This window comes from Rheinheimera sp. MMS21-TC3 (assembly GCF_032229285.1).
Taxonomy (GTDB): Bacteria; Pseudomonadota; Gammaproteobacteria; order Enterobacterales; family Alteromonadaceae; genus Alishewanella.
Genome location: NZ_CP135084.1, coordinates 920,004 through 977,674 on the forward strand (window position 1 = coordinate 920,004; position 57,671 = coordinate 977,674).

Below are 57,671 nucleotides of genomic sequence, written 5' to 3' on the forward strand. Positions count from 1 at the left end.
TTTCTTCGCAGGTTGGTTGCGCTTTAAACTGCTCATTTTGTTCGACAGCACAACAAGGTTTTAACCGTAACCTAAGCGTGTCTGAAATTATTGGTCAAGTGTGGCGAGTGGCTAAAATTATTGGTAGTTATGGTGGTAGCAATGTTAAACCTGTCACTAACGTAGTGATGATGGGGATGGGTGAGCCTTTGCTTAACCTAAATAATGTTGTACCAGCTATGCAGTTAATGCTGGAAGATTACGGTTTTGGTTTATCAAAACGTCGTGTAACTCTCAGTACTTCAGGCGTTGTGCCCGCATTAGATATTTTGCGTGAAAAAATTGATGTGGCACTGGCAATTTCGCTACACGCACCTAATAATGCTTTACGTGACCAACTGGTACCGGTAAATAAAAAATATCCAATGGAAGAGTTTTTAGCAGCTTCTAGGCGTTATGTTGAAGCCTCTAAAGCTAATGATAAAGTAACGATTGAATATGTGATGCTTGATGGCATCAATGACAGCATGGAGCAAGCACATGAATTAGCGCATGCTTTAAAAGATACGCCATCAAAAATTAATTTGATCCCATTTAACCCTTATCCAGGGTCACCTTATAAAAGATCAAGTAATTCTCGCATTGACAGATTTAACAAAGTCTTACATGAATATGGCTTTACTGTTATTGTACGTAAAACTCGTGGTGATGATATTGATGCAGCCTGTGGTCAGTTAGTGGGTGATGTAATTGATAGAACTAAACGCGTCATTAGAAATCAAGAAAAAGAGCAGTCAATCGCGGTGAAGGTACTGTAATAATTCAAGGAATGGCCTGTGTTTAAGCGCAAGATTATCGTTGGTATTGCTGCCTGTAGCATCATGCTTACAGGTTGCGTGTCAGAGCAAAGCTATGTAGGAAGCGAAAAGCCAGTGGCTAATCGCTCGTTCGATAATATTGAAGCTGCCCGTACTCGTATCTCACTTGGTTTAAACTACTTGCGCCGTGGAGACTCATCGCAGGCTAAGTATAATTTAGAGCGAGCTCGAAGTTTTGCGCCTAACTCAGCTGAAGTATATAGTGCTTTAGCTTATTATTATGAAAATGTTGGCGAAACAGATCAGGCGGAAGAGCATTATTTAATTGCTATCAATAAAGATCCTAACTATGCCGATGCTTATAATAACTACGGTGCATTTTTGTGTCAGTTACAGAAGTATGAAGCAGCAGAACGATTACTGTTGCAAGCAATAAACCGCCCTGGCTACATTCGCGTAGCAGAAAGCTATGAAAACTTAGCCTTATGTCAGTTACAACAAAATAACTTCACAAAAAGTAAAGCCTTTTTAAATAGCTCTATTAACCATAATAGCACTCGTATTAGCTCATTAGTGTTAACAGCGAGTTTGTCTTATGCCATGGGTGAAATGACCGAGGCAAAAAACCAATTAGCCAGAATTCAACGCTTAGGCCGAGTATCGGCTAGAACAGTATTATTAAGTTATTTAATTGCCGATAAAACAGGTGATACTACAACCAAAAATAATGCTGAACAGCTGTTACTAACACTGTATATGGGCTCTGCTGAGACAACGCTATTATTACAAGATAAATTAGCATTAAGTGAATTTGAACTATTGCGAGAGCGGTACAAAGAAACTTTAATGTCGAATATCCGCTTACCTAGTCAGAGCACAAACAGTGCGCCTATCCGCAAGCCAGTTGCTAATCCTAAGCTTAAAGTAGTTAAACGTAAAACAACAGGAACTGCTGATGCCGAGTTAGCAGGAACAGCAGCGTTAGAAGAACAAGACACTAATCAACTGACGAAAGAAGCTAGTATAAATAGTAACCAAGTTAATGCTAAAGTCGAGCCTGAGCTTGTTACTGCGCCAGTGTTAAAAAATGCCACTAACGATATAGCTAATAGTTTGCAGTTAAGCCATAAAGAAGCTAAGGCTGACCTTATCGAAGTGACTAAAGCGGCTGAGGTTGGCGAAATAGAAGCAACACCATCAGCAATAACTTTAGCGGCCGCAGAAACTGAAAGTTTACCCAAAGAAACGCTACTAATAGAAGAGCAAGCTATAGCAGAGCAGCTAGAACTACAGCAAACAGCACCAGCATCTACAGCTCAGCCAATAGTTGAGGAAAATCTAGCTGAAGTAAAGGCGCCCGAAGTACAAGCAGCAGCGATCATTAGCACTGATATAACCACTCAAGATAAACCTGAGCCTAAGTTTCACTTAGTGCAGGAAGATGACTCTTTATATGCTATATCAGTAAAGTATAATATTAGATTGCAGCGCTTAATGGAATGGAATAAATTAACTCCTGAATCAGCTATTCATACCGGCCAAAAAGTTTGGTTACAGCAGGTTGAAGAATCAGAGTTAAATAAAAAAGCTAAACCAGAAATAGCGTCTAGGCTTCAAGTCAACACAACCGAACCCTATCATAAGGTAAAGGTAGGAGAGACGATGTTTAGTATTTCATATCGTTATAACATTAGACTAGATAAGTTTATGAGCTGGAATAATTTGACTGAACAGAGTAAATTATATGTTGGTCAGCAATTATTGGTCGTGGACCCTGCATTAACTACCCATGAAAATTGAAGCAGAAAGTCAGCAAGATCCAAGTATAGGTCAGATGCTACATCAGGCACGCACAGCCCGTGGTCTTTCTGTACAGCAAGTAGCATCACAGTTAAACTTATCCCAACAACTGATCAGCCAGCTAGAGCAAGACCAGTTTAATGGTAATATGCAAGAAACTTATGTTAAAGGCTATATACGAGCTTATGCTAAGTTACTTAAAATTCCTGAAAAACAACTTAAAGCAGCTTTTAATCGTGATAGTGCAGGCCAGCAGCATGTTGTGAAGCCGATGCAAACGTTTTCTAACCGCAGTAAACGGCAGCTAACAGATAAACGTTTTATTTGGCTAACTTACTGCATTATCGCTTTGTTTGTCGTGTTATTGTTTATTTGGTGGTGGCAAACTGAAGCAGATTTTTCGTATTGGACAGCTGAACCTACTGCCAATGAGGAGTTAACGCATACAGCTTTACCACAAGAGCGACAACAAGATGCAGATAAAGAATTAGTGTCTTTAACTAATACTAATACTAATACTAATACTAATACTAATACTAATACTAATACTAATACTAATACTAATACTAATACTAATACTAATACTAATACTAATACTAATACTAATACTAATACTAATACTAATACTAATACTAATACTAATACTAATACTAATACTAATACTAATACTAATACTAATACTAATACTAATACTAATACTAATACTAATACTAATACTAATACTAATACTAATACTAATACTAATACTAATACTAATACTAATACTAATACTAATGACAGTGCTACACCAAGCGATGTAAAACAACTAGGCAATGAAACCCTTAATAGCGAAATAACTGTGCCTCAAGTTGACACTATAAACGTAGAAAAACAGTTAGGTATAGAGCTAGAGCCAAGTTTAGCAATAGCCGAGGCTGAAACTACTGTTATTGCAAGTGTAGAAGATACACTTAATATGCGCTTTAGTGATGCTTGTTGGGTAAATGTTATTGATGCTACAGGTGAGCGTATAGCCTATGGCACTAAAGGCAAAGGCTATACTATGACCTTAAAAGGTAAAGCGCCTTTTGTTGTTACTTTAGGTAACCCAGCTGTAGTGACAATTAATTTTAATCAACAACCTTATGATATATCTGCTTTACCAACAGGTAGAGTAGCAAAATTTACTATTCCCGGATCTGAGTAACAATGTTTGCAGAGAACCCGATAAAACGTCGTGCCAGCACCCAAATTAAAGTGGGTAATGTATTAATTGGCGGTGATGCACCTATAGCCGTGCAATCTATGACTAATACGTTAACAACAGATGTTGCTGCGACTGTGGCACAAATTAATGCTATTGCTAAAGCAGGCGCAGACTTAGTTAGAGTATCTGTACCTACTATGGATGCTGCTGAAGCTTTTAAGTTAATTAAACAACAGTCACCTATTCCGTTAGTGGCTGATATTCACTTTGACTATCGTATTGCTTTAAAGGTCGCCGAATACGGCGTAGATTGCTTACGTATTAACCCTGGCAATATAGGCCGCGAAGATCGTATTCGTGCAGTAGTAGATTGTGCACGAGACTATAATATTCCTATTCGTATAGGGGTAAATGGTGGTTCACTAGAAGCAGACATTCAAGAAAAATATCATGAGCCTACTGCAGAGGCATTAGTAGAATCTGCTATGCGTCATGTCGATATTTTAGATCGGTTAAACTTCGACCAATTTAAAGTTAGTGTCAAAGCCTCAGATGTATTTTTAGCTGTAGGCGCCTATCGTTTATTAGCAAAACAAATTAAGCAGCCGCTACATTTAGGTATTACAGAAGCGGGTGGTGCACGAGCGGGTGCAGTTAAGTCGGCTGTTGGTTTAGGCATGTTATTAGCCGAAGGCATTGGCGATACCATGAGAATTTCGTTAGCTGCAGATCCAGTAGAAGAAGTAAAAGTTGCTTTTGATATTTTAAAATCGTTACGCATTCGCTCACGTGGTATTAACTTTATTGCTTGCCCTAGTTGCTCACGGCAAGAGTTTGATGTTATCAAAACTATGAACCAACTAGAGCAGCAACTAGAAGATGTAGTGGAGCCATTGACCGTATCAGTTATAGGCTGTGTGGTGAATGGCCCAGGTGAAGCTTTAGTGTCAGATTTAGGTGTTGCCGGAGCTAGTAAAAAAAGCGGCTTTTATATTAATGGGCAAAGGCAAAAGCTGCGGTTAGATAATAGCAATGTTGCTGAGCAATTAGAGCAACAAATTCGTAGTTATTTACAGCAAAAAATTACCATTCGCCAGCTATAACTGCTTTGTAGTCATAGTTGGCCTTTAGTCGTGCTGCGCCTATAATCGCGGCAGTTTTTCAGTTTTATTAGTGGATACATAATTTTGTCGAAGCAAATTCAGGCAATTAGAGGCATGAATGACTGCCTGCCGCAGGATACTCCCGTTTGGCAATATGCTGAACAAATATTAAGACAAGCCATGTTTAATTATGGCTATAGTGAAATTCGTTTTCCTATTGTCGAGATGACAGAGTTATTTAAACGCTCTATTGGTGAAGTTACTGATATCGTTGAAAAAGAAATGTACAGCTTTGCTGATCGTAATGGTGATAGTTTAACTTTGCGTCCAGAGGGGACTGCCTGCTGTGTTAGGGCGGGTAATGAGCACGGCTTGCTGTATAACCAAGAGCAGCGCTTATGGTATATGGGGCCAATGTTTCGTCATGAACGGCCACAAAAAGGTCGTTATCGCCAGTTTCACCAATTTGGTTTAGAAGCGTTCGGTATAGCGACACCTGATATAGATGCTGAGGTGATTTTACTTAGCGCCCGTTTATGGCAGCAATTAGGCTTAACTCCTTATGTTAAGTTAGAGATTAATTCTTTAGGCTCTGCCGAAGCACGCAGCCATTATCGTGATGTGCTTGTTGCTTATTTAGAGCAACATAAAGAACAACTTGATGAAGACAGTTTGCGCCGTATGTATACTAATCCACTACGGGTATTGGATAGCAAAAATCCAGCCTTAGCTGAGTTATTAGCAGCAGCGCCACAATTAGCAGATTACTTAGATCAGGACTCTGCAGAACACTTTGCTCGGTTAAAGCAATTATTAACGGCAGCAGGAATAGACTTTACGGTTAATCCACGTTTAGTCCGCGGTTTAGACTATTACAATAAAACCGTATTTGAGTGGGTAACCACAGAACTAGGTGCGCAAGGTACAGTTTGTGCTGGAGGTCGTTATGATGGCCTAGTTGAGCAGCTTGGTGGCAAGTCGACACCTGCCGTTGGTTTTGCTTTAGGTATGGAACGTTTAGTTTTGCTATTGCAGCACTTAGACTTAGTGCCAACATTAGCAAAGAATGCCGATATCTATTTGATGGCGTTAGGAGAAGAAGCGGAACTTGCTATTCATTCTGTTGCCGAACGCTTGCGCAATGAATTGCCAACCAAAAGAATAATGTTGCATTGTGGTGGCGGAAACTTAAAAAAACAGGTAAAACGTGCAGATAAATCGGGAGCGACTGTTGGTCTAATTTTAGGTCAGGATGAATTAGCCCGAGGTGAGATTACCGTAAAATGGCTTCGTGAAGATAAGCCACAACAAACCCTATTAATAACTGAGTTGGCTAAACAGCTAGCCTGAGCAGTACGGACGGAGTAACACAGTGGAAATTTATAGCAGTGAAGAGCAACAAGTAGAAGCAATTAAACGCTTTTGGAACACTTACGGTAAAGCCATTTTAGGTGGTGTGGTGCTTGGTTTTGTAGTGTTATACGGCTTTCGTTATTACCAAGCTCAGCAGCGCAATAATGTTGAACAAGCTTCGGCAGGTTTTAGCCAGTTATTGCTTAAGAGAGAAACCGCACAAGACGATAATTGGTTAGCACAAGCTCAAGGTTTTATTGATAGCAGTAAATCAGAAAATTATGCTGTTCTTGCTGCCTTGTTAGCGGCTAAAGATGCGGTGGTTGCAGAGGATCTAGAACTAGCTGCAAAGCAATTAAGCTGGGTGTTAGAACATGCTAAAGAGCCAGCTCTTTTAGCCTTAACCCAATTGCGCTTAGCTAGAGTGCAAAAAGAACAAACTAATTTTGATGCAGCTTTAGCAACCTTAGCTAAGCCAGTACCAGATAGCTTTAAAGCATTACAGGCCGAGTTAAAAGGCGATATTTTGTTATTAAGTGATAAACCTGCGCAAGCTAAAACAGCTTACCAGCAAGCATTAAATGCTCGTGGTGAAAATCAGCAGTTGCTTCAGGTAAAACTGGATGAACTAGCACACATCACCGCAGCATAACGAGAGGTAAGTGTGAGATTACAGTTAAAACTTATAACGATAGCTTTAGTACTGTTAGCGATGGCTGGCTGTTCGACTAAAGAAAAGTTAGTACTACCGGCAGTACAGAATAGTATTCAACCTACCGTAGTATGGAAAACTAAAATTGGTAAGGGTGTTGCCCACTTTGAGTCTAGCTTGCAGCCACTTATTGTTGAGCAAACAGTCTATGCAGCCAGTAGGCAAGGTATTGTAGCTGCTTATGATTTAACTAGTGGTAAGCGTCACTGGCAGTTTGACTTACGGCAGCCAAATGGTTCTTCTGCTTGGCAAGGTATTAGCAACTTGTGGTCAGATGGCAATGCTCGCATTTCTGGTGGTGTCAGCTATGGATATGGCAAATTGTTTTTGGGCACTGAGAACGGAGAGGTGTTTGCGCTTGCTCCAGAGACGGGTGAATTGCTGTGGCGGGTCGAAGTTAAAGGCGAAGTGTTAGCTAAGCCTGTTATTGGCGAAGGTTTAGTGATAGTTGCTACAGGCGCAGGTGGTTTAATTGCCTTACATCCAGATGATGGTGAACAGCGTTGGGAGTTTGAAACTGAACAGCCTTCATTAACCTTACGAGGCGTTAGCCAGCCAGTTATTCATGGTGGTGGCGTTATTTATGGTTCTGGTAGTGGTCACTTAGGTGTTGTCTTAGCTGATCGTGGTTATCAAGCTTGGGAAGAGCAAATTTCAGTTCCTGCAGGTACAACCGACTTATCGCGTTTAGCCGATATTGATGCTGCACCAATAGTGGTAGGTAGTGTTATTATTGCTATAGGTTTTAACGGCGAACTAGTGGCGCTAGATATCCGCAGCGGTAAAGCATTATGGAAACGTGAGTATTCAAGTTTTCGGAATATGGCTATGGCCAATGACACTTTATATTTAGTGGATTCAGAAGGGCGTATATCGGCATTAGATAATAAAAATGGCACTGAAATTTGGACTCAATACGGCTTGCATAAACATTTTCTAACTGGCGCTACTGTTTATAAAAACTATATTGTAATAGGCGATAGTAAAGGTAACTTACATTGGTTAGATCGTAGCGATGGTCGTTTTGTTGCTCGACAAAGTATGGACAGTTCGGGCTTTTATACTGAAGCTGTTGCCAATGCAGAGTATTTATTAGTACAAAGCCGTAACGGCGAACTAGTGTTATTACAAACACCTTAATTAGGTGTTTGTAATTATTTTTATAAACAGGTCTCTTTGACCTGTTTTGTTATTTCTGAGGTTTACACCATGTTACCTGTCGTTGCCCTTGTTGGGCGTGCCAATGTCGGAAAATCGACGCTATTTAACCGTTTAACACGTACTCGTGATGCTTTAGTAGCAGACTTCCCGGGGTTAACCCGTGACCGTAAATATGGCTCTGTTAAGTATGAAGGCTTAGAGTTTATTGTTGTTGATACCGGCGGTATTGACGGTAACGAACATGGCATTGAAGTAGAAATGGCCGAGCAATCGTTAAAAGCCATAGATGAAGCTGATGTAGTGTTATTTATGGTAGATGCAAGGGCAGGGGCTACTGTAGGTGACCAAGCTATAGCGGCACATATTCGCAAAGTAGAAAAAAAGGTCTTTGTAGTAGCCAATAAAACCGACGGTTTAGATGCTGATACTGCGGTTGCCGATTTTTATAGCTTAGGCTTAGGTGATGTGTATCCTATTGCTGCGGCGCATGGCCGTGGGGTATCCAGTTTATTAAACTTTGCCTTAGTACCTTTGTTAACAGAAGAACAACAGCGAGCTTTAGCAAACGATAATGAGGCTGAGCCAACGCTAGAGTTAGAGACGTTAACCGAAGAAGAAGCCAATGCCGAAGCCGCACGTTTACGCAGTCAGCATATCAAATTAGCTATAGTTGGCCGGCCTAATGTGGGCAAATCAACCTTAACAAACCGTATTTTAGGTGAAGAGCGGGTAGTTGTGTTTGATATGCCAGGCACGACACGTGATTCTATTTATATTCCAATGCAACGCAATGGCCGTGACTATACTTTAATAGATACCGCAGGTGTGCGTCGTCGCGGCAAAATTGATGATGTAGTGGAAAAATTCTCGGTGATTAAAACCCTGCAAGCTATTGAAGATGCCAACGTGATTATTTTGGTACTTGACGCCAGAATGGGGATTTCTGATCAGGATTTAAGTATTTTAGGTTTTGCTTTAAATGCGGGTCGCTCCTTAGTTATAGCGGTAAATAAATGGGATGGTTTAAGCGAAAGCATTAAAGATGAAATTAAACGTGAATTAGATCGCCGCTTTGGTTTTATTGATTTTGCCCGTTTACATTTTATTTCGGCATTGCATGGCTCGGGTGTGGGTAATCTATTTGAATCGGTTGAAGAAGCCTTTGACTCTGCTACTACCCGTCATAGCACAGCTTTATTAACGCGGATTATGAAAATGGCCGTTGAGGACCATCAGCCTCCTATGGTGCATGGCCGTCGGGTTAAATTAAAATATGCTCATGCGGGTGGTTATAACCCACCTTTAATTGTTATCCATGGTAATCAAGTAGACTCATTACCAGACTCTTATAAGCGCTATTTAATGAATTACTTCCGTAAGACATTAAAAATGATGGGCACACCTATCAAAATTGAGTTCCGTGAAGGCGATAACCCTTTTGCACCAACTAAAAAAAATACGGAAACACCGTTGCAAAAATATAAACGCGAACGGTTAATGAAAGCACGTACTAAATTCTCTAAATAGATTTACCAACAAAAAGGGTAATTGCTATGAAATTTCGTTTTCCAGTTATTGTTATCGATGAAGATTTTCGCACAGAAAATATCTCGGGCTCGGGTATTCGTGATTTAGCCGAAGCCATAAGTAATAAAGGCTTTGAAGTTGTTGGTTACACTAGCTACGTGGATTTAAGTGCTTTTGCCCAGCAAGCCAGCCGGGCGTCGTGTTTTATTTTATCTATTGATGATGAAGAATTTGGTGATGGTTCAGCCGAAGAAGTTGAAATCGCCGTAGCGGGCTTACGTCAGTTTATTAAAGAAGTGCGTAAGCGTAATGCAGATATTCCGATCTTTTTATATGGCGAAACCCGAACAACTCGGCATATTCCTAATAGTATCTTGCGTGAATTACACGGCTTTATTCATATGTTTGAAGACACGCCAGAGTTTGTTGCTAAGCATATTATTCGTGAAGCAAAAAAATACCTTGATGCACTAGCGCCACCATTTTTTAATGCCTTAATGGATTATGCATCAGACGGCTCTTACTCTTGGCATTGCCCGGGCCACTCAGGTGGTGTTGCCTTCTTAAAAAGCCCAGTCGGCCAAATGTTCCATCAATTTTTTGGTGAAAATATGCTACGCGCCGACGTCTGTAACTCGGTAGATGAGCTTGGTCAGTTGCTTGATCACACTGGCCCTGTTGCGCAAAGTGAGCAAAATGCTGCCCGGATCTTTGGCAGTGATCATTTATTTTTTGTGACTAATGGCACCTCAACGTCTAACAAAATGGTTTGGCATTCTGTTGTGGCCCCAGGCGACATAGTGGTTGTTGATCGTAATTGTCATAAATCTATATTGCACTCTATTATTATGACCGGCGCTATACCAGTATTTTTAATGCCAACGCGTAACCACTACGGCATTATAGGCCCTATTCCGAAAAGTGAGTTTTCACCAGAAGCTATAGCGAAAAAAATAGCCGCTAATCCGTTTGCGCGTAATGCAAAAAATAAAAAGCCGCGAATTCTAACTATTACTCAAAGTACCTATGACGGTATTTTATATAACGTTGAAGAAATTAAGCAGCAGCTTGGTTCTACTATAGATACGCTGCACTTTGATGAAGCTTGGTTACCGCATGCTAGTTTTCATGAATTTTATAAAGATATGCACGCTATAGGTAAAGACCGGCCGCGTTCAGAAGATACTTTAGTTTTTGCTACTCAATCTACCCATAAGTTATTAGCAGGTTTATCGCAAGCTTCACAAATATTGGTGCAAAATGCGCAAAATCGCAGTTTAGATACCCATAGGTTTAACGAGTCTTACTTAATGCACAGCTCTACTAGCCCTCAGTACGCCATTATTGCTAGTTGTGATGTTGCCGCTGCCATGATGGAAGCGCCAGGCGGTACTGCTTTGGTAGAAGAGTCTTTATTTGAAGCCATCGACTTTAGACGTGCTATGCGCAAAGTGGATGCTGAATACGGTGATGATGACTGGTGGTTTAAAGTCTGGGGACCAGATACCTTACCTGAAGAGGGCTTAGGCGATCGAGATGATTGGATGTTGCATGCTAAAGACAGCTGGCATGGTTTTGGTGCCATAGAATCTGGCTTTAACTTACTAGATCCTATTAAAGCTACTATTATTACCCCAGGTTTAAACCTGCAAGGCCAGTTTGATGAGCAAGGCATGCCAGCCGCTATTGTTAGTAAGTATTTAGCTGAGCACGGTATTATTATCGAAAAAACCGGTCTGTATTCATTCTTTATTATGTTTACCATAGGTATAACTAAAGGCCGTTGGAACTCTATGGTGACTGAGTTGCAACAGTTTAAAGATGACTATGATCAAAACCTGCCCATGTGGCGGGTGATGCCAGAGTTTGCTAAAAAGCATCCACGTTATGAAAAAGTAGGCTTGCGTGATTTATGCCAGCAAATTCATAATATGTACCGTCAGTATAATGTGGCTAAAGTCACCACAGAAATGTACTTGTCTAACATTGAAACGGCCATGACACCAGCAGATGCTTGGGCAAAAATGGCCCATCGTGATATAGAGCGGGTGGCTATTGATGATATAGAAGGCCGAGTTACTGCTATGCTAGTTACGCCTTATCCACCAGGCATACCGCTAATGGTGCCAGGCGAGCGCTTTAATAAAATTATTATTAGCTACTTGCAGTTTACCCGCGCTTTTAACAAAGCCTTCCCCGGCTTTGAAACCGATGTGCACGGTTTAGTGCGGGAAATGGTCGATGGCGAACTGCAATATTTTATTGATGTAGTAAAAGAAGCTTAATAGTAGTAACTAAATTTATTATTACCATGAAAAAGCCTGATATAGAACAGCTATATCAGGCTTTTGTTTTTTATTTAGCGGGTGTTATAGCACTAATATTAGCTATAAAGCTGCCATTAGCTAACTGCGTAGTTACGCTATCGCCAATAGTTAACAGCTCGGTTGAAGTTAACACCTTCTTGTCTGCGGTAAAGCTAATGCTGTAACCACGAGCTAGTGTTGCTAGTGGGCTAACGGTATCTAATTTCCCGACTATAGCGCCAAGTAATTGCTGTTGTTGTTTCAACTTTAGTTTTTGAGCATTAGCTAAGCGCTGGCTTAAGTGGGTAACGACTTGCTGTTGTTGCCCCAATTGTTTTGCCGGTGATAATTGACGCAGGCTTTTCGCTAAATACTGTTGCTGCTGGCTGGTATTGATTAAGCGGCGTTTAATGCTGTTAGTTAAGCGCTGCTGCATCTCGTCTAAACGTTGCTGTTGCTGCTGTAAGCGTCTTTTTGGTTCAGCTGCTAGTAAGCGCTGGCTAAGATTAATTAAACGTGGTGCCAGCTGTTGTAGTTGCGAACGCTGGGCTTGATACAGCGCATTACGCAAACGGTTAATACGTTCTAAAATGTGGCTTTGATCAGGTGAAACGAGTTCGGCGGCTGCTGATGGTGTGGCGGCACGAATATCGGCAACAAAATCGGTTAGGGCAAAATCAATCTCATGGCCCACGGCGCTGACTGTTGGAATAGGGCAGGCAGCAAGTGCGCGCACTAAGGTTTCGTCGTTAAAACACCATAAGTCTTCTAAAGAGCCACCACCGCGGCCAATAATAAGTACATCGACTTCGTTACGCCTAATAGCGGTGCTAAGCATAGCCCGTAATTGTGCCGCGGCAGTGTCACCTTGCACTTGGCAGGGGTAAACTATCACTGCAATACTAGGCGCTCGGCGCTGTAACACGGTAATAATATCGCGAATAGCAGCACCTGTTGGTGAGGTGATAACGCCAACACGTTGAATATTGGCAGGTAACGGCTTTTTGCGTTCTGGGGCAAATAAACCTTCGGCATTTAATTGTGCTTTAAGTTGTTCAAACTGTTGTTTAAGTAAACCGGCACCAGCACTTTCAATAAACTCAGCAATCAGTTGGTATTCACCGCGCGGTTCATACACGCTAATGCGGGCGCGAATTAATACTTGCTGGCCATTTTTGGGCTGAAAAGCACTGCGGCGATTTGCCATTTTAAACATGGCAACTTTTACTTGAGCTGCTTGGTCTTTTAATGAGAAATACCAATGGCCAGATGCAGCTGCTACAAAGTTTGACACTTCTGCTTGTAGCCATATCTGCTGGAATTGTAATTCTAAGGTTAAACGCACTTCGCTGTTTAAACGAGAAACGCTATAAATATCGGGTGTTTGCATAATTAAAGTTCATGGTATCGCTAATACTTAGGTAGACTGTAACATAAATTGAAAAAGTGATTGTTAAAAGCAAACAAAACCGCTAAAATTGCACCGCAACATTCCTTATCTTTTCAGCCATAGCGAGATTGTTGCAATGCTCAGGATCAAACAAGAAGCTCTTACCTTTGATGACGTATTATTGGTACCAGCACATTCCACCGTTTTACCCCATACCGCCGATTTGCGCACAAAATTAACCAACACTATCACGCTTAATATTCCTATGGTATCTGCTTCTATGGATACGGTAACCGAAGCGCGTTTAGCTATAGCTTTAGCTCAAGAAGGTGGCTTAGGTTTTATTCACAAAAATATGACCATTGAAGATCAGGCTGCCAATGTACGCCGAGTGAAAAAGTTTGAAAGCGGCGTGGTGTCAGATCCTGTCACTGTAACACCTGATATGAGTATTCGCGACGTTTTAGCGCTAGCTCAGCAATGTGGTTTTTCTGGTTTTCCGGTGGTAGATGCTAATAATAACTTAGTGGGCATGTTAACCAGCCGAGATATGAGTTTTCAAGCTAATAATAATGAAATAGTTAGTAGCTTAATGACGCCGCGAGAGCGTTTAGTTACAGTAAACGAATCGGCACCGCGCGAAGAAGCATTTAAATTAATGCATCAGCATCGGATTGAAAAAGTATTAGTCGTTAATAACGACTTTAAACTTAAAGGGTTAATTACGGTACGCGATTATTATAAAGCAGCCAGTAAACCTAACGCTTGTAAAGATGAACTTGGTCGGTTACGTGTAGGTGCAGCAGTAGGCGTAGGCGCAGGTACAGATGAGCGTATAGCGGCCTTAGTTGAAGCTGGCGTTGACATTTTATTAATAGATACCTCACATGGTCATTCGCAAGGCGTTATAGATAGAGTTAAGCAAACTCGAGCAAAATACCCAGACTTACAAATTGTTGCTGGTAACGTTGCCACAGCAGAAGGGGCTAAGGCCTTAGCTGAAGCGGGTGCAAATGCGGTTAAAGTAGGTATAGGCCCAGGCTCTATTTGTACCACACGTATAGTTACAGGTTGTGGTGTACCGCAAATTACGGCTATTTCTGAAGCGGCAATGGGTGTTGCTGGTACAGATGTTACTATTATTGCTGATGGCGGTATTCGCTTTTCTGGTGATGTAGCAAAAGCTTTAGTGGCAGGTGCTCATGTGGTGATGGTTGGTTCTATGTTTGCTGGTACTGAAGAAGCGCCAGGTGAAGTTGAGCTGTACCAAGGTCGCTACTATAAATCGTATCGCGGTATGGGTTCTTTAGGTGCAATGGCACAAAGTAATGGCTCATCAGATCGTTACTTTCAAGGCAGTAACAGTGCAGAAAAACTGGTACCAGAAGGAATTGAAGGCCGAGTAGCCTATAAAGGGCCAATGGAAAACATTATTCATCAGCAAATGGGCGGTTTACGCTCGGCTATGGGCTTAACCGGTAGTGCCGATATAGAACAGTTACGCACTAAGCCAGAGTTTGTAAGGGTAACATCGGCTGGTATGGGCGAGTCTCATGTCCACGATGTGCAAATTACTAAAGAAGCGCCAAATTACCGTATAGGTTAAGCTTTTATCTTGTAAGCCACGGCCAGTTAATTCTGGCCGCTCTATTTTAAAGGTCGCTATGAACACAAATATTCATCACCATCGTATTTTAATTCTCGATTTTGGTTCGCAATATACGCAATTAATTGCCCGCCGTGTGCGTGAAATTGGCGTTTATTGTGAGCTATGGGCTTGGGATGTTAGTGCTGAGCAAATTAAAGAATTTAATCCAACAGGCATTATTTTATCTGGCGGCCCAGAAAGCGTACACGCTGCCAATTCACCGCGTGCGCCGCAGTATGTGTTTGAAGCTGGCGTGCCGGTGTTAGGCATTTGCTACGGTATGCAAACCATGGCCGAACAGCTAGGTGGTAAAGTGCTTGGCTCTGATATGCGCGAGTTTGGCTATGCTCAGGTAGAGGTAACAGCCGCGAATGAATTATTTGCCAAAATTGAAGATCATATCAGTGCTAACGGTAATGCTCAGCTAGATGTCTGGATGAGTCATGGCGATAAAGTGATTGAAATACCAGCAGGCTTTATTACTTGTGCCACTACGCCAACCTGCCCACATGCAGCTATGGTTGATGCTGAACGTAAATTTTATGGCGTTCAGTTTCACCCAGAAGTTACGCATACTCGCCAAGGCCAACGTATATTACAGCATTTTGTGGTCGATATTTGTGGTTGCGAGCAACTATGGACACCAGCAACCATTATTGAAGATGCGGTTGAGCGTTTAAAGCAACAAATTGGTGACGATGAAGTTATTTTAGGCTTATCAGGCGGCGTAGATAGCTCAGTTACGGCTATGTTATTACACCGTGCTATTGGTAAAAACTTACATTGTGTCTTTGTTGATAACGGCCTGCTGCGTTTAAATGAAGGCCAGCAAGTGATGGATATGTTTGGCGATCACTTTGGGTTAAATATTGTTAAAGTGGACGCTGAACAACGCTTTTTAGCTGCCTTAGCTGGCCAGACCGATCCTGAGCAAAAGCGCAAGACAATAGGTCGAGTTTTTGTTGAGGTGTTTGATGAGCAATCGCAAAAGTTAGCTAACGCTAAGTGGTTAGCCCAAGGTACTATTTATCCTGACGTTATTGAATCAGCTGGTTCTGCTACGGGTAAAGCTCATGTTATTAAATCGCACCACAATGTGGGAGGTTTACCTGAGCATATGAAGCTTGGTTTAGTGGAACCGCTGCGTGAATTGTTTAAAGACGAAGTACGTAAAATTGGTTTAGAGTTGGGCTTACCTTACGACATGCTATATCGTCACCCTTTCCCTGGGCCAGGTTTAGGCGTACGAGTGCTGGGCGAAATTAAAAAAGAGTATTGCGATATTTTACGCCGCGCCGATGCCATCTTTATTTCTGAACTGCAAAAAGCAGACTTGTATAATAAAGTAAGCCAAGCCTTTGTGGTGTTTTTACCGGTAAAATCAGTTGGTGTTATGGGCGATGCGCGTAAATATGACTGGGTAGTCTCATTGCGTGCTGTAGAAACTATCGACTTTATGACCGCACACTGGGCCCATTTACCTTATGACTTCTTAGGTAAAGTATCTAATCGCATTATTAATGAAATAGATGGTATTTCGCGTGTGGTGTACGATATATCAGGTAAACCACCGGCAACTATTGAGTGGGAATGATTCCGCGTCTGGCACAGCCAGGCACCTGATGGCATGAAATGCCGCTAAGCCCGCGTAATTGCGGGCTTTTTTTTGTTTGTGTTTGGCACGATCTGGCAACGGGAGGAAGCGCCAAGCACCGTTTGAGCATGGCATTAAAGCTGGTATTATGGTTTGGCGATGCCATGATTGATGCCGATACCATGCTGCGTTCTTTTGTGTGTTCATGGTATTAATATTCTATAAGTTACTGTTTCGTAAGAAAAAATACGATAAATTCGAGATTTTTTCAGCATGGTATCGGAGACGAAGAAGGACAAGGTACATGCTGACCGATACCAAGCTGCGCAATCTCAAGCCCAGGGACAAACTCTACAAAGTGAATGACCGGGAAGGTCTCTATGTGGCAGTGACTCCAGCCGGCTCCATCTCGTTCCGTTACAACTACTCAATCAACGGTCGGCAGGAGACCATCACCTTTGGGCGTTATGGTGTCGGTGGCATCACCCTGGCCGAAGCCCGCGAGCTGTTGGGTGACGCCAAGAAGATGGTTGCGGCGGGCAAGTCGCCGGCCAAGGAGAAAGCCCGAGACAAGGCGCGGGTGAAAGATGCAGAGACGTTCGGTGCCTGGGCGGAGAAGTGGCTGCGTGGCTACCAGATGGCCGACTGTTACCAACAATGCAAAACTGATCCACTATAACAATTGAAATCTGATCCACTTGTTTTCACTATGGTGCTTTTTCGGAGGCACCTTGATCACAAAAGAAGAGCTCATGAAAATTCAGATTTTGCACCAACAAGGCCTGTCCCAACGTGCTATTGCTAAACAACTTGGCATCTCGCGTAACACGGTTAAGCGCTACCTTCGAGCCGCATTAGATACGCCCGTTTACACAGCGCGAGCTAAAGGCCGTTCATTGCTTGAACCCTATAAATCATTCTTACATTCGCGTATTACGCAAGCTAAACCGGTACACCTTTCTGGTGAAGTATTATTTCGTGAAGTCAAAGAACTCGGTTATACCGGTAGTTTGTCTTTATTGAGACAATATTTATATCAATACCGTGGTAAGCCCATACCAGAGCCGGTTGTGCGGTTTGAAACCGAAGTCGGTAAACAAATGCAGGTAGACTGGGGGCAAATGCGAGGTGGCAAGCAGCCCATTCATGCGTTTATCGCCGTTTTAGGCTTTAGTCGTGCGATGATGGTGGTCTTCACCGATAACATGCGCTACGACACACTTGAACATTGTCATCGCTTAACATTTGACTACTTCCAAGGTATTCCCCGCGAAGTATGGTACGACAATATGAAAACGGTTGTCGTTGAGCGCAATGCCTATGGAGAAGGCCAGCACAAGCTTAATCAGGCATTTTATCAGTTTGCTAAAAGCATGGGGTTTATTCCCAAACTGTGCCATACCTACCGACCACAAACCAAGGGCAAAGTTGAACGAATGGTACGTTATGTCCGTGATAACTTTTTTAGGCCGTTCAATACAAAGTTAATGGCATTAGGGCAAACATTAGATGTGCAGAGTGCGAATGAAGAGGTTGTGATATGGCTTGAAACGGTGGCGCATCAGCGTATTCATGACACCACTAAACAAAAACCTGCTGAGCGGCTCATTGAAGAGCGCAAGGTATTACAGGCGTTACCGCCGTTAATATTACCCCTTGTTGCTTCACTGGATACGAGCGTCCCCTTGCCATCACTAAGGGTATTTAATCAGCAACCACTACATCATGACCTTAGTGTTTATGACCAGCTGATGGAGGCCATATGAACCTACAATTATCGCGAATTAGTGCGCTTAGTGCAGAGTTACAACTCGCCGGCATTGATACTAATGCCTGTGATTTAGCTCAGCAAGCCGCCAAAGAAGAGTGGGATTATCTGAGCTTTTTAGAGCAAGCGCTTTTATGTGAAAAGCGCTCACGCCATCAACGCAAACAACATATGTTTACTCGAATGGCCGGTTTTCCTGGAAACAAAACATTAGAGGGCTTTGATTTTAGCTTCGCCACCGGTGTACCTAAAAAACAGGTAACAGAATTAGCCTCGCTGTCCTTTATTGAACGACAAGAGAACGTTGTCATGCTGGGGCCATCAGGCGTTGGCAAAACGCATATCGCCATTGCCTTGGGTTATAAAGCCGTACAAGCTGGTATCAAAACCCGCTTTATCAGTGCATCAGATTTAATCCTGCAACTTGCCACAGCACAGCGGCAAGAAAACTATAAGCAGGTTATGCAGCGCTCAGTCATTGCGCCAAGATTGCTTATTATCGATGAAATCGGTTATCTGCCGTTCAATGCACATGAAGCTAAATTGCTGTTTGATGTGATAGCAAAACGCTATGAAAAAGGCTCAGTAATATTAACAAGCAACTTACCCTTTGGTCAGTGGGGACAAGTGTTTGCAAATGACACTGCGCTTACATCAGCCATGTTAGACAGAGTTTTACATCACTCTCATATCTTACAAATTAAAGGAGATAGTTACCGAATTAAGGAAAAGAAACAAGCCGGATTAATGGATAAACCCAAGGAGTAGTGGATCACTTTTAAATTGTTGGGGTGGATCACTATTGGATTGTTGTTGACACCGACTCCACCCGCGATATGCGCCGCTCGGTTTATGAGCGTGAGCTGAAGCCGAAATTCAGCAATCAGAAGCTGGTGGAGATCACCCACGAAGACTTGCGGGCGCTGGCTGATGCCATTGTTGAGCGAGGCGCACCGGCCACCGCCGTTCATGTGCGTGAAATCGTGTTGCAGGTATTTCGCTGGGCCATCGAGCGTGGGCAGAAGGTCGAAAACCCGGCAGAACTGGTGCGCCCAACAAGCATCGCTCGATTCGAGCCACGTGACCGAGCGTTGACGCCAGAAGAAATTGGGCTGATGTACCAGTACATGGAGCGAGTGGGCACAAGCCCAACAAACCGTGCGGCGGCCAAGCTGTTATTGCTGACGATGGTGCGCAAGAGCGAGCTGACCAATGCGACCTGGAGCGAGATCAATTTCAGCGAAGCGTTGTGGACGATTCCAAAGGAGCGGATGAAACGCCGTAACCCGCACCTGGTATTTCTGTCCCAGCAGGCTCTGGATATTTTCATTGCCATGAAAACCTTTGCCGGTGGTTCCGACTTCGTTTTGCCATCACGGTACGACTCGGATGCGCCGATGAGCGCTGCCACACTTAACCAGGTGCTGACGCTGACTTACAAGGCGGCGCAGAAAGATGGGAAGTCACTTACCAAGTTCGGACCGCATGATTTGCGGCGCACAGCCAGCACGCTGTTGCATGAGGCCGGCTACAACACCGACTGGATCGAGAAGTGCCTGGCGCACGAGCAGAAGGGCGTGAGGGCTGTCTACAACAAGGCTGAGTACCGCGAGCAGCGGGCGGCGATGTTGCAGGATTGGGCCGATATGATTGATGAGTGGACTTCGGGAGGCAGTAAGGGTTGATGTTTTTGCTATCTTTGATAGCATTGAAGTTGATGCCGTGAATTTATAAATAAGGCCGCCATTGGCATCGGGCAGGTCAATTACCGATTAGCTGCTTCGCGCAGCTACTCGATGAATAGCAACTATTCATTTGAGAGGTATTGACCCATGCAAAATATAAAGACCCTCATCAACAGGAAGAAGCTCCTGGAGATGATCCCGCTTTCGACACGAACAATTTATAACCTGGAGCAGCGAGGGGATTTTCCACGCCGTATCGCGTTAACCAGTAGAAATGTCGCCTGGGATTTGTCAGAGGTCGAAGAGTGGATTGAGGCACGTAAATCATCGGGTGATCAAGCTGCGCGACCTGGCCCTATAGAGGGCTAGTTATATGGCTCTTGATCTTATGGCGGCTTTCACGGAATTGCCGCCACCCATTGATTATGTTCTGCCTAATATGGTTGCTGGCACTGTTGGTGCTCTTGTGTCGCCTGGTGGGGCTGGTAAATCCATGTTGGCCCTTCAATTGGCTGCACAGATTGCAGGCGGGCCTGATTTACTTGAAATAGGCGAGTTTCCCACCGGGCAAGTGGTCTATCTGCCTGCTGAAGATCCACCGGCCGCTATTCACCATCGTCTGCACGCCCTTGGGGCACACCTCAGCGCAGCGGAACGGCAAGCCGTGGCTGATGGTTTGCTCATTGAACCCTTGATCGGTAAATGCCCAAACATCATGGCTGCTAGCTGGTTCGATGCTCTCAAACGAGCCGCTGAAGGTCGTCGCTTGATGATCTTGGACACTTTGCGGCGCTTCCACATTGAGGAGGAGAACGCTAGCGGGCCGATGGCGCAGGTTGTTGGGCACATGGAGGCCATAGCCGCTGATACAGGCTGCTCCATTGTGTTTCTGCACCACGCGAGTAAAAGCGCAGCCATGATGGGGTCGGGCGATCAACAGCAGGCCAGTCGTGGATCGTCCGTACTGGTTGATAACATCCGTTGGCAATCGTACCTATCCGGCATGACGCAAGGCGAGGCCGAGATACTGGGGGTCGATGATTGTCAGCGTGGGTATTTTGTCCGCTTTGGCGTCAGCAAGGCCAACTATGGCGCACCTTTTCAAGAACTCTGGTTTAGACGGCACGACGGCGGCGTGTTGAAGCCTGCTGTACTGGAGCGGCAGTGCAAGGTGAAAAGGAGACAGCGTGAAGAAGCCTAAGCATGACCTGACCCACGTCCGACATGATCCCGCGCACTGTTTGGCACCTGGCCTGTTCCGCAGCCTCAAGCGTGGCGATCGCAAACGCTGCAAGCTGGACGTGACCTACACCTTTGGCGAGGACGAATCCATGCGTTTCGTCGGATTCGAACCTCTCGGGGCCGATGATATGCGTCTTTTGCAAGGCATCGTGGCCCTTGGCGGCCCGAACGGCATCTTGCTAACCCCGGAACCGACCAGTGAGACGGGGCGACAGCTACGGCTATTCCTTGAACCCCGTTTCGAAGCCATTGAGCAAGACGGCTTGGTGGTTCGTGAGAGCCTGACCAAACTGCTCTCAGAAACGGGCATGACGGATAGCGGCGACAACATCAAGGCGCTCAAAGCCAGCCTGCTGCGCATGTCGAACGTCACCATCCTTGTGACGAAGGGACGGCGGCAAGCCGCGTTCCACCTGATGAGTCATGCTTTTGACGAGACGGACGGCAGGCTATGGGTTGCCCTGAATCCGCGTATTGCCGAAGCGATCCTGGGGCATCGTCCATATGCCCGTATCGACATGGCGGAAGTGCGGGTGCTACAGACTGATCCGGCACGGCTGATGCACCAACGGCTATGCGGCTGGATCGACCCCGGCAAATCCGGGCGCGTGGAACTGGACACGCTTTGCGGCTATGTCTGGCCAGATGAAGCCAATGCCGAAGCTATGAAAAAACGCCGTCAGACTGCCCGGAAGGCACTGGCCGAACTTGCCGCCGTGGGTTGGGTAGTGAACGAATACGCCAAGGGAAAATGGGAGATCAAGAGGCCTGGCCCCACGGCAACTGCACCCGTTTACCGTCGTAACGTTCCCTTGTTACCGTCGTAACGCTCCCCTTCTGCCGTCGTAACGTTCCCCGTCCCAATTTGGAAAACCCAGACGGTGCGCTGCTTTGCGGGCAGTTTGGGAAATCCATCCAAGATTATCTAAAGATAATCCATCATGCGCGGTGCAGCTCGCGCCTTGAGGGCGCGTTCTGACCTTGCCAATAAAGCCCTGGCGGGCTTTATCAATCGGCCATAGGCCGATGGTTTAACGCCAAGAAGAGAAGGCGGCTTCAGTGGCCGCTGAAACGCCTTGTGAGAGGGGAAAACAACCCGGAGTCCCTTATTCCATGAGCTGAAGCAGAATCTGCGTCTAACGGTGCTGGAGGGCCGCTGTGTGCACTTGTAGTTATCTGTACTGAAACCTTGGCTCGAAACGTGAAATGGCTAAGCAGTGCCCATTCGTTCGGTAAGAATAATAAGAAGATTATTATTCTTATTATTACCAAGCAGGAATGAGCCGTGTGTGTTGGACGCCCATAACCAGTAACCTGCGTGAAGGTGTCAACATCAGGAAAGGTTGCCCCTCAAGTATCAATACGTCGCCTTAGTGGTATGACGGGAGGGGAGGCAAATTTCTTGTGTTCATTGACACTTGAGGGGCGGGTTATGCCCTTCTTTTTTGGCGTCCAACTCGCCCCATCGGGGCGAATGGTTTGTGTCGATTGTTGGCATTTTAGGTTCCGATTTAAAGCCGATTGAGCAGCGATTTTGAAGCGACTATGTCGATTGCAGGCCGATTTGGTGACGATTACGGTTATGTTGCCAAGAATCGGTGTTTGTTTGACGATAAAACGCTTTACGTTCGATATGCGCTAGATTTTCAATAGTGGGTGAAATGCGGGCAGGATGGGTGAAGTTAGCTAACCGGCAAGCCGGTTATCTATCTTCACTGTCCCTTATTCGCGCCGGGGGCACTCAACGGGAATCCTGCCCTGCGGGGCTGATCGGCTACCGCCGGTTGCAAGAGTATAGGTCTTGCTATTTTTAATATCTTTGATAGCATGGTTGTCGGGTACACCAAAAGGGTATTGATATGGCAAATGTGCTTATCAGGAATTTACCCGCCGAGGTGCACCGTGCGTTGAAAGTTCGAGCAGCGCTCAACGATAGGAGCACCGACGCGGAAATACGCGAAATACTGACGGCGGCAGTACAGCCGCTAGAGCTTGAAGAGATTGGCCGGGAAGTTGGCTTGTCCGAAAGCGATAAAAAAACAGAGTAGTTTTACGTTTGTAAGTCCGGGCCTCAGCGCCAAGGGCAATACCGATCAGCTAGTGGCGTAGCTCTTCGATGAAACGTTGCCGAGAACAAGCACAACGCTTGGTCAAGGCAATGCCTTCTTTTCATCGACGGAGTACGACCATGAAGTCCAAAATTTTAGCGGCTAAAAAAACCGCTCTAGCCGTTGCACTCGCAACCGGCTTTATCACCACTACCACCGCCCCTGTGCAAGCTGGTATCCCCGTCATCGACGGCGGCAACCTGGCCCAGAACATCATGACGGCCATCGAGTCGGTGGCGCAGACGCTCAAGCAGATTGAGCAGTACCAGACCCAGTTGCAGCAGTACGAAAATCAGCTCCAGAACACGATGGCCCCAGCCGCGTATATCTGGGATCAGGCGCAGACTACGATCAACCGGCTGATTGCCGCGCAAAACACGCTGGCCTATTACGAGAACCAGCTAGGCAGCCTGGATCGTTACCTGGCCAAGTTTCAGGACGTGGCCTATTACCGCAGCTCGCCATGCTTCAACGGCAGCGGCGGATGCACGCCGGCCGAAAAGGCAGCGATGGAAGAGAACCGCCGCCTGGCGTCAGAGTCGCAAAAGAAGGCCAACGATGCCCTGTTCCAGACCGTTGCCGACCAGCAAAAGGCTTTGAAGGATGACGCCCGTACCCTGGAGCGGCTGCAAGGCGCGGCCCAGGGTGCAACTGGCCAGCTACAGGCCATCGGCTACGCCAACCAGCTCGCCAGCCAGCAGGCCAATCAGCTCTTGCAGATTCGCACCATGTTGACCGCCCAACACAACGCGGAGGCAGCCCGGATTGCAGCAGAACTCGATGCCGAGGCGCGAGGTGATGCCAGGGCCGAGCAAATGCGTACCTGGACGTTTCGCCCGAGTCCGGCAGACAACTACTAGGGAGGCGGTGAGATGAAAAAAATCTTTTTTACTACCGCGGCTACGTTGCTGTTGTTGGCTGGATGTGAACAGGAAAGGATGCCCGAACCAAATGCGGCGACGTGTGCCCCCGATGCGTTCCAGGCAGCACTGAATGAAATGCGCAGCGAAGCGAACCGAGAGGCCTTTACCGAGGAATGCAGAGCATTCCAGAAGGCCAAGCAGATGCGTCAGTGGGAGTTCAAGCCCAGCCCTAAAGATGATTATTGAGGTGGTCGCCATGAGAAAGAAAATTGCTCTAGGTGGCTTGATGATGGTCGCCACAATGGTGCTGGCTGAACCTGCAATGGCGCAGGAGCTAAGTAGCAGCGGTGTTATGAATGATGTGCTCAAGCGTTTTCATGATGCTGCCGCAACATGGGGGCCAGCTATTGAGTCCGCTGCATCGCGTTTGTTCTGGACGCTGGTTGTGATTTCGATGGTCTGGACATTCGGCATGATGGCTTTGCGCAAGGCCGACATTGGCGAGTTCTTCGCGGAGTTCGTTCGCTTCACGATCTTCACCGGCTTTTTCTGGTGGTTGCTGACGAATGCGAACCAGGGCATGAATATCGCCGGTACGATTGTTCAGTCATTGCAAACTCTGGGCGCGCAGGCGGGGGGACTTTCCAATAGCAATCTTGGGCCCTCCAGCATCCTTGATCTTGGTTTCGAGTTATACAACCGCACAGTACAGGCCACCTCGGAGCTGGGATGGCGGCAGATGGCAACTGCTCTGGTCATGGAGCTAATGGCCCTGGCTGTTTTGTTTGTCCTGGCGTTGATTGCGGTCAACCTGTTGCTGTTGCTCGCATCAGCCTGGATTCTGTTGTATGCCGGTGTGTTCTTCCTTGGCTTTGGTGGAAGTCGTTGGACTTCCGACATGGCGATCAATTACTACAAGACCGTGCTGGGCCTGGCCGCACAGCTTATGGCAATGGTGCTTCTGGTTGCGATTGGCAAAGAGTTCATCAATCACTACTACACGCAAATCAGCGAGAACATGGCATCCCAGGAACTGGCCGTGATGTTGGTTATATCGGTCATCTTGCTTTTCTTGGTCAACAAAGTTCCGCCGATGATTTCTGGTCTTGTGTCTGGTGGTGGTATTGGCGCAGCCGGTGGAATTGGAAACTTCGGTGCGGGTGCGGCAGTTGGGGCGGCGGTGACGGCGGCCAGTATGGCAACTGGCGGCGCTGCCCTGGCAGGTAAAGCGGTTATGGGTGCCGCAGCCGGTGCAGCCGGAGGTGCAAGTGCACTCCAAGCGGCTTTTCAGAAAGCATCAGCGAGTATGGAAACCGGCGGTGACATGTCCAGCATGGGGTCAGTTGTCAGCAGTGGCGGAAACGGTGGTGGTGAAGCGGGTACTGCTGGCAGTAGCCCATTCGCCCAAGCGGCTGGCTTTGGTGACAGCGGCAGTAGCTCAAGCGGTGGCGGCTTTGCCAAGGCCGCGAAGCTGGCCACAGGCACGGCCTCCGAGTTAGCCAAGGGTGTCGGCTCTCAAGTGAAGCAGGGATTCCAGGAGCGAGTGAGCGAAACCACAGGCGGAAAACTGGCTGCTTCGATACGCGAAAGCATGGAGCCGAAAGAAGCAAGCCAATCTGGCCAGTTCGAGGGCAATAGCTTGGGCGCCGATTCTGGCCCAGATAGTAACGAAGTCAGGAGTTAGCACGATGACGACATCAACATACATGGCCGCATTGGCGGCCCTGGATGAAGCGCCAAGGGAAGAAGTCAGCCAGGTATTTATTTCGCCGCTGGGTGATCAATCGACCGAGGTCGATGCAGAGACAGAAACAGCCGCTTTTGTATCACGGCCAGACCCTATGAGAGAGAGCGAAACTAAGCCGATAAGTATTGAGGTTAATGGCGGCAGGAATGAGCGGTCAGCATTCGCGGAGGCGGCGGGGCTGTACCTGTAGGCGCACCGGGCTGGCCACAACCAGCCCGGCACTTTCAATCAACACCTACTGGAGAGGTGAATTATGACAACACAACATATTATCGAACCAGGGCAAGCAGTGCATCAAGCAGCGGCTATTCTTTCTTCTTTGGAGTACATCAACCAAGCGGAAGCGCGGAGCCTTGGGCCATTGGCCGAAGCCGTCGCTAATGCTTTTATGGTGGTGTACTACCAAGCTGAAACGGGCCGGGCGACACAGGCTGATTTTCAAGAAGCAATGAACGCCTTGCGCCAAGCGTGCAGCTAATGACGAAAGGGCGGCCACTCGAACTGGCCGCCTTTTTCAATCTTCACTGTTTGGCCATTCCCGACCCACAGACGGCGCATCCATCCATTCGCGTTCCTCCGGCGGCAGCGGGTAAGCCCCGGATGCTTCCGCGTCGGCCAGTAGTTCGGCCAGTGTGTAGCGCACCCGACCAGTGGAAACGGCGCGGGCCGGGTCGGCCTTCTCATGCAGCCTGTTCTCTAGGTTCTTTGGGTCTGTCATCGGGCGACCTCAGCAAGCATGGATACTAGGTGTTCCAGGTCAGTGATCGAATGCGCCAGGAAGCGGCCGGCGCGGCAATCTGCAATCATTTCCTCAGTTTTTTCCTACTCATGTTCAACCTCGTTCGTACCAGCTCTTCGAGCGATTCACCACGCGCACGACCAGCAGCATCACCGGCACTTCGACCAGGACGCCGACCACGGTTGCCAATGCAGCGCCGGAGTGCAGACCGAACAAGCTGATGGCGGCCGCCACGGCCAGCTCGAAGAAGTTGCTGGCACCGATCAGGGCCGAAGGACAGGCGACAGAGTGCTTTTCCCCCGCCCGCTTGTTCAGCCAGTAGGCTAACCCGGAATTGAAGAACACTTGAATCAAGATCGGCACGGCTAGCATGGCGATCACTAACGGCTGCCGGATGATGGCCTCGCCCTGGAAGGCGAACAGTAGAACCAACGTCAGCAGCAGCGCGGCCATCGACCACGGCCCGATCTTCTGCATGGCCCGTTCAAAGGCGGCCTGTCCTTGCTTGAGCAGATGCCGCCGCAAGAGCTGCGCCAGGATCACCGGCACGATGATGTAGAGCACGACCGAAATCAGCAGCGTGTCCCAAGGCACCGAGATCGAGGACATGCCCAGCAGCAGGCCGACGATGGGCGCGAAGGCCACGATCATGATGGCGTCGTTCAGAGCCACTTGCGAGAGCGTGAAAAGCGGGTCGCCGTTGGTAAGGCGGCTCCACACGAACACCATTGCCGTGCAGGGCGCGGCGGCCAGCAAGATCAAGCCCGCGATGTAGCTGTCCAGTTGATCGGCCGGCAGGAACGGAGCGAACACTTGTCGGATGAACAGCCACCCCAGCAGGGCCATCGAGAATGGCTTGACGGCCCAATTCACGAACAGCGTGACGCCGATGCCGCGCCAATGCTCTTTGACCTGGTGCAGCGCCCCGAAGTCGATCTTGACCAGCATCGGGACGATCATTACCCAAATCAGCAGGCCCACCGGCAAATTGACCTGGGCCACTTCCATGCGGCCTATGGCCTGGAACACGTCAGGAAGGCCCTGGCCGAGCGCAACACCGGCGACGATGCACAGGGCCACCCACAGCGTCAGGTAACGCTCGAAGCCGCTCATCGGGGCCTGGCGCGGCTTCGCGGCGATGGCCTGTGCGCCGGCGCTCATGCTTCCTGCTCGGTCTTGCCGATGTTCGCCAGCTCGCGCTTGATGGCCGTCTGGTCAAGCATTTTGAGAGGCAGATTCACGAACAGGCGGACGCGGTTCATCATGTGCCGGAAGGTTTGTTCGAAGGCCCGGCGCTTCTCGGCGTCAGTGCCTTCGACGGCGGCCGGGTCTTCAAATCCCCAATGCGCCGAGATCGGCTGACCAGGCCACACCGGACACATTTCGCCGGCGGCGTTGTCGCAGACGGTGATGATGAAGTCCATCTTCGGTGCGTCGGGCGTGGCGTACTCGTCCCAGCTCTTGCTGCGCAGATTCTCGGTCGGGTAATTCACCGACTCCACCTTTTCGACGGCGAAGGGATTGACCTTGCCGGTTGGGTGACTGCCGGCGCTGTAGGCGCGGAAGCGCCCTTGCCCCATCGTGTTGATGAGAGCTTCGGCCATGATGCTGCGCGCCGAATTGCCGGTGCAGAGGATGAGGACGTTATAGATTCTTTCGGTCATGATGTTTCGCTTTCTGGTAGTGGCTGGGGAGCAATGGCGATGGATGAAAGATCGGTGGCCTCGTCGATGACGTGGCCGGCCGCTTTCCGTTCGGAATAGCGGTCTGTCAGTGCTTCACGGTGCGGCCGTACCAGCGCCGTGAAGCGCACCAGTTCTTCCATCACATCGGCTATTCGGTCGTAGTACGGCGAGGGCTTCATGCGGCCCGCCGCGTCGAACTCTTGGAACGCTTTGGCGATACTCGACTGGTTCGGAATGGTGAACATTCGCATCCAGCGGCCGAGCAGACGCAAGGTGTTCACGGCGTTGAAGCTCTGCGAGCCGCCGGATACCTGCATCACGGCCAGGGTGCGGCCTTGGGTCGGCCGGATGCCGGCCATTTCAAGCGGCAGATGGTCAATCTGCGCCTTCATGACACTGGTAATCTGACCGTGGCGTTCCGGGCTGCACCAGACTTGTCCCTCTGACCACTCGGACAGGGCGCGCAGCTCCTTGACGGCCGGGTGATCGTCGCTTTGCACTTGATCGGGCAACGGCAAATCGGACGGGTCGAAGATGCGTGTTTCTGCGCCAAAGAATTGCAGCAGCCGGGCCGCTTCCTCGACGGCCAGCCGTGAGAACGAGCGGGCGCGCAGCGAGCCATACAGCAGCAGGATACGCACCGGCGGGGCGTCGGGTGCCAGCCCGAGCGCCGGGCGCTCGATGGCAAAGGATTTGTCCAAAGCGGGCAAAGAATCGGGGTCGGAAAGATGGCGAAGTCTCATGCCAACACCTTCCCGGCTTCCGTGGTGCAAGACAGGTTGCACACCTGGCCGCCGCAGCAGTTTTCCGTGAGAAAGGCCACCAGGTTAGTGGCCGTCGAAAAGTTCGCCTCGTAGATCACAAATCGGCCTTCTTGCCGCGACGTGACCATGCCGGCGTGTGCCAGCTCTTTCAGGTGGAAGGATAGCGAAGACGGCGGGATGCCGGCCGCTTCGCTGATTTTTCCGGCGGCCATGCCGGCGGGGCCGGCCTGGACGAGAAGCCGGAACACCGCGAGGCGCGATTCTTGAGCGATGGCCGCCAGGGCGGCTACAGCATTTATCGTTTCCATGTTTCAATAATAGTCGAAATATGGAGTGTGCTCAATAGCTCATTTAAGCTGTAAAAATGAGCTAGGCGCATTTAGATCGATATGTGATAAATTGGCCTGCCAGTTTAAGATGGGTGCATTTGAGTATGCCCAAAGGAGCCCGCAAGTATGCGCAGGACGAAGCCAGTAGCCGCGCCGATGGTGGCGCGGGTCTATCTGCGCGTCAGCACCGACGCGCAGGACTTGGAACGCCAAGAGGCGATCACTACGGCCGCGAAGGCCGCCGGCTACTACGTCGCCGGCATCTACCGTGAGAAGGCATCCGGCGCACGCGCCGACCGGCCTGAGCTGCTGCGCATGATCGGCGACCTACAGCCCGGCGAGGTGGTCATTGCCGAGAAGATCGACCGCATCAGCCGCCTACCTTTGCCCGAGGCCGAGCGCCTGGTGGCCTCGATACAGGCCAAAGGCGCACGCCTGGCCGTCCCTGGCGTGGTCGATCTATCCGACCTGGCGGCCGAGGCCCAGGGCGTCGCCAAGATCGTGCTGGAAGCCGTGCAGATCATGCTTTTTCGCCTGGCCTTGCAGATGGCCCGCGACGACTACGAGGACAGGCGCGAACGCCAGCGCCAAGGCATTGAGTTGGCCCGCCAGGCCGGGCGGTACAAGGGCCGCCGTGCTGATCCGAAGCGCCGCGCCCAAGTTGTCGCGCTGCGCAAGTCCGGCTACAGCATCAACAAGACCGCCGAGCTGGCCGGGTACAGTGCGGCCCAGGTGAAACGGATATGGGCCGAGGTCAGCCAGGCCGAAGCGAAGCAGCACGGCGCGTTCGTGGAGGACGCATTGACGGAAGCCGATGCCCTGGCCGCTGTCGGCCAGGATGAGCGCCAGGAGGAAAGGGCATGAAGAAGCCGAACCAAGACGACGAGCCGTTTTTCATCACCGAGGAGATTGCGGCCGAAATGATCGCCGGCGGCTATGAGTTCGAGCTGCCGCCCATTCCTTGCACCATCCGCCTACGCGACGTGCTGGAGCGCATGACCGATGCTGAGCTAGCATTGCAGCCGGGCGAGATCGCCGACCAGGAGCGTGAACGCTGCCGGCGCAAGCCGTGTTCAACCTCATGATCTGGTCATGGTATTTTTCATGGTATTACCAATTAGCAGGAAAATAAGCCATTGAATATAAAAGATAAAAATGTCTTGTTTACAATAGAGTGGGAGTGACGGGCACTGGCTGGCAATGTCTAGCAACGGCAGGCATTTCGGCTGAGGGTAAAAGAACTTTCCGCTAAGCGATAGACTGTATGTAAACACAGTATTGCAAGGACGCGGAACATGCCTCATGTGGCGGCCAGGACGGCCAGCCGGGATCGGGATACTGGTCGTTACCAGAGCCACCGACCCGAGCAAACCCTTCTCTATCAGATCGTTGACGAGTATTACCCGGCATTCGCTGCGCTTATGGCAGAGCAGGGAAAGGAATTGCCGGGCTATGTGCAACGGGAATTTGAAGAATTTCTCCAATGCGGGCGGCTGGAGCATGGCTTTCTACGGGTTCGCTGCGAGTCTTGCCACGCCGAGCACCTGGTCGCTTTCAGCTGTAAGCGTCGCGGTTTCTGCCCGAGCTGTGGGGCGCGGCGGATGGCCGAAAGTGCCGCCTTGCTGGTTGATGAAGTACTGCCTGAACAACCCATGCGTCAGTGGGTGTTGAGTTTCCCGTTTCAGCTGCGTTTCCTGTTTGCCAGCCGGCCCGAGATCATGGGGTGGGTGCTGGGCATCGTTTACCGCGTCATTGCCACGCACCTGGTCAAGAAAGCGGGCCATACCCACCAAGTGGCCAAGACGGGCGCGGTCACCCTGATCCAGCGTTTTGGATCGGCGCTCAATCTGAATGTTCACTTCCACATGCTGTTTCTCGACGGTGTGTATGTCGAGCAATCCCACGGCTCAGCGCGTTTCCGCTGGGTCAAGGCGCCGACCAGCCCAGAGCTCACCCAGCTGACGCACACCATCGCCCACCGGGTGGGTCGCTATCTGGAACGGCAAGGCCTGCTGGAACGGGATGTCGAAAACAGCTATCTGGCCTCGGATGCGGTGGATGACGACCCGATGACACCCCTGCTGGGGCACTCGATCACTTACCGTATCGCTGTCGGTTCACAGGCGGGGCGAAAGGTGTTCACTTTGCAAACTCTGCCGACCAGTGGTGATCCGTTCGGTGACGGGATTGGCAAGGTAGCCGGGTTCAGCCTGCACGCCGGCGTGGCGGCCAGGGCCGATGAACGCAAGAAGCTCGAACGGCTGTGCCGGTACATCAGCCGCCCGGCGGTATCCGAGAAGCGGCTGTCGTTAACACGAGGCGGCAACGTGCGCTACCAGCTCAAGACGCCGTACCGGGACGGCACCACGCACGTCATTTTCGAACCATTGGATTTCATTGCAAGGCTGGCCGCCCTGGTACCGAAGCCCAGAGTCAACCTAACCCGCTTCCACGGGGTGTTCGCACCCAACAGTCGGCACCGGGCGTTGGTCACGCCGGCAAAACGGGGCAGGGGCAACAAGGTCAGGGTGGCTGATGAACCGGCAACACCAGCACAACGGCGAGCGTCGATGACATGGGCGCAACGGCTCAAGCGTGTTTTCAATATCGACATCGAGACCTGCAGCGGCTGCGGCGGCGCCATGAAAGTCATCGCCTGCATTGAAGACCCTATAGTGATCAAGCAGATCCTTGATCACCTGAAGCACAAAGCCGAAACCAGCGGGACCAGGGCGTTACCCGAAAGCCGGGCGCCACCGGCTGAGCTGCTCCTGGGTCTGTTTGACTGACGAGCCTGAAGGCCAACGATACCAATCAAAATGCTGCGTTCACAGCGCCGCGGCAGGGATCCGCCGTGCTGGTTGTCGGAAAAGGAGCCGCTAGTGGGAAAGAGGAGGGTAAATTTTCAGCGTTGCTGGCTCCCCGTCAGCCGGATTGGGTTGCATCGCAGGGGTGTCGAAAGAGTCAACTGCGGTCCAAAGCTGTTGGACTTGGGTGAAAAGGGCGTTTATTCTTCCTATACGTAATTGTTTCCACAGGATTAAGAGATATTTTGATTCCGATTCAAAGTGAAACAATGCTCCACCAATTGCAACCTCACTTTGAAGAGATTAAAGCTGTTAGCGAGCGATATAACACTATCGGCTTTCATCTCTATACTTTTAACAATGATCGTATCATCTGTAGAAACTTCGCACCGAGATACGATATTAATGAAGAAGCTGCTACCGGCACATCTAACTGCGCCCTAGCTTGCTATCTACATGCGAAACACAATATTCAAAAACCTCTCTATCAATTTGAACAAGGCTATTCGCTCAACTCTCCCTCTGAGATCAGTGTTAAATTAGTCACCACCGCCCAAAATGATATTGAACAAGTCTTTGTAGGCGGAAATGGCTATTACACTGAAACGAAAGAACTTAATCTTCTCAAAGACTAAAGAACTCTAAGAGCGCGTATTTAGAACCTTTTCCATTTTCGCATCTAACCAAAACATCTCTAGTAGATGATAAATTGAGAACCTCCTTTTATCCCAAAGCAGGTTCTCTGTTATTTTCTAGCAATTTTACTCCTGATTCCCCTTCTTCTGTTTTTGCTTCGCTTCTAAGCCTAAAATAATCACTTCTAAACCAAACAGAAAAGGTTTCTCCCCCGTATCTTGCTCCATAATCTCTAAAGCTTTTGTTAAAAGTGGCGGCATTGCCGCATGAATTGCAGGATCATCATCACGCATCGCTTCTAAGTACTCACGCTCTTCTAAAACAGAGCCAAGCGTAAAATGACTCACAACACCTAATGTATAAAGAGCTTCTTCCAAGCTAAAACCTTGCTCACAGAGAAATGCAAGTTGAGCTTCAACGGTCTCAAACTGCTCCGGCGAGGGTCTTGTTCCTAAATGGATTTTTGCCGCATCTCGGTGACTTAATAACGCCCTACGAAAGCTTTTCGCATTTTCTCGCAGAAAATCCGCCCAGTACTCGCCCTTTTGAGGTTGAAAGTGATCATGATGCCGTAACAAAATTTCTACCGATAAAGCATCTAACAACGCCCGCTTATTTTTGACATGCCAATAGAGGGACGGCTGTTCAATATTCAGCTTTTGCGCCAATTTTCGAGTCGTTAACCCTTCCATCCCTACTTCATCTAAAAGCGCTAAAGCGCTTTCAATTACTCTTTTTTTATCTAATCTTGCCATCATTATTCCTTATTATTTTCTTGACACTCTATCACTGATAGGGTTATATTTCCACACCTTCAAATCTATCAATGATAGGGAAACTTATAATGATGAATCGCTATATCACAATCGCCCTCTTAATTACCTTCCTAGATGCAACAGGAATGGGCTTAATCATGCCTGTATTACCAACACTTTTAGAAGAGTTCTCTGTCAAAGAGTCTATCGCCACTCATTATGGTTTTATCCTCGCAATCTATGCGCTGATGCAAGTTATTTTTGCACCAATATTAGGACAACTCTCGGATAAATTTGGCAGAAAACCGGTCTTGATTCTCTCATTAATAGGCGCTGTTTGTGATTACACCCTACTCTCATTTTCTAGCGCCTTATGGATGCTCTATCTAGGGAGAATGATTGCCGGCATTTCTGCTGCAACAGGAGCCGTAGCAGCATCAATGGTCGCAGATCACACAAAAAAAGCAGAGAGAACTAAATGGTTTGGAAAGTTAGGCGCAGCTTTTGGGGCGGGACTCATTGCCGGACCCGCTATTGGTGGATTTATCGGACAATATTCTGCACATTTCCCCTTTATCATTGCCGCAATTTTAAATGCCATTGCTCTTATCATGGTCATTATCCTCTTCCCTAAAGAGCAATCACGCCCAAAAGAAATCGAGCAAGATCAATCTAAAATTCATGAAAAAACCACCATCAATGCCCCGCTAATTCATATTCTCAAACCCGTTTTGCTACTTCTCATGCTGTTTTTTACAGTACAACTCATCGGACAAATCCCTGCATCAACTTGGGTTCTATTTACTGAGTACCGTTTTGAGTGGAATACCTTTAACATTGGTTTATCCCTTGCAGGGCTAGGGTTAATGCATATTATCTTTCAGGCTTTTGTCGCAGGATATATCGCATCTCGCTGGAAAAATGAAACCGTATTTATTCTCGGATTTATACTAGATGCGAGCGCATTCTTATTACTGGCCTTTATCTCTCAAGTTTGGCTCGTAATTCCTACATTGATCTTATTAGCAGGAGGAGGCATCGCCTTACCGGCATTACAAGGATTAATCTCTATAAAGACAGCAGATGAACATCAAGGAAAGATACAAGGTATCATGGTTAGCCTCACTAATATTACCGGAATAATTGGACCGCCCATTTTTGCATTTTCCTTTGCAAAAACGGTTACAAACTGGGATGGCACACTTTGGCTAATCGGTGCTGTACTCTATAGCATTTTATTAGGTCTCTATTTTCTCTATCAAAAGATACGCGCCTATAAACAACTTAAGTCTCAAACTGCTTAAGAGCTCAAACACTAGAATGAAATAATATCTAAGATAAACCTATAAACCTATAAACCTATAAACCTATAAACCTATAAACCTATAAACCTATAAACCTATAAACCTATAAACCTTCAATAAAAATATATCAATAGACATAAAAAAAACCAATTGATAAGTTATACGTTGTCGGCAGCGGGCCAAAAAGGAATACGTCCATGCCCATCGAGGTGAAACCGGCTGTGAGCGCGGGTTCAAGCATATAGCCCGACAGGCGCGTATCCTTGCCGATCACGACACGATGGCGGTGGTCACCGCGACGAAAGACACGGCCAGCCGCCATGCCGACGCGCAAGGCGGTTTCCGCCGTCATCGCGCCTTCGTTGGCTTTGCCACGAATACCGTCTGTGCCGAAATATTTGCGCACCATAAGGTCGATTATCCTGTCGTCGGGTCGCCCTCAAAGGGGACATGCCTGCTGAACCGCGAATATAGAGAAATATCCCGAATGTGCAGTTAACGAATTCTTGCGGTTTCTTTCAGCGCCGCCAATACCGCCAGCCCGTCGCGCAAGGGGCGCGGCTCGTGTGTGCGGATGAAGTCAGCTCCACCTGCGGCGGCGGCAAGCTCTGCAGCGAGTGTCGCGGCCCCGACATCCCCCGGACCACGGCCTGTGAGCGCGCGCAGAAAGGATTTGCGCGAAACAGACAGAAGCACCGGCAAATCGAAGCGCAGCCGCAATTCATCGAACCGCGCCAGCACCGAGAGCGAGGTTTCGGGAGCAGCCCCCAGAAAAAACCCCATGCCGGGATCAAGGACAAGGCGGTTGCGTTTGATACCGGCACCCGTCAGCGCCGCGATGCGCGCGTCAAAGAACGCCGCAATGTGATCCATGATGTCGCCAGCGGGTGCCTCGCGCCGATCTGCCTGCCCGTCTTGCACCGAATGCATAACGACGAGTTTGGCAGATGATTTCGCCAATTGCGGATAGAACGCAGCGTCTGGAAAACCGCGAATATCATTGAGATAGGCCACACCACGCGACAAGGCATAGGCTTGCGTCGCGGGTTGATAACTGTCGAGCGAGACGGGAATGCCATCTGCCTTGAGCGCGTCCAGCACCGGCGCGATACGCGCGATTTCTGTGTCGGACGAAACAGGCGCGGCGTCGGGATTGCTGGATGCCGGACCGAGGTCGATCACATCTGCCCCCTCGGCCATCAGCTTACGCGCCTGCGCAATGGCTGCGTCTGGCGCCAGATACCGGCCTCCATCGGAGAAACTGTCCGAGGTTATGTTGACGATGCCGAAAATGATGAGCGATTTATTCATGGGGGCTTCTATAATAATAATCGAGCATGAGTATCATACAGATGCTCGGGTCGAAAGGGAATCCCCAGGCGAGTAACCTGTTTGCGGTGATCCATTAGCTGCAGGAGCAGAAGAGCATACATCTGGAAGCAAAGCCAGGAAAGCGGCCTATGGAGCTGTGCGGCAGCGCTCAGTAGGCAATTTTTCAAAATATTGTTAAGCCTTTTCTGAGCATGGTATTTTTCATGGTATTACCAATTAGCAGGAAAATAAGCCATTGAATATAAAAGATAAAAATGTCTTGTTTACAATAGAATGGGAATAAGTATTAAAGGTTAAGAGAAAAGGCGCTACGGCGCCTTTTTTATTTCAGCTATATAGCTTATTATTTTGTTGATTTTATCTAAATTATCTTATTATTTTCCTCTTATTAATAAATACATTGTAATTTTTCTTGTGCTATAAGGTTAATAAAAACTTCTATTTAACTTTTTATTGGCCTAATATCAGTTAGCCAGTCTTTACTATTCACTTTAGGTTCAAGCCTAGTGCCGGATAGTGATATTAACTATAGTGTTTAATTATTTATTGCGAGCTTAACTTTGTTATCAATTTTGCTAGTAGATGATGATCAGGAATTTACCAAAGTAGCCAGCCATATTATGGAGTTTTTAGGCCATACCGTAGATATTGCTCATGACTTAAAGCAAGCCCATGAGTGGCTTGAAAATAATAGTTTTGATCATGTTTTACTGGATTTTATGCTGCCTGATGGTAGCGGTTTACATTTGATGGATAGGCTAAAGCAATTAAGCGTTATGCCAAAAGTGACTTTTATTACAGGGCATCCATCCGTTAAATCTGTAGTTGCAGAATTATGCGGGCCAAAAGTAGATTACTTAATTAAGCCCATCCAGCGTGAAGATTTAGAACGAGTGCTCAGCGGTGCAAAACCTAAGCAGATAGCGTCAGCTATTAAGATGCCACCCATGCACTTTGGCTGCTTAGTAGGTGAGTCAGCGCCTATGCAGCAGCTTTATAGCATGATTGAGCGGGTAGCTAAAACCTCAGCGAATGTGATGCTAATGGGGGAAAGCGGTGTTGGTAAAGAGGTGGTTGCCGCGGCTATTCATAGCGCTAGTGGTCTTAAAGGCCCTTTAGTAGCCACTAACTGTGGTGGTTTATCAAAAGAATTAATTGGTAGTGAATTATTTGGTCATGAAAAAGGCGCTTTTACCGGTGCTATAGCGCAAAAGACTGGGGTGTTTGAGCAAGCAGAAAATGGCACTTTATTTTTAGATGAAGTCACTGAAATGCCAATAGATATGCAACCAACTTTATTGCGAGTGCTAGAAACTAAACAGGTTATTAGGGTTGGTAGCACTAAAGAAACAGCCGTGAATTGTCGCATTGTATCTGCCACTAACCGTTCATTACAGCAAATTGCAGAACAAAATATTTTACGGGAAGATATTTACTTTCGTTTGGCGGTATTTCCAATTGAAATCCCACCTTTACGGCAAAGAACAGCCGACATTAGTTTATTAGCAAAATTGTTTTTATTGCAATTTAATAATGAAAATAATACTAGTTATGTGTTAACGGCGGCACAAATTAAACGCTTAGAAGCATATGACTGGCCGGGTAATGTGCGCGAGTTACGCCATACTATACATAGAGCCGTTATTATGAGCGATACCAAGTCTAGCCACTTAGTGTTACCTGAGGTTTTTGCTTCTCCTTTTTCATTTAATAAAGATAAACAACAAGGTTTAACAGCGGGCAAAACAATTGAAGAAGTAGAAAAAGAATTAATTTATTTGACCTTAAAAAAAGTCGATGGCAATAAAACCTTAGCAGCAGAAATGTTGGGCATTAGCGCTAAAACCTTATATAACCGTTTACATGCTTATGGTGGTTTAGGTGAATTTAGCTAAGCTTGTAATCATTAAAATTAGGAGTTCTTATGACTAAGTCTAGCCAGCAAGATTTAGCTCAAGTTATTCACGATGTTAGAAAGCCGTTAAACCGCATTTCAATGCAAGCAGAATTAATTAAGTTGGTATTAGAGAATGATTTAGCTAAAGATAAAGCGCTGGCGGCTGTCGAGAAAATTATTCAGTCTTGTCAAGATTGTAGTAGCCAGTTACAGCAGATCCTGACAGATAAATAACCTGTTAATTACAAGGATAAGCCGTGTCAGAATCGACTATTATCACTAAACAACGTGGAGTTTGGCTATTAATAGGTCTAATTGTAACTAGCATTATTAGTTTTAATGTTTATCTTGCTTTTAATACCATCAAAAACTTATCTGCTATTCAAGTTAGCTTAGCGAATACAGGTAATATTATTTTACGTTTAGATGATTTACATATATCTGTCATTTCAGCAGAATCAGGACAACGTGGTTATTTATTAACTAACGATGCTGCTTTCTTAAAACCTTATCAAAGCGCTTTAGATAAAGTGCAAGCTCAAATTGCAGCACTAAAAGCCTTAGATTCAGAAATACCAGCTCAACAACAGCGGATAGCGCGTATTATTGATTTATCAACAGCAAGAATTGCTGAGCTAGAGCAACATGTTACTTTAGTTAAAAATGACAAGTCTGCTTTATCTTTGCTGGCATTAAAAGCAACTTCTCATGCCAGTGTGTATGAGCAATTAAGGCAATTATTTAATGATGTCAATATTGAAGAAAAAGTCTATCGAGCGGCTTTATTACAGCGTTTAAGTAAAAGCAAAAATGAAGCTTTAGTTACCTTTACTATTTCTGGCATCACTAGTGCAATGTTAGTCATTATTTTGCTATTAATTTCGTGGAGCAGTAATCGTAAGGAACAGCAATATTTACAGTTATTAGAGCAGAAAAACATAAACTTAGAACATACAGTGGCTGAGCGAACGCAAGAGCTTAATTTATACGCAGAAGAATTAAGCCGCAGTAATAGAGAGTTAGAAGATTTTGCTTTTGTTGCTTCGCATGACTTGCAAGAGCCCTTACGTAAAATTCAAGCCTTTGGTGATAGGTTAGAGTCTTCTTATGCCGACGCTTTAACAGAGCGTGGTTTAGATTACTTACATCGCATGCGTAATGCAGCAAGTAGAATGTCGACTCTTATTACCGATTTATTAGAGTTTTCTCGGGTAGGCACTCGAGGGCGAGACTTTGCTACAACAGATTTAAATCAAGTGCTAGAGCAAGTGCTGGATGATTTAGAAATTGCGATTAAAGAAAGTGCTGCTCAAATTGATATAGTTGGCTCCTTGCCAACCATTCAGGCAGATAATAGCCAGTTGCAGCAACTGTTTTTAAACCTATTATCTAATGCCATTAAGTTTAGGCAAGCTAAGCAAGCTGTGCATATTGTTATTAAATCCCAAGCTTATGCTGCTAGCGCAGCTCAATTAGCTTTGTGTGATAACTGGTATCAATTAACCATTAGCGATAATGGTATTGGCTTTGCTCCAGAGTACGCAGAAAAAATATTTACGCCATTTCAACGTTTACATGGTCGCACCGAATATAAAGGTACAGGCATAGGTTTAGCCGTTTGTCGGCGCATAGTAGAGCGCCATCGCGGTGAAATTAGCGCTAGCAGTAAGCTAGGGCAAGGCGCTACTTTTAGTATTATTTTGCCAGAGCAAGCAACGGCCTTTGCAATAATAGGAGATGAAGATGCCCCTCAACAAAGCTAGGCCTATTACTATATTAATGGCTGATGATGATGAAGATGATCGTTTACTGACCCAAGATGCCCTGACAGAAAGCCGAGTGTTAAATAATCTGTATTGTGTTGAGGATGGTGTCGATTTACTGGAATATTTAAAAAGAGAAGGTAAATATGCTACTGGCGTACCTTGCCCTAGGCCCAGCTTAATATTACTTGATTTAAATATGCCCAGAATGGATGGCAGAGAAGCGTTAAAAAATATAAAGCAAGATCCTGAACTAAGAACTATCCCTGTGGTTATTTTAACTACTTCTAAACAAGAACAAGATATGGTGCGAGGTTATAATTTAGGGGCCGCATCTTATATAACTAAGCCGGTAGACTTTGCTGGATTAGTAGAGTTAATGCGGACCTTAGGTAAATACTGGGTTGAGTTTGTTGAATTGCCTAGCCAAGATCATGACTGAGTTAAAATACCCACAGCAGCAGGCACATATATTATTAGTTGAAGATGATGAAGATGACTATATCTTAACCCGAGAGCATCTTGAAGATTTAAGCTCATTATCTTGCCAGTTAACTTGGGTAAAAAGCGCTGAAGATGGTATACAACACTTACTGCAAGGCAAATATGATGTGTGTTTGCTAGATTACCAGTTAGGTGGCCAAACTGGGCTAGCATTGTTACAGCAAGCCATGGCAGCTAGTGTATCTACGCCTATTATTATGCTAACTGGCCAACCAGATAAACAGTTAGACTTACAAGCTTTAGAATATGGTGCCGCAGATTTTTTAGTAAAAAGTGAATTAAGTGAAACCCGTTTTGCCCGCGCTATACGTTATGCACTAAGTCGTCGTGAATATGAGCTTGAGCGGATTAGTCGGTTACGCTCAGAGGAGGATAATCGTTCTAAAGACCGATTTTTAGCCCATTTAAGTCATGAAATACGCACCCCTTTATCTTCCATTTTAGGTTATACCGAATTATTGCTAGAAACAGATTTTGCACAAAAATCCGCGCCTGAGTTGAATATTATTCTTAATAATGGTCAACATCTTTTAAGCTTATTAAATGATGTACTAGATCTATCAAAGATAACGGCTAACAAGTTAGAGTTAAGGCCCGAAGTCTATAGCTTTGCCAGCCTAATAATAGATGTATATTCACTGTTAGAGGTAACAGCGGCAGATAAAGGTGTACGGCTTAGCTTTAATGCCTTAAATACATTGCCAGAGCAGGTATATTTAGACGGTACCCGATTAAAACAAATTTTAATTAATATTATTCATAATGCGATTAAGTTTACTGCTGCAGGCTCAGTAACGGTTGATATTTGGCTGCAGCAACAAAAGTTGTTTTTTAAAGTAACAGACACCGGCATAGGCATTCCAGCGTCTAATATTAAAGACATTTTCTCGCCATTTATGCAAATAGAAGAGATGGTTAAGCGTAAAGTTGGAGGGGCCGGTTTAGGTTTAAGTATTGCAGCCGAGTTAATTCAACGAATGCAGGGGAAAATTGCAGTAGCTTCTGTTGAAGGGGTAGGCAGTGAGTTTACGTTTAGTGTGGCGGCAGGTGATCTTAGCAAAAGTAAAAAAGCTAAATTTAATTTTTCTGTACCAAATCTCAACCGGACACCTAATATCGAGTTTCCAAGATTAACAGGTCGGGTTTTAATTGTTGATGATGTAGCTGAGTTGCGCAAACTGGCTGGGCATTGGGTGCAAGCTGTAGGCGCTAAAGTGGAATTTGCTAAAGACGGCGCAGCTGCTATTGCTAAGATAAAATTAGCCTTACAGCAAAATAACCATTATCAATTAGTTTTAATGGATTTGCATATGCCAGTTGTTGATGGCCGTGATGCAGTACTTGCTATTCGTGAGTTAGGCTACCAATGGCCTATTGTTGCTTTAACTGCGGCAACTGGCAAAGGCTTAAAACAAGAGTTAACGGGTTTAGGTTTTAATAATTTACTAGCTAAACCGATAAATAAATCCCAGTTGTATCAATTATTAGCAGCGCATTTAAGCATTGAATCTAAACCTGAACCTAAGATAAAAACAGCACAAAAGTATTTAGTGGTAGAAGATGATATAGAGGCTGCAGAATTAATGCAGCTTTTTTTACAGCATGAGGGGCTTACTGTCACGCTAACCCATACAGCTGCCGACTGTTTGCTAACCCTAGAGCAAGATCAAAGCTTTAGCACAATTGTATTAGACTTAGGCCTACCAGATAGTACTGGTTTGGCACTAGCAGCTAAGATAAAACAGCAATATCAGCACTTAAGGTTGGTAATAGTCAGTGGTTCTGAACCCAATCCTGCTGAGTTGCAAGCCTTGGGTATTACAAAAGTATTATTAAAACCCGTAACAAGACAAAACTTATCGAAACTGGTAAACCCTGACACTAAACACTAATGCAAAAAGCAGCTAAAACCTTAGCTGCTTTTTGCAGGGTAACACTTTTTGAACGCTGTTTATTCTGATTTGGTCCTATACATTTCAAACCAAGCTAGCATATATTCTACTTTATTAATCATCCGGCTTGGCTTATTTGAGATGCCATGCGGCGAGCCTGGAATACGGACTAGCGCGGTATCTATACCACGTAATTTAAGGGCTTGATAAAACTGTTCAGATTCTGAAATAGGCGTACGTCTATCTTCTTCACCTGTAATTAAGATGGTTGGTGTTTGCACATTGCCCACTAAGCTTAGTGGCGAACGCTGCCAATAATGCTCTAGGTTTTCCCAAGGGACACCAGGAAACTGGAAGTAGGTTTGGTATAAATAGCTATCACCCGTTAGCACTTTACTTAGCCAGTTAATGATAGGTTTTACCACTGCCGCTGCTTTATAGCGATTAGTTAAACCAATAGCGTAAGCACTGGCAATACCACCAGCTGAGCCGCCGCCAATAAACAAATTATCCGCGTCAATAAAACCCAATTCAATCATCGCATTTACGCCACTATCATGATCGGCATAATCTTCAGGTGAGCTATATTTATTTTGCAGTAATAAAGCAAAGCGTTCGCCGTAGGATGAACTGCCACGATGATTATCATAAAATACCACATAGCCTTCTTTGGCGTAGCGTTGCATTTCAGCACTCCATTGCGGACCATAAGCTAAATGGGGGCCGCCATGGATCTCAAGTAGTAAAGGGTACTTTTTATTAGGATCAAAATCCGGTGGCGTCATATACCAACCTTGAATCTCTTCACCATCAAAAGCGGACTTATAAATAATCTCATGGGTTTGAGCCAGTTTTTTATGGCCCAGTAAGTCTTCATTTAACGCTGTTAATACCTTAGTTTTATCTTTATTAATGATGGCAATATCAGCAGGGCGTTGACTAGTACCATGGGTATAAGCAATAACGCCATTTGTTGATAAGCTATAGTCACCACTTAAATAAGGTTGAGGCTGACTAACACCACCTAAGCTAGTTGTTAGCGTTTTTAGCTTACCTCTTAGGCTTAAATTGGCTAGTTTACGCTGGCCTCTGTCATCATATTGCACTACCAAACTGGTGTTATCTAACCAAGCAGGCTGGCTTATTGAGCGATCAAAATCAGCTGCAACCTCGGCAATAGTATTATTGCTTAGCGTAAGTACTTTCAGTTTAGCGTTACTATAAGGTACTTGTTCATTGTTTTGCCATAAAAATGCTAACTTTTTGCCATCAGGAGAAAAGGTTGCAGCGCTTTCAGTGCCTGGCATAGTAGTTAAGGCGGTAAGTTTTTCCGTTGCTAGATCTAGTTGATATAAATTAGCGTCACGGGGTTGAAATTCCCAATTAGGATCTAAATTTGCAGAAAATATTAATGATTGGCTGTCCGGGCTAAAACTAAGGTCGCTACCATAATGAAAATCACCTTGGGTAAGCTGACGTGCTGTACCACCGGTTGCAGGTAAAATAAATATTTGTCTAAATTCGGGTTTTAAAAAGCCACTACCATCAGCTTGATAGCGAGCTCTATCTAGCACTATAGGCTCAGCTGACCATTTAGCGCCTTTGGGCTTAGCAACTTTCTTAACGGCTTGCTCTACTTTAGCTTTGCTAGATAGTACGCTCATGGTAAAAGCTAGCTGCTTACCATCTGCAGACCAAGTTAAATTGCTAGGGCTGTTTGGTAGTTGCGACAATAGCGCGGTTTTATTTTCAGCTAGCCAGTGTAAATGAATTTGCCTTGACCCTGTTCGATCAGAAATAAAAGCAATACGGCTGCCATCTTTGGACCATCTAGGTTGACTATAGTTATATTGATCGGCGAACAGCGGTACTTGATGGCCCGATTTTACATCAATTAACCATAAGCTGTTATGGGTGCTGTCGGTCATAATGTCGTTACTATTACGGACATAAACAATTTGCTGACCGTTAGGAGAAATTTGAGGATCAGTTGCATATTCTAAAGCAAAGATATCTTCAGCTTCAAAATAGGGGCTACTAGCTAAGCTGCTTGTAGCCGCATGCGCAGTTAAACACAGCAAGCTCGAGGTGAGCATTAGTACTGATAAGGTGGCTAATCGCATTATATCTACCTGTTAGTTGAATAAATATTATAGTTAGTAAACTAAAGTAGCGGTTATTCTTTAGTTAAACAAACCCAACAGCGATAAAGGGACGATTATAAGCGGCTGATACCCAGCCGCTTATAAGTATCAAGTCAACTAACAACAAGGCTATATTCAGCTAATTACCTAGGCTAAGACTATCAAAGATATGTAAAAAGGTTGGGGCTTGCTGGATGGTTAAAGGTATACGTAATCTTCTTGCAATATCCTGGGCTGAAATAATGCCACGAATTTGATGGTTTTCCCGATCTACTACTAAGCAATATTGTTCACCGCTCGATTGCAGGGTATTTATAACATCAGCAATAGTACAATTTTTAAGTTGTTGATATGCTATACCTTTAATGCGATCGCGAGGTCGCATCAAATCCGTAACCTTAATATCTAGTCTATTTTGACCATTAGCAACATGGCGCATTATTGCTTGATCACTTAACAAGTCGACATCGATAAGCCCAGTCAAGATATCATTATTATCGACTACTAATTTTATTTTTGTTTGCTCTTGCTGCATAAGTGCTAAAGCATCAGCGGCAGAAGTGCTGGCTAAAATTGTATTTGGCTGGTTATGTTTAAAGTCGACTAATACATTAAGTGCTGGTGAAGTCATAGCGGTGCCAGCAAAGTCTGCAGGTTGTACTAAATGATCTATAGATTCTAACGTATATAAAGGTAATTTTTTCATTTTATATTCCTCACCAGCAGCAAAATATAAGCTGGTTATTATCACAAGTTTTTCGTATTAGGCAGTCAGAACTGCCAATGTTAATTTGTTACAAGTGAAGAATAATTGGCGGGGCACGAGCATAAGCCGAAGTATACTGCTGCTGAACCTTAGCATTAGTAAAGTTATCAGCTATTTCAATTGTATAACTTTGAATTAGTTGGCTATAAGTGTTGGTTAAAATGGGTTCATGATCAGGGCTGTTTTCTGTAATAGCCTCAACATTAAAACCATTAGGCGAAGGGTTGACGGCATAAAAAGGGTTGTCGGCTAAAGGAGATAAACGCGAATCATAAGCATGCCCAGGTTGAATGCTGCACAACAGGCTGACATATAATAATATTGCTAATAGCACAATATTGCGCATAAAACCTTAGTCTTAATCTTTACCATCAATAATATCAATATGGTAGTGTCGGTCTATTTATGCAATAGAGGCGCCTAACAACTGCGATTAATGGCCTTAATTTTAGGCTGTAATCACTGGATTGGCTTGGTAGAGGAATTTGCAATACTAGTCTCAGGGGCAATGCAATATTGATTGCCGCCATTTTTCTTGGCTAAATACAATTGTTCATCTGCCCGTTGAATAAGGTTTACTTTATAATCGGTTGTTGCAGCTACACCAATACTAATGGTGATTTTACCTAAGGGGCTAGTAGGATGGTCTATGGCTAAATCACGAATGCCAATAAGCATTTGTTCAGCTAAGTGTGTTGCACCACGAGTATCTGTATTAGGTAAAACACAAATAAATTCTTCGCCACCATATCTAGCCACTAAATCTGCAGGCCGTTTAGAGGTTTGCTTTAGGCGTTGGGCGACTAACTTTAACGCATCATCGCCAGCTAAATGGCCTAAATGGTCATTATATTTTTTAAAATGGTCAATATCGATAATCAAAATAGCTATAGGTTGCTGTAACCGTTTACATACTGCTAGTTGGCTATGTAAATGTTGGTCAAAAAAACGTCGGTTATAAACACCAGTTAAGCCATCTTTCTCTGGCATAACAACATCCATTAGCACTAAGTCAGGCATACTCTTTTTACAAACTTTAATAGCTTCAGCGCCAGTGGTTGCCATTAATATTTGAAATTGATCACCTAAAATTTGATATATAACTTGAATATTAATAGGCTGATCGTCAACCACTAAAATAGTGGCATCATCTAAAGTTTGCAGATATGACAGGTTTAATTCACTGATCATTAATACGCCTATCTAAAATTTGTTTTAACTTTACTAGCAACTTTTCTGCTGCAACAAATGCTAATGAGGCCATCTCTTCTGCCAGTTTTTGGGTTATCTCTGAATCCAACTGTTGCAGTGATGGCTGGAGTGTATTAAACAACGCTAGTGCTGCCATATTGGCTGAATTTAGCTGTGACTGCAATAAGTTGATACTATCAGCTAGTTCTGTCAAATTAAAGTTAGCTGCTTTTTCTGTTGGCGAAGGCGTTAATAATAGCAAGATTTTTCTGCTTTGTTCTTCTGCTAGGTTTAACTGTTGAGACACAGTGGCTAATTGTTCTTGAGTAATTAAAGCAGCGCTTTGACTAAGTTGTTGCTCTAAAGAGCTGGCTGTTTGTGCAAGCTGATTAAAACCTAACATTGCAGCTGTACTTTTTAAGCTATGAAATAACAGTTTTTGAGCAGCAAGGTCTGGTTGTTCATTAGCAAGTTGTAGCAAGTAGTGGCCAAGATCGAGCTTAAATTGTTGCAACACTTTAGTATAAAGCTCAATTGAATTTCCTAATCCTTGTAAGGCTTGATCAAAGTCGATGCTTTGCTCTGTTGAGTACTGTTGCACATTGGTTAAAGCTGTCGTAATGGGTGTTTCTGCAATTAAATTAGTTTTATCTAACCTGATATTTTCAAGATTATTACTGTGCTGGAGTATTTTATTAGTTAGTTCGGTTAAATCAAATGGTTTAGCAACATGATCTTGCATCCCCGCATCTAAACAAGCTTTTACGTCAGAGGGCATGGCATTAGCGGTCATGGCAATAATAGGTATATTGGTAAGTTTAAGCTGATGGCGAATTTGATAGGTTGTTTGATAGCCATCCATTTCTGACATAATAATTCGCGCTTGCTTATTATCATCGACAACTAAAACGTTAAGATTTTTGGGTAAACTTAAAGCTTCGGCTGGACTTTGCACATTAGCCACTTGCAAGTCTAAGGTTAAAATAAATTCACTGCCCACATTAGGTGTGCTACTGACACTTATGCTGCCCTGCATTAAATCGGCAAGTCGTTTACTAATGGCAAGCCCTAGGCCAGAGCCGCCAAAACGGCGACTAATAGACGACTCTGCCTGCTGGAAGCCACTGAAAAGTAAGTTTATTTGTTCTGCTGTCATGCCAATGCCGGTATCTTTAATACTAAAGCTAAGCCGTACAGTATTGGCTGTATTAACTAAGGCTTTAATACTGATAATAACTTCGCCCACAGCGGTAAATTTAATAGCATTACCAGCTAAGTTAATTAATATCTGTTTTAATCTTAGGGCGTCACCTACTAACATATCGGGAATGTCGGTAGCCAAATCGTATAAGATTTCTAAATTTTTATCAGCAGCGTTAGCAGTTAAAATAACAGCTAGTTCGTGCATTACTGTCGACAGACTAAAAGTATGCAGTTCTAGCTCTAACTTACCCGCTTCTACTTTAGAAAAATCAAGAATATCATTTAAAATAGTGAGTAAGGATTGTGAGGCAACTTGGGTTTTTTTAATGTAATTGCGCTGTTGATTATTTAAATCTGTTTGTTGTACTAGAATGATAAAAAGTTAACTGTGCATTATCAGCATTATCAGCATTATCAGCATTATCAGTAATATCAGTAATACTTAAGGTAATATCTGGTTTAACAGATGAAACAGTACCTAATATTTCCTCGATTAAGATAGGCGCATAACTCCAGCCGTATAATTGCTCTAATCGTTGTTGTTCTGTATTTGGTGCTATTGCTTGGTTATAAATGGGCATTAACAGTAAAAAACCCTGTTGGCTTTTTTGTTGGGCCTGAACCAAGGTAATAGGGGCAGTTAATTGAGTTTTATTCTGTTTAGCGGCATTAAGTGCAGCTGTACGACGCATGGATTCTGAACCTATATTTAAACCAATTGCATTATAATTATCTGCTTCTGGTTCAATATATTGAATCACAAAGTAGCTGTCTTCATGGTTATCCAGTGTTTGCAAAGTGAATTCACGGTTACGTTCGGCGCTAGCTTTGAGTAAAAACTTGGTTAGGTTATTTTTGTTTACATGGCGAATAAAGCCAAAACCACGGGCGCCAGGAAACTCGACTTTAATGTTTCTGCTAGCAGAGTAATTTAAAATGGTTGCGTGTGCTAAATTCTCTAGTCCGGTTGTTAATGTTGCACTGCGTAAACCACTTAATCCATATTGGTATAGGCTAACCTTATCAGCTATGTCTGCACTTACTTCTTGTAGCCGAACTTGCATTTCTTTTTGGCTACGTTCAGTGTTTTCTTGTGATACTTGTTTTATTAAATAGAGGCTAATAAAGGCGCATAGCACCATTGTTAGTAATGGCAATAGCGATAGTTTGACTAATGATGTCGTTTTTTTACTGGATTGTGCTGGCTGCTCTTGTGCCACTTTAGTCGCCTTGACGTTGCATGAATTGTCAATTTTCTACATAAGGGATTAATAACTCTGCTGCTGCAGTATAGTTTAGTTGTGCCAAGTATTTAAAAAAGTCAGCTGCAGTATTAGAGGGTAATAATTGATTTAATAGGCTTGCTCCCTTATTGGCTAAAGCTGTTGCTGCCATATTTTGTTGCTGTAATAAATGGAGTAACTGTCTCAGGTCGATCTCCGTATCAATAGCTGCTTTTATTACAGTATGTTGTTGCACAAACTGCTGTAATACTTGGCAGCTATCTTGATATAAAGCAAAGAGTGCGGCTTGCTCAGTAGGGCTGGGTAATACTTCACGTTGTAGTTGTAGCTCTATATCCGCGCAGCTATTGGCAAAAGCATCGGCACCTATAGTGGCAAAGGAGCCTCGGATTTTATGTAATAACTGCTTTGCCACTTCTTTATTAGAGGCTTTAAAAGCTTGGTCTAATTCGGCGATATTAGCAGAGCAATTATCTACCATGTTTTGCAGTGAGTTAAGTAAGGGCGCTTGGTTTTTATGAGACAGCAATAGCAAGTTTTTTAGCGTTGTGGTATTTAATATATTCACAGCATAACAACTTAGATGTTAACAACTATATAATTCAGATTTAAGCATGTACAGGAAATATTGCAAGATAAACTCTTGTTATATTAAGGCTTGCTGTACTAGCCAGTGATTAAGTAAGCAGTTAGCTACAAAGTTTCGTTTTAATTTAAATCGTGTTAAAAGTATAAGTTCAAGTCCAAAAGGTGCGTTAGCATCGATTATAACTATTACATTTAGGATAGTCAGATAATGAGAGCTGTTGGATATCAAGTTTCTTTACCTGCTAGCGATAAGCAAGCTCTGTTAGATATAAATCAGCCTGATCCTGTGGCGAGCGGTCGAAATATTTTAGTTAAAGTGGCTGCAGTGTCTGTTAATCCGGTCGATGCAAAAATTCGCCATAGCATGCAACCAGAAGTAGGCCAATATAAAGTGTTAGGTTGGGATGCTGCTGGTGAGGTTGTTGCAGTAGGCGAAGCAGTTAGCTTATTTAAACCAGGTGACAAAGTATTTTATGCTGGCTGCTTAACTCGGCCTGGCAGCAATAGTGAATTGCAACTTGTAGATGAGCGTATAGCTGCGATTATGCCAGATAATTTAAGCTTTGCAGAAGCTGCTGCTCTACCGCTAACTGCTATTACTGCATGGGAACTATTATTTGATCGTTTAGAGTTGCAACAACCCAGTTTGAAATATCCGCGGCCGGTGCTGCTTATTGTTGGCGCTGCAGGAGGGGTGGGGTCAATTTTAATTCAATTAGCGCGACAATTGACCACAGCAACTATTATAGCGACAGCATCACGTGCACAAACAAAGCAATGGGTAACTGAGCTAGGTGCACATTATGTGTTAGACCATAGCCAACCTATGCTAGCGCAACTGCAAGCCTTAGACTTAGCCTATGTTACTCATGTGGCCAGTTTAACCCATACCGAACAGCATTATAGCGACTTAGTGGCAATGCTAGCACCTCAAGGTAAGCTGGCTTTAATTGATGACCCAATCCAGGGATTGGATATTATGCGGTTAAAACATAAAAGTATCTCATTGCACTGGGAGTTTATGTTTACCCGCTCCATGTTTAATACTGATGATATACAGCAGCAACATCAGCTGTTGACAGATTTAAGTCGGCTAGTGCAACAAGGGCAAATTAAAACAACATTAAAGCAGGTGTTGGGAACTATTAATGCTGAAAACTTGCGTGCTGCTCATCAGTTAATTGAAGCCGGTAAAACAGTGGGTAAAGTTGTTTTAGCCGGCTGGGATTAGCTTATTTAAGTTTTTACGCGATATTTGTATCATCGTCATAACCTGAGAACGATGCAATAAATAATACTTTTTCCAGGGCATATTTAAGCGCTAAATTAATGGGTTGCATGGTATTACCAAAAGCATAATCTAATTCTTTTATTGCTTCAGATGCCAGCATCATTAGTGGTGGTGGTGAAGAGGTTATCATAATTAAGCTTTGAGCATATTGTTCTGGAAGATCAGTCTTAATAACTTTACATACCGATAGGGCAGTTTTACCCATTTTGTCTCGAACACCTGCAGCAGCAAATACACGACAAATACTGGGCCTTTGTTGATAAACAGTGCATTGGCCTTGTTTCCCATCAAAAGACTTTTTTTGATAAAAGACACAACTTTTTTGTAGTGGCTCTGCCTCTAACTTATATAAGGTTTGCTCTGCGCTGCCTTGGTCAAATAAATATAAGGCTACAGGAAGCATTTCTAAGGGTGTTGATTCTATAGTAGGTTGTAGGCAACATTCGCCACAACCTGGACGGCAGTTTAATCCTTGTTGTTGCTGGTAGGTTGAAAATTTCTCAGTTATTTCGCCAAGTACTGTCTCAACACGACGCGATAATTCACGTAGACGTAACATAACACTCCAACCTTAAGTGGTGGTTTAGGCGGCAAATTGCCGCTCGCTATTTTACGGCCGCGACTAGTATTTCAGCAATAAAAATTTAGAAGTTTTTTATTTTAATAGATCAGCTAAAGGCTGGGGCTTAGCAATAGCATAGCCTTGCGCAAAGTCGATGTTAAGTTGCTGCAGCTCCGCTACAATTTGCTCGTTTTCAACATATTCAGCAACGGTGCGCATCCCCATAGCGTGAGCAATATCGTGAATAGACTTTACGATTGCTCTATCATACTGATCGTTCAATATATCTCGAACAAAGTGGCCATCTATTTTGACGTAATCTGCTGGAAAGCTTTTTAAGTAGCCATAAGAAGAAAAACCACTGCCAAAATCATCTAGTGAAAACTGGCAGCCTAATTGGCGAAAATGATTAATAAAATCTAAGGTACTCTGTAAATTAACTATAGCCACAGTTTCTGTAATTTCAAAGCAAATTAACTGATAAGGAATGCTGAAATCGGTAAAGAATTTTTGCACATCTTGCTTAAAGTTTATATCTGTTAAGGAGTTGCCAGATAAGTTTATGCAACACAAGTGTAATTGCTTAATATGTTCGGGATGCTGTTGCAACCAATAAAAATATTGCTTAATCACCCAGCGATCAATCAGCGGCATTAAGCCGTAACGCTCTGCTGAGCTCATAAAGCTGCTTGGGCCAATAATATGATTATCGGCTGTGCGTAAACGTAATAAAATTTCATAATGGAAACCGGTTTCAGCTGTCGCTAGCGGTTTAATAATTTGTTGATACAGAATAAATTGATCTTGTTCAATAGCTTGACGGATAAGTGAAACCCAATTTATTTCTTCTTGATAACGTTGAGTATCTCGATCTTTTGCATCGTAAAGTTGGATCCTATTTTGGCCTTTTTCTTTAGCCAAAATGCAAGCCGCTGCCGCACGTTTAATAATAGTGTCGGCATTGTTTTCATGGGGAAGGATTTCAGTAATACCAATGCCTAGACTAATGCTAAATACTTTATCTTGCCAAATAAATTTAAATTCTTTCATCGCGTCTAGTAGGCTATAAGCTAACGCAAAAGCTTCATTAATACTTTTATCAATTAATAAAATACCAAACTCATCACCATCAAGACGGGCAACAGTGCCATTACTAGCAACATTATGCTTTAATAATTGACTTAATTGCTTAAGTAAAGCATCGCCAGCACTATGGCTACAGCTATCATTAACTAAACTAAATTGATCAATATCGATAAAAAGCACGCAGCCGGCATTATTAGATTTCTTTTTGAAAAGGTTTATTATTTGTTGCTCAAAACAATAGCGGTTAAATAATGCCGTTAAAGGATCGTGATTAGCTAAATAGGCTAATTGATCGTTGGCCTGTTTCTGTTCAGTAATATCAATCACAGAGCCATGAATAATGGTTTCTTTACTGTGTGGTGATTGAGATAATCGAGCTGACATTAACACCCAAAAAATGGAACCATCAGCGCGTATAGCCTTAGTTTCAAAATTACGATTATGTTCGGTATGTAATTTAGCTATTATTTTTGCTCGTTGTTGCGCATCGGTATAAAAAACACTCATTCCGGTTTTTTCGGTAGCTTGCTTCAGCTGTGCTAATGAGTCATAACCTAAAATTTTTGCTAAAGCTAAATTGGCATTAATTAACTGACCATTCAAGCTGGTAATAAACATCCCTTCAACGGCGCTATGAAACAGGTCATAGTACAGCTTTAAATCAAGTAGCATTTCAGCATGGTCAGTATCAGGTTTAGGCGTTTTAAAACCATGCAAATTAAAGATGGTTAAGGCTAAACTAAATAACACTATAGCAAGTAAGATATAGGGCCAAATTAATACTTGTTCAAAGTGTCCAGCTTGGGTAACAGTGAGTAAAGCTATGCTAATTAAGGTGAAAATTGCTACCCAAATAAAACGAGTAGATTGTGACTTGCCGGCAAGGCTTAGTCGCAATGCTAAAATTAAATTGCTGCCTAACACCCAGAAAATACATATAAATAGTAAATACAGTCTAGCTTCGCCACTGGCAAATAATGGACTAAATAATAAGAGCAAAGCACTGATAGTGCTAAAAATATTACTGAAGCGCCAAAAGCCTTTAAGGTAGCTGCCTAAAATATGGCTAATGGCTAAATTAAACATCAACATAGCTAGGCCAACACTTAGATATAATGTTGCTTGATTAATTTCAGGATGCTGTGGCCATAATAGTGAAAATGCCGTGCCATTTAAGATGGCAATAGTGAGGGCAAAGCTAATAAAAAACACACTATGGTAAAAATAGACTTTATTACGGCTACGATAGAGTAAAACTAAATTGTACAGGGCTAATAACCACATGACCCCTTGCAGCATGCCATCAAACATGGCTGTATGTTGTTGATAGCGAATAAAAGCTTCAGGCTGCCAGAGCCGAAAGTTACTGGGGATAATAGCAGCATCACGCACTTTAATATAAATATCTGTTTCTTCAGCACGTGCTAACTCTAAATTCACTGCATAACTACGATAGGGCAAATTACGTTCGGTAAAAGGAAAGTCATTACCGGTACGGCTTAATAATTTGAAGCTTTTATTTTTTTTATCTACTTGATAAATTTCTACTTTGTCGGCAAGTGGAAAGTGATAGTCTAGTACAGTCTGGATAGTACGAAAGTCAGTATTTACAATCCGAGCTAAAAACCATGTTGTTTGATGTTCGTTAAATTGCACCCGATCTTTATGGGTTAGCTGTTGAAACTGCTGTGGTAAGTCTGGGCTAGCAAGTAAGTCTTCTAGTTTAATATGGGGCTCAGTTACTTGGAAGTAAAGTTGGCTTAATGCTTGGTTTGATTTTAGATGGTGGTTTACGGAATTAACTTCAATATCTAAAGCGAATACAGGTGCCGTAACTAAGTATAAATAAGCTAACAATAAACCAAAATAGACTCTCAATCGTTATGCTCCGTGTTTAACTAGGTCTTTAAGTTCTGGTTTTAACAATAATATAACTTAAAGGCATAAGGTGAGCAATAGCTCCATTTTTAATAATATAGCGCTATATCTTACTTTGCTACTGCTTAACTTATTGCTGGTCAGTTGCTAAATAATCTGATATTTCGTCAATAAAGTCTGCTCCATACCGAGCTAGCTTAGTTTGGCCAACCCCTGATACTGCTAACATACTTTGGTTATCTGTAGGTAATTGTTGGCACATATCAATCAGCGTTGCATCACTAAAGACCACAAAAGGGGCCACATCATCACGAGCTGAAATATGCTTGCGTAACGCTCTTAGTTTAGCAAAGAGTGCTCTATCATAATTCTGCTTAGCTAAACGCTCTGGCCCCCGCTTAGTTTGTTCTATTCTAGGTACGGCTAAAGATAATGCAACTTCACCACGCAATACTGCTCTGGCTGCGGGTTGCAGTTTTAACACTGAATGGGCGGTAATATCTTGCTGTAATAAGCCAAAGTGGATCAGTTGGCGCAAAATGCTTAACCAATAATCATGGCTAATCTCTTTGCCAATGCCCCAAGTAGAGAGTTTATCATGGCCTAACTCGATAATCTTTTGGCTCTGGCTACCACGTAAGACATCTATTACATGGTGCATACCAAAGCGTTGGCCAACACGGTATACGCATGATAAGGCTTTTTGGGCTAGTTCTGTGCCATCAAACTGCTGAGGTGGTTGTAAACAGGTGTCGCAATTACCACAAGGTTGCTGTCTGGCTTCGCCAAAATAATTAAGTAAAACTAAGCGTCTACAGGTTTGTGCTTCGGCAAAAGCGGCCATAGCTAAAAAGCGCTGCCAACTTACTTCGGCACGTTGCTGGTTAGGTTCGGCATCCAGCCAACGTTTCATTCGGCCAATATCAGCTGGATCAAATAACAGCATGGCTTCAGCTGCCACACCATCTCGCCCAGCTCGTCCAGTTTCTTGATAATAAGCTTCAATGGTGCGGGGTAATTCAAAGTGGATAACAAAGCGAATATTAGATTTATTCACCCCCATGCCAAAGGCAACGGTTGCTACTATTAATTGATAATCATCTCGTTTAAAAGCATCTTGTACTTTATCGCGTTGCTCACTGCTTAAGCCTGCATGATAAGCGGCAGTATTATATCCGCGTTGTTTTAGCTGCTCGGCAACTTCATCTACTTTACGCCGCGAAGCGCAATATATAATACCTGCAGCACCGTCTTGGCGTTGTAAAAAGCTAACTAGCTGCTCTATTGGCCGAAACTTTTCTTGTACTGTATAACGAATATTTGGCCGATCAAAGCTGCTTTGGTTAACATAGGGTTGTTTAAGAGTCAGTTGCTGCACTATGTCATGTCGAGTGGCAGCATCAGCTGTTGCTGTCAGCGCCATAATAGGCACTTGAGGAAAACGCTGTTTTAATAAGGCTAATGCCATATAGTCTGGACGAAAATCATGGCCCCATTGCGATATACAGTGCGCTTCATCTATGGCAAACAAACTTACACCAACATCTTCTAATCGAGATAAAAATGCTGGCTGTAATAAGCGCTCTGGGGCGACATAGAGTAACTTTAACTCCCCACGGCGTAATAGACCGAAGATATGTAAAATATCTTCACGGCTTAAACTACTATTTATATATTCTGCTGCTATACCGTTAGCTTTTAAGGCATCTACCTGATCTTTCATCAGTGACATTAAAGGCGATACTACTATAGTCACTAAAGGTAGGGTTAAAGCAGGTAATTGATAACAAAGTGACTTGCCGCCTCCTGTAGGCATAAGCACAAAACTATCTTGGCCTTGTAGGGTTGCCGCTATCACTTCGGCTTGGCCATCGCGAAACTCGGAAAAACCAAAGAATTTTTTTAATAGCGGTAATAAATCAGCAGTCACGGCTCACATTCAATTAATGAAAACTGCCGCTATTGTAATGACAATTAGCCGAATGTACATGTTTGGCAACAAAAGGTGTAAGGCGAATAGGCTTAATCTACGTTTTACGATTTTTAAGCTTAGGGTTTTAGCGTATCATATAGGCTCATATTTTGGAGTCGCTGTTGATGTCATTAACCAAACAACAAAAGCTAGGTGGCATCTTTGCTGCTAGTGCTTATAGCTTGTGGGGGCTAGCTCCCATTTACTTTAAACAAATTGATACTATACCTGCGGCAGAGATCTTAGTTCATCGTATTTTGTGGTCATTTCTTTTATTGTTTTTAATAGTAGTAGCCTTAAAACAAGGGCAGCGTATTTTGCAAGTGATGCGCCAGCCCAAGCAACTGGCTATTTTATTAGTATGTTCAGTACTGCTTGGCATAAATTGGGGCTTGTTTATTTGGGCTGTAAATAATGACCATATGTTAGATGCTAGCTTGGGCTATTATATAAACCCTTTATTAAATGTCTTACTTGGTATGTTCTTCTTGGGTGAGCGATTACGTAGCCTACAATGGCTGGCAGTTGCTTTAGCTGGTTTGGGTGTCTTTATTCAGCTGATTACTTTTGGCTCTTTACCTTGGGTAGCATTATGTTTAGCCAGCTCTTTCGCCGTTTATGGTTTATTGCGTAAAAAGCTGGCAGTAGATGCTATTAGTGGTTTATTTATTGAGTCTTTGTTGTTATTACCTTTAGCTTTACTCTATTGGTGGCAGTTTGCCGATAGTTATGCGGTTAATTTATTTAATAATGACTGGCAGTTAAATGCGTGGTTAATTATTGCCGGTGTTGTAACGACAGTCCCTTTATTATGCTTTATTGCTGGCGCTCAACGTCTGCAACTATCTACTATGGGCTTCTTTCAATATATTGGGCCTAGTTTAATGTTTGTGTTTGGTGTTTGGTTATATCATGAGCCTTTTGCCGTTGAACGCTTATATACTTTTGGTTTAATTTGGACGGCCTTATTGGTTTATACTGCTGATGCATGGCAACAAAGCCGGCAACGCAAGCAGTTACGAAACGCGGCTTAAATACTTTATTTTTGTACACTTTTATCTACTGTGAAGGATGTTTAGTGATGCCAGGACTACTCGATATTTTTGCCCTAACATGGTTTATCGCTTTATGGATAGGTTATACCTTGTTTGCTAAACGGCGGGCTAAAGTGCAGAGCTGTTTATCTTATGAGTTAAGACGCAAGCGTACCGACTGGATGCGCAAAATGCTGTCGCGTGAAAATAATATGCCCGATGTTGGCTTAATTTCTACTTTAGAACGTAACGTAGCTTTTTTTGCATCTAGCTGCTTATTAATTATGGCCGGTTTATTAACGGCGATGAGTTCGG

At 44.7% G+C, this 57,671-nt stretch carries 54 protein-coding genes and 2 pseudogenes (2 of these 56 cut by a window edge); 37 read left to right on the plus strand and 19 right to left on the minus strand.

Annotated features, from left to right (window positions below; translation table 11 throughout):
• The 9 genes from RDV63_RS04650 to RDV63_RS04690 all read left to right on the plus strand — a co-directional run.
• Positions 1 to 797, plus strand: the 3' portion of a protein-coding gene (locus RDV63_RS04650; protein WP_313908363.1) for a bifunctional tRNA (adenosine(37)-C2)-methyltransferase TrmG/ribosomal RNA large subunit methyltransferase RlmN. The gene continues 328 nt to the left of window position 1, outside the view; the window shows 797 of its 1,125 coding nt (coding positions 329-1,125); its start codon lies off the left edge, out of view; it ends in the stop codon at positions 795 to 797.
• Positions 798 to 815: 18 nt separating this feature from the next.
• Positions 816 to 2,597 carry a type IV pilus biogenesis/stability protein PilW gene (gene pilW / locus RDV63_RS04655; RefSeq protein ID WP_313908364.1) on the plus strand — a complete coding sequence of 594 codons (1,782 nt, stop codon included), beginning with the start codon at positions 816 to 818 and terminating at the stop codon, positions 2,595 to 2,597.
• Entirely contained in the window at positions 2,587 to 3,783 is a 1,197-nt protein-coding gene (locus RDV63_RS04660) for a RodZ domain-containing protein (protein ID WP_313908365.1), read from the plus strand. The genes pilW and RDV63_RS04660 overlap by 11 nt, the downstream gene beginning before the upstream one ends.
• Before the next feature lie 2 nt (positions 3,784 to 3,785).
• A complete protein-coding gene (gene ispG, locus RDV63_RS04665) occupies positions 3,786 to 4,886 on the plus strand; it encodes a flavodoxin-dependent (E)-4-hydroxy-3-methylbut-2-enyl-diphosphate synthase (protein ID WP_313908366.1) in 1,101 nt (366 codons plus the stop codon).
• Positions 4,887 to 4,970: 84 nt separating this feature from the next.
• A complete protein-coding gene (hisS, locus tag RDV63_RS04670; protein ID WP_313908367.1) occupies positions 4,971 to 6,236 on the plus strand; it encodes a histidine--tRNA ligase in 1,266 nt (421 codons plus the stop codon).
• A 22-nt stretch (positions 6,237 to 6,258) separates the two neighbouring features.
• Entirely contained in the window at positions 6,259 to 6,891 is a 633-nt protein-coding gene (locus RDV63_RS04675; protein WP_313908368.1) for a YfgM family protein, read from the plus strand.
• A gap of 12 nt (positions 6,892 to 6,903) precedes the next feature.
• On the plus strand, positions 6,904 to 8,091 hold the full coding sequence (bamB, locus tag RDV63_RS04680) for an outer membrane protein assembly factor BamB (protein ID WP_313908369.1): 1,188 nt from the start codon (positions 6,904 to 6,906) through the stop codon (positions 8,089 to 8,091).
• 69 nt (positions 8,092 to 8,160) lie between these two features.
• Complete coding sequence (gene der / locus RDV63_RS04685) at positions 8,161 to 9,639, plus strand: ribosome biogenesis GTPase Der (RefSeq protein ID WP_313908370.1); 1,479 nt, start codon at positions 8,161 to 8,163, stop codon at positions 9,637 to 9,639.
• A gap of 26 nt (positions 9,640 to 9,665) precedes the next feature.
• Positions 9,666 to 11,924: an arginine/lysine/ornithine decarboxylase gene (locus RDV63_RS04690; protein ID WP_313908371.1), complete on the plus strand. Its 2,259-nt coding sequence runs from the start codon at positions 9,666 to 9,668 to the stop codon at positions 11,922 to 11,924.
• Between the two features lie 70 nt (positions 11,925 to 11,994).
• Here the strand turns inward: RDV63_RS04690 and xseA are convergent, their stop codons facing one another.
• A complete protein-coding gene (gene xseA, locus RDV63_RS04695; protein ID WP_313908373.1) occupies positions 11,995 to 13,335 on the minus strand; it encodes an exodeoxyribonuclease VII large subunit in 1,341 nt (446 codons plus the stop codon).
• Between the two features lie 136 nt (positions 13,336 to 13,471).
• On the opposite strand from xseA, the gene guaB reads away from it, so the two are divergent.
• From guaB to RDV63_RS04770, 15 genes and pseudogenes are all read left to right on the plus strand, one after another.
• Complete coding sequence (gene guaB / locus RDV63_RS04700) at positions 13,472 to 14,941, plus strand: IMP dehydrogenase (protein ID WP_313908374.1); 1,470 nt, start codon at positions 13,472 to 13,474, stop codon at positions 14,939 to 14,941.
• Positions 14,942 to 14,999: 58 nt separating this feature from the next.
• Positions 15,000 to 16,577, plus strand: coding sequence for a glutamine-hydrolyzing GMP synthase (guaA, locus tag RDV63_RS04705; RefSeq protein ID WP_313908375.1), 1,578 nt, complete (start codon positions 15,000 to 15,002; stop codon positions 16,575 to 16,577).
• Between the two features lie 304 nt (positions 16,578 to 16,881).
• Positions 16,882 to 17,223, plus strand: a pseudogene (locus tag RDV63_RS04710) (Arm DNA-binding domain-containing protein); the annotation flags it as partial.
• An 85-nt stretch (positions 17,224 to 17,308) separates the two neighbouring features.
• Positions 17,309 to 18,343 carry an IS21 family transposase gene (istA, locus tag RDV63_RS04715; protein WP_313908190.1) on the plus strand — a complete coding sequence of 345 codons (1,035 nt, stop codon included), beginning with the start codon at positions 17,309 to 17,311 and terminating at the stop codon, positions 18,341 to 18,343.
• Positions 18,340 to 19,113 carry an IS21-like element helper ATPase IstB gene (gene istB / locus RDV63_RS04720; protein WP_070049612.1) on the plus strand — a complete coding sequence of 258 codons (774 nt, stop codon included), beginning with the start codon at positions 18,340 to 18,342 and terminating at the stop codon, positions 19,111 to 19,113. The genes istA and istB overlap by 4 nt, the downstream gene beginning before the upstream one ends.
• 53 nt (positions 19,114 to 19,166) lie before the next feature.
• Positions 19,167 to 20,030: pseudogene (locus RDV63_RS04725) on the plus strand (tyrosine-type recombinase/integrase); the annotation flags it as partial.
• Positions 20,031 to 20,177: 147 nt separating this feature from the next.
• Entirely contained in the window at positions 20,178 to 20,399 is a 222-nt protein-coding gene (locus RDV63_RS04730) for a helix-turn-helix transcriptional regulator (RefSeq protein ID WP_001179606.1), read from the plus strand.
• Positions 20,400 to 20,403: 4 nt separating this feature from the next.
• Entirely contained in the window at positions 20,404 to 21,231 is an 828-nt protein-coding gene (locus RDV63_RS04735) for a helicase RepA family protein (protein ID WP_001162384.1), read from the plus strand.
• Positions 21,218 to 22,099 carry a replication protein C, IncQ-type gene (repC, locus tag RDV63_RS04740; RefSeq protein ID WP_000743064.1) on the plus strand — a complete coding sequence of 294 codons (882 nt, stop codon included), beginning with the start codon at positions 21,218 to 21,220 and terminating at the stop codon, positions 22,097 to 22,099. Before RDV63_RS04735 ends, repC begins: the two co-directional genes overlap by 14 nt.
• A gap of 1,032 nt (positions 22,100 to 23,131) precedes the next feature.
• On the plus strand, positions 23,132 to 23,320 hold the full coding sequence (locus RDV63_RS04745; RefSeq protein WP_000024442.1) for a FitA-like ribbon-helix-helix domain-containing protein: 189 nt from the start codon (positions 23,132 to 23,134) through the stop codon (positions 23,318 to 23,320).
• A gap of 140 nt (positions 23,321 to 23,460) precedes the next feature.
• Positions 23,461 to 24,240 (plus strand): P-type conjugative transfer protein TrbJ, encoded by a 780-nt coding sequence (gene trbJ / locus RDV63_RS04750; protein ID WP_000836966.1) that lies wholly within the window; start codon positions 23,461 to 23,463, stop codon positions 24,238 to 24,240.
• A gap of 12 nt (positions 24,241 to 24,252) precedes the next feature.
• Positions 24,253 to 24,489, plus strand: coding sequence for an entry exclusion lipoprotein TrbK (gene trbK, locus RDV63_RS04755; protein WP_000718002.1), 237 nt, complete (start codon positions 24,253 to 24,255; stop codon positions 24,487 to 24,489).
• Positions 24,490 to 24,499: 10 nt separating this feature from the next.
• Positions 24,500 to 25,927, plus strand: coding sequence for a P-type conjugative transfer protein TrbL (gene trbL, locus RDV63_RS04760; protein ID WP_001405816.1), 1,428 nt, complete (start codon positions 24,500 to 24,502; stop codon positions 25,925 to 25,927).
• A gap of 4 nt (positions 25,928 to 25,931) precedes the next feature.
• Positions 25,932 to 26,180: a hypothetical protein gene (locus tag RDV63_RS04765; protein ID WP_000213809.1), complete on the plus strand. Its 249-nt coding sequence runs from the start codon at positions 25,932 to 25,934 to the stop codon at positions 26,178 to 26,180.
• 63 nt (positions 26,181 to 26,243) lie between these two features.
• Positions 26,244 to 26,468 carry a type I toxin-antitoxin system ptaRNA1 family toxin gene (locus tag RDV63_RS04770; protein ID WP_000211355.1) on the plus strand — a complete coding sequence of 75 codons (225 nt, stop codon included), beginning with the start codon at positions 26,244 to 26,246 and terminating at the stop codon, positions 26,466 to 26,468.
• A 36-nt stretch (positions 26,469 to 26,504) separates the two neighbouring features.
• On the opposite strand, the gene RDV63_RS04775 is transcribed toward RDV63_RS04770, so the two are convergent.
• The 5 genes from RDV63_RS04775 to RDV63_RS04795 all read right to left on the minus strand — a co-directional run bounded on the left by RDV63_RS04775 (position 26,505) and on the right by RDV63_RS04795 (position 29,486).
• Positions 26,505 to 26,708: a hypothetical protein gene (locus RDV63_RS04775; RefSeq protein ID WP_000131871.1), complete on the minus strand. Its 204-nt coding sequence runs from the start codon at positions 26,706 to 26,708 to the stop codon at positions 26,505 to 26,507.
• Positions 26,709 to 26,822: 114 nt separating this feature from the next.
• A complete protein-coding gene (arsB, locus tag RDV63_RS04780; protein WP_001272375.1) occupies positions 26,823 to 27,890 on the minus strand; it encodes an ACR3 family arsenite efflux transporter in 1,068 nt (355 codons plus the stop codon).
• The gene (locus RDV63_RS04785) at positions 27,887 to 28,393 is read right to left on the minus strand and encodes an arsenate reductase ArsC (RefSeq protein WP_000140066.1); all 507 of its coding nucleotides are present in this window, start codon (positions 28,391 to 28,393) and stop codon (positions 27,887 to 27,889) included. The genes arsB and RDV63_RS04785 overlap by 4 nt, the downstream gene beginning before the upstream one ends.
• The gene (arsH, locus tag RDV63_RS04790; protein ID WP_001239389.1) at positions 28,390 to 29,157 is read right to left on the minus strand and encodes an arsenical resistance protein ArsH; all 768 of its coding nucleotides are present in this window, start codon (positions 29,155 to 29,157) and stop codon (positions 28,390 to 28,392) included. The genes RDV63_RS04785 and arsH overlap by 4 nt, the downstream gene beginning before the upstream one ends.
• A complete protein-coding gene (locus RDV63_RS04795; RefSeq protein WP_000447876.1) occupies positions 29,154 to 29,486 on the minus strand; it encodes an ArsR/SmtB family transcription factor in 333 nt (110 codons plus the stop codon). Before RDV63_RS04795 ends, arsH begins: the two co-directional genes overlap by 4 nt.
• Positions 29,487 to 29,633: 147 nt before the next feature.
• Here RDV63_RS04795 and RDV63_RS04800 point away from each other — a divergent pair, with 147 nt between their 5' ends.
• The 4 genes from RDV63_RS04800 (at position 29,634) to RDV63_RS04815 (ending at position 32,949) form a co-directional block, all read left to right on the plus strand.
• Complete coding sequence (locus RDV63_RS04800) at positions 29,634 to 30,371, plus strand: recombinase family protein (RefSeq protein ID WP_001366550.1); 738 nt, start codon at positions 29,634 to 29,636, stop codon at positions 30,369 to 30,371.
• On the plus strand, positions 30,368 to 30,592 hold the full coding sequence (locus RDV63_RS04805) for a hypothetical protein (RefSeq protein WP_000743213.1): 225 nt from the start codon (positions 30,368 to 30,370) through the stop codon (positions 30,590 to 30,592). The genes RDV63_RS04800 and RDV63_RS04805 overlap by 4 nt, the downstream gene beginning before the upstream one ends.
• 210 nt (positions 30,593 to 30,802) lie before the next feature.
• Positions 30,803 to 32,296 (plus strand): IS91-like element ISVsa3 family transposase, encoded by a 1,494-nt coding sequence (locus RDV63_RS04810; RefSeq protein ID WP_015344975.1) that lies wholly within the window; start codon positions 30,803 to 30,805, stop codon positions 32,294 to 32,296.
• Positions 32,297 to 32,559: 263 nt separating this feature from the next.
• Complete coding sequence (locus RDV63_RS04815) at positions 32,560 to 32,949, plus strand: PhzF family phenazine biosynthesis protein (RefSeq protein WP_021461771.1); 390 nt, start codon at positions 32,560 to 32,562, stop codon at positions 32,947 to 32,949.
• Positions 32,950 to 33,075: 126 nt separating this feature from the next.
• Here RDV63_RS04815 and tetR read toward each other — a convergent pair whose 3' ends face one another.
• On the minus strand, positions 33,076 to 33,705 hold the full coding sequence (gene tetR, locus RDV63_RS04820) for a tetracycline resistance transcriptional repressor TetR (protein WP_021461772.1): 630 nt from the start codon (positions 33,703 to 33,705) through the stop codon (positions 33,076 to 33,078).
• Between the two features lie 92 nt (positions 33,706 to 33,797).
• Between tetR and tet(31) the strand changes: the two genes are divergently transcribed.
• Positions 33,798 to 35,009, plus strand: coding sequence for a tetracycline efflux MFS transporter Tet(31) (tet(31), locus tag RDV63_RS04825; protein ID WP_031204920.1), 1,212 nt, complete (start codon positions 33,798 to 33,800; stop codon positions 35,007 to 35,009).
• A 127-nt stretch (positions 35,010 to 35,136) separates the two neighbouring features.
• On the opposite strand, the gene RDV63_RS04830 is transcribed toward tet(31), so the two are convergent.
• Both RDV63_RS04830 and sul2 read right to left on the minus strand, forming a co-directional pair.
• On the minus strand, positions 35,137 to 35,418 hold the full coding sequence (locus RDV63_RS04830; RefSeq protein ID WP_021461774.1) for a phosphoglucosamine mutase: 282 nt from the start codon (positions 35,416 to 35,418) through the stop codon (positions 35,137 to 35,139).
• A gap of 86 nt (positions 35,419 to 35,504) precedes the next feature.
• Positions 35,505 to 36,320: a sulfonamide-resistant dihydropteroate synthase Sul2 gene (sul2, locus tag RDV63_RS04835; protein ID WP_001043260.1), complete on the minus strand. Its 816-nt coding sequence runs from the start codon at positions 36,318 to 36,320 to the stop codon at positions 35,505 to 35,507.
• 581 nt (positions 36,321 to 36,901) lie between these two features.
• Here sul2 and RDV63_RS04840 point away from each other — a divergent pair.
• The 5 genes from RDV63_RS04840 to RDV63_RS04860 are packed head-to-tail and all read left to right on the plus strand — an operon-like array spanning position 36,902 to position 42,397.
• Entirely contained in the window at positions 36,902 to 38,236 is a 1,335-nt protein-coding gene (locus RDV63_RS04840) for a sigma-54 dependent transcriptional regulator (protein WP_313908376.1), read from the plus strand.
• Between the two features lie 29 nt (positions 38,237 to 38,265).
• Positions 38,266 to 38,472 (plus strand): histidine kinase dimerization/phospho-acceptor domain-containing protein, encoded by a 207-nt coding sequence (locus RDV63_RS04845; protein ID WP_313908377.1) that lies wholly within the window; start codon positions 38,266 to 38,268, stop codon positions 38,470 to 38,472.
• Positions 38,473 to 38,495: 23 nt separating this feature from the next.
• Entirely contained in the window at positions 38,496 to 40,001 is a 1,506-nt protein-coding gene (locus RDV63_RS04850) for a sensor histidine kinase (protein WP_313908378.1), read from the plus strand.
• On the plus strand, positions 39,982 to 40,443 hold the full coding sequence (locus RDV63_RS04855; protein ID WP_313908379.1) for a response regulator: 462 nt from the start codon (positions 39,982 to 39,984) through the stop codon (positions 40,441 to 40,443). The genes RDV63_RS04850 and RDV63_RS04855 overlap by 20 nt, the downstream gene beginning before the upstream one ends.
• A complete protein-coding gene (locus RDV63_RS04860; protein ID WP_313908380.1) occupies positions 40,436 to 42,397 on the plus strand; it encodes a response regulator in 1,962 nt (653 codons plus the stop codon). The genes RDV63_RS04855 and RDV63_RS04860 overlap by 8 nt, the downstream gene beginning before the upstream one ends.
• 59 nt (positions 42,398 to 42,456) lie before the next feature.
• On the opposite strand, the gene RDV63_RS04865 is transcribed toward RDV63_RS04860, so the two are convergent.
• The 7 genes from RDV63_RS04865 to RDV63_RS04895 form a co-directional block, all read right to left on the minus strand.
• On the minus strand, positions 42,457 to 44,520 hold the full coding sequence (locus RDV63_RS04865; RefSeq protein WP_313908381.1) for a S9 family peptidase: 2,064 nt from the start codon (positions 44,518 to 44,520) through the stop codon (positions 42,457 to 42,459).
• 160 nt (positions 44,521 to 44,680) lie between these two features.
• Entirely contained in the window at positions 44,681 to 45,247 is a 567-nt protein-coding gene (locus RDV63_RS04870; protein ID WP_313908382.1) for a CBS domain-containing protein, read from the minus strand.
• An 88-nt stretch (positions 45,248 to 45,335) separates the two neighbouring features.
• Positions 45,336 to 45,653, minus strand: a complete 318-nt coding sequence (locus RDV63_RS04875; RefSeq protein WP_313908383.1) for a hypothetical protein — start codon at positions 45,651 to 45,653, stop codon at positions 45,336 to 45,338.
• A gap of 113 nt (positions 45,654 to 45,766) precedes the next feature.
• Positions 45,767 to 46,498: a diguanylate cyclase gene (locus RDV63_RS04880; RefSeq protein WP_313908384.1), complete on the minus strand. Its 732-nt coding sequence runs from the start codon at positions 46,496 to 46,498 to the stop codon at positions 45,767 to 45,769.
• Positions 46,488 to 47,906, minus strand: a complete 1,419-nt coding sequence (locus RDV63_RS04885) for an ATP-binding protein (RefSeq protein WP_313908385.1) — start codon at positions 47,904 to 47,906, stop codon at positions 46,488 to 46,490. The genes RDV63_RS04880 and RDV63_RS04885 overlap by 11 nt, the downstream gene beginning before the upstream one ends.
• 139 nt (positions 47,907 to 48,045) lie before the next feature.
• Entirely contained in the window at positions 48,046 to 48,921 is an 876-nt protein-coding gene (locus tag RDV63_RS04890) for a CHASE domain-containing protein (RefSeq protein ID WP_313908386.1), read from the minus strand.
• 28 nt (positions 48,922 to 48,949) lie between these two features.
• Positions 48,950 to 49,513, minus strand: a complete 564-nt coding sequence (locus RDV63_RS04895; protein ID WP_313908387.1) for an Hpt domain-containing protein — start codon at positions 49,511 to 49,513, stop codon at positions 48,950 to 48,952.
• 228 nt (positions 49,514 to 49,741) lie between these two features.
• On the opposite strand from RDV63_RS04895, the gene RDV63_RS04900 reads away from it, so the two are divergent.
• A complete protein-coding gene (locus tag RDV63_RS04900) occupies positions 49,742 to 50,764 on the plus strand; it encodes a zinc-binding alcohol dehydrogenase family protein (protein ID WP_313908388.1) in 1,023 nt (340 codons plus the stop codon).
• A gap of 13 nt (positions 50,765 to 50,777) precedes the next feature.
• Here the strand turns inward: RDV63_RS04900 and RDV63_RS04905 are convergent, their stop codons facing one another.
• The 3 genes from RDV63_RS04905 to recQ form a co-directional block, all read right to left on the minus strand.
• Positions 50,778 to 51,383, minus strand: a complete 606-nt coding sequence (locus RDV63_RS04905) for a YkgJ family cysteine cluster protein (protein ID WP_313908389.1) — start codon at positions 51,381 to 51,383, stop codon at positions 50,778 to 50,780.
• A 96-nt stretch (positions 51,384 to 51,479) separates the two neighbouring features.
• Complete coding sequence (locus RDV63_RS04910; protein WP_313908390.1) at positions 51,480 to 54,350, minus strand: EAL domain-containing protein; 2,871 nt, start codon at positions 54,348 to 54,350, stop codon at positions 51,480 to 51,482.
• A 130-nt stretch (positions 54,351 to 54,480) separates the two neighbouring features.
• The gene (gene recQ / locus RDV63_RS04915; RefSeq protein WP_313908391.1) at positions 54,481 to 56,280 is read right to left on the minus strand and encodes a DNA helicase RecQ; all 1,800 of its coding nucleotides are present in this window, start codon (positions 56,278 to 56,280) and stop codon (positions 54,481 to 54,483) included.
• Positions 56,281 to 56,447: 167 nt separating this feature from the next.
• Between recQ and rarD the strand changes: the two genes are divergently transcribed.
• Both rarD and RDV63_RS04925 read left to right on the plus strand, forming a co-directional pair.
• Complete coding sequence (rarD, locus tag RDV63_RS04920; RefSeq protein WP_313908392.1) at positions 56,448 to 57,356, plus strand: EamA family transporter RarD; 909 nt, start codon at positions 56,448 to 56,450, stop codon at positions 57,354 to 57,356.
• Between the two features lie 47 nt (positions 57,357 to 57,403).
• Positions 57,404 to 57,671, plus strand: the beginning of a protein-coding gene (locus RDV63_RS04925) for a DUF599 domain-containing protein (RefSeq protein ID WP_313908393.1). The gene runs 410 nt beyond the window's last position; only the first 268 of its 678 coding nucleotides appear in the window; its start codon is at positions 57,404 to 57,406; its stop codon lies off the right edge, out of view.

Excerpts from the sequence above, each read along its gene's own strand:
- RDV63_RS04660 (WP_313908365.1), top strand. The coding sequence starts at position 2,587 with ATGAAAATTGAAGCAGAAAGTCAGCAAGATCCAAGTATAGGTCAGATG.
- ispG (WP_313908366.1), top strand. The coding sequence starts at position 3,786 with ATGTTTGCAGAGAACCCGATAAAACGTCGTGCCAGCACCCAAATTAAA.
- der (WP_313908370.1), top strand. The coding sequence starts at position 8,161 with ATGTTACCTGTCGTTGCCCTTGTTGGGCGTGCCAATGTCGGAAAATCG.
- RDV63_RS04690 (WP_313908371.1), top strand. The coding sequence starts at position 9,666 with ATGAAATTTCGTTTTCCAGTTATTGTTATCGATGAAGATTTTCGCACA.
- xseA (WP_313908373.1), bottom strand. The coding sequence starts at position 13,335 with ATGCAAACACCCGATATTTATAGCGTTTCTCGTTTAAACAGCGAAGTG.
- guaB (WP_313908374.1), top strand. The coding sequence starts at position 13,472 with ATGCTCAGGATCAAACAAGAAGCTCTTACCTTTGATGACGTATTATTG.
- guaA (WP_313908375.1), top strand. The coding sequence starts at position 15,000 with ATGAACACAAATATTCATCACCATCGTATTTTAATTCTCGATTTTGGT.
- istB (WP_070049612.1), top strand. The coding sequence starts at position 18,340 with ATGAACCTACAATTATCGCGAATTAGTGCGCTTAGTGCAGAGTTACAA.
- RDV63_RS04730 (WP_001179606.1), top strand. The coding sequence starts at position 20,178 with ATGCAAAATATAAAGACCCTCATCAACAGGAAGAAGCTCCTGGAGATG.
- RDV63_RS04735 (WP_001162384.1), top strand. The coding sequence starts at position 20,404 with ATGGCTCTTGATCTTATGGCGGCTTTCACGGAATTGCCGCCACCCATT.
- RDV63_RS04745 (WP_000024442.1), top strand. The coding sequence starts at position 23,132 with ATGGCAAATGTGCTTATCAGGAATTTACCCGCCGAGGTGCACCGTGCG.
- trbJ (WP_000836966.1), top strand. The coding sequence starts at position 23,461 with ATGAAGTCCAAAATTTTAGCGGCTAAAAAAACCGCTCTAGCCGTTGCA.
- trbK (WP_000718002.1), top strand. The coding sequence starts at position 24,253 with ATGAAAAAAATCTTTTTTACTACCGCGGCTACGTTGCTGTTGTTGGCT.
- trbL (WP_001405816.1), top strand. The coding sequence starts at position 24,500 with ATGAGAAAGAAAATTGCTCTAGGTGGCTTGATGATGGTCGCCACAATG.
- RDV63_RS04765 (WP_000213809.1), top strand. The coding sequence starts at position 25,932 with ATGACGACATCAACATACATGGCCGCATTGGCGGCCCTGGATGAAGCG.
- RDV63_RS04770 (WP_000211355.1), top strand. The coding sequence starts at position 26,244 with ATGACAACACAACATATTATCGAACCAGGGCAAGCAGTGCATCAAGCA.
- RDV63_RS04775 (WP_000131871.1), bottom strand. The coding sequence starts at position 26,708 with ATGACAGACCCAAAGAACCTAGAGAACAGGCTGCATGAGAAGGCCGAC.
- arsB (WP_001272375.1), bottom strand. The coding sequence starts at position 27,890 with ATGAGCGCCGGCGCACAGGCCATCGCCGCGAAGCCGCGCCAGGCCCCG.
- RDV63_RS04785 (WP_000140066.1), bottom strand. The coding sequence starts at position 28,393 with ATGACCGAAAGAATCTATAACGTCCTCATCCTCTGCACCGGCAATTCG.
- arsH (WP_001239389.1), bottom strand. The coding sequence starts at position 29,157 with ATGAGACTTCGCCATCTTTCCGACCCCGATTCTTTGCCCGCTTTGGAC.
- RDV63_RS04795 (WP_000447876.1), bottom strand. The coding sequence starts at position 29,486 with ATGGAAACGATAAATGCTGTAGCCGCCCTGGCGGCCATCGCTCAAGAA.
- RDV63_RS04800 (WP_001366550.1), top strand. The coding sequence starts at position 29,634 with ATGCGCAGGACGAAGCCAGTAGCCGCGCCGATGGTGGCGCGGGTCTAT.
- RDV63_RS04805 (WP_000743213.1), top strand. The coding sequence starts at position 30,368 with ATGAAGAAGCCGAACCAAGACGACGAGCCGTTTTTCATCACCGAGGAG.
- RDV63_RS04810 (WP_015344975.1), top strand. The coding sequence starts at position 30,803 with ATGCCTCATGTGGCGGCCAGGACGGCCAGCCGGGATCGGGATACTGGT.
- tetR (WP_021461772.1), bottom strand. The coding sequence starts at position 33,705 with ATGGCAAGATTAGATAAAAAAAGAGTAATTGAAAGCGCTTTAGCGCTT.
- RDV63_RS04830 (WP_021461774.1), bottom strand. The coding sequence starts at position 35,418 with ATGGTGCGCAAATATTTCGGCACAGACGGTATTCGTGGCAAAGCCAAC.
- sul2 (WP_001043260.1), bottom strand. The coding sequence starts at position 36,320 with ATGAATAAATCGCTCATCATTTTCGGCATCGTCAACATAACCTCGGAC.
- RDV63_RS04845 (WP_313908377.1), top strand. The coding sequence starts at position 38,266 with ATGACTAAGTCTAGCCAGCAAGATTTAGCTCAAGTTATTCACGATGTT.
- RDV63_RS04855 (WP_313908379.1), top strand. The coding sequence starts at position 39,982 with ATGCCCCTCAACAAAGCTAGGCCTATTACTATATTAATGGCTGATGAT.
- RDV63_RS04860 (WP_313908380.1), top strand. The coding sequence starts at position 40,436 with ATGACTGAGTTAAAATACCCACAGCAGCAGGCACATATATTATTAGTT.
- RDV63_RS04865 (WP_313908381.1), bottom strand. The coding sequence starts at position 44,520 with ATGCGATTAGCCACCTTATCAGTACTAATGCTCACCTCGAGCTTGCTG.
- RDV63_RS04870 (WP_313908382.1), bottom strand. The coding sequence starts at position 45,247 with ATGAAAAAATTACCTTTATATACGTTAGAATCTATAGATCATTTAGTA.
- RDV63_RS04875 (WP_313908383.1), bottom strand. The coding sequence starts at position 45,653 with ATGCGCAATATTGTGCTATTAGCAATATTATTATATGTCAGCCTGTTG.
- RDV63_RS04880 (WP_313908384.1), bottom strand. The coding sequence starts at position 46,498 with ATGATCAGTGAATTAAACCTGTCATATCTGCAAACTTTAGATGATGCC.
- RDV63_RS04885 (WP_313908385.1), bottom strand. The coding sequence starts at position 47,906 with ATGCACGAACTAGCTGTTATTTTAACTGCTAACGCTGCTGATAAAAAT.
- RDV63_RS04900 (WP_313908388.1), top strand. The coding sequence starts at position 49,742 with ATGAGAGCTGTTGGATATCAAGTTTCTTTACCTGCTAGCGATAAGCAA.
- RDV63_RS04905 (WP_313908389.1), bottom strand. The coding sequence starts at position 51,383 with ATGTTACGTCTACGTGAATTATCGCGTCGTGTTGAGACAGTACTTGGC.
- rarD (WP_313908392.1), top strand. The coding sequence starts at position 56,448 with ATGTCATTAACCAAACAACAAAAGCTAGGTGGCATCTTTGCTGCTAGT.